Here is a 56,955-nt window from a genome sequence, read left to right as displayed (position 1 = left end):
TGCTTCAAGCTCTGGGTGCCGTCCTGGTCTTCGCGGCGATCCTGCTGGGCCAGCAGGTGCCGCGCCGGAGCCCGTTCAGGCTCCGGCGTGGACACGCTGTGTCCGGTCAGACTTCCACATCATCCCGCAGGGTACGGGAAGCCAGCCAGAAGGCCGGCAGGGCCAGAAGGCCGATCAGGCCGATCGCCACCAAGGAGTAGCGCAGGCCCTCGGCAGCGCCGTGCTGGATGGCAAAAGCATCGGAAATGATGCCGGCCGCAAGCGGGCCCAGGCCAAGGCCGATCAGGTTGATGACGAAAAGGATCACCGCCGACGCGGTCGCGCGCGTGCGCGGTTTAACCAGGCTCTGCGCGCTGGCAAAGACCGGACCGTACCAGACCGAATTCAGGCAAGTCACAATGGCCAGACCACCCAGCGACAGCAGGGTATGGCCCGCCAGCATGGCTAGCAGGAAGGGCGGGATGCTGATCAGGCCGGCAATTGCGGGAATGGCGGCATAGGCGCGCGCATCCTTGTGGACGAAACGGTCGGCAAACTGGCCACCGGCAAATGTGCCGATTGCGCCGAAAATGCCGATCAGCAGCCCCAGCGCCAGACCGGTAAAGCCGATCGCGCCGAGCTGTGTCCCCAGAATGCCGTTGAAAAAGTCGGCAAGCGACTGCAGCCCACCGGAGTGATTGCGCAGATAGAAAGAGCCGTAGAAGGCGATATGGCCATAGGACACCATGGCGTTGATGGCAGCGCCCAAGGACATCCACAGGAAGGCCGGCTTGCCCGAAAGCTCACGGATGGCATCCATCACGCTGGGATGGTCCACAGCCTGGACCTGTTTCACCGTTTTGCGCGGCTCCGGCAGGGTGAACCAGGCAAGCGCAGCGAGGATCAGGCCGGGAGCGCCTGCGATGAAGAATGCAGCGCGCCAGCCGAAACTGTCGGCGATGATACCGCCCAGGGCCATGCCCGCGAGCGACCCCAGGGGAATACCCATCGAATAGAAAGCGATGGCGGACGCGCGCTTCTGGGCTGGCGTATAATCCGAGATCAGCGAGTGAGCCGGCGGCGTGCAGCCGGCTTCGCCGACGCCAACACCGATACGGGCAAACAGGAGCTGGACGAAATTGCCAGCCATGCCGCAAGCCATGGTGCACAGGCTCCAGAAACCGGCCGCGACCGAAATGATGGTCACCCGGTTCGCCTTTTCCGCGAGACGGGCAATCGGCAGGCCAAGCACGGTGTAGAAGAGCGCAAAGGCAAGCCCTGTCAGAGCGCCGAGTTGCCAGTCTGCCAAACCCAGATCCAGCTTGATGGGCTCTGCCAGAATGTTCACCACCTGACGGTCCAGGAAGTTCAGTACATAGATGACGAGCAGAAGCCCCAGCGCGTATCGGCGCGGGCCTTCAGCCAGCGGCTGGATGGTATCCGTTGCGGTCTGGCCGCCTGCCTCGGTGGTATCCGCCATGTCTCTCCCCGTTCATGGACGCACGTGCACTTGCACTGATTGTTCTAACTTTGCAGCGTGCGCGACCACATCCACAACGAGATAGGCCGCTCCGCAACCCCGGAAACATACCGCTTGATCGAAATTGAGCAATTGCCAAAAGCGGTTTGCGTGCACGGCTTGTCTTGAACCAACTCGCCGTCTTTACTTCCAGTCTGAGCTCAAGGAGATGACAGACGATGGGCCGCACCTATTCCCTGACCGATACGACGCGCGATACCGAACTCATGGGTGGCTCCGGCCGGGGCGCCTGGGAGCTGGCCTGTTTTCTCGATGGAAGCGATGATCCGGCGAAGCATGTCCCCCTGCTCATGGACGCGGATTATCACGGTCACAATGGCGTCGAGATCGGTCCTCGCCCAATCAGCGCGGCGGAGCTGAAGGACGAGACCGGCCGGCTGGTGGAAATCCTGACGGCCATGGACCCGGACCACGCTTTCGGCCCGAGCCGTGCGAAAGACTGGGCCGAGTTCTTTGCCGCCGTGAATGTCTACGCCACAGCCCATCCGGACAGCCAGTTCTGCTCGGCTTTCTCTGAGTAGGGTGAGCGCCTAGCGGTACGCCTCCGCTTGCAGGGCGAAGAGTTCCGCATAGAGCCCGCCCTCGGCCATCAGGGTGGCATGGTCCCCCGTCGCCACGGTCTGCCCCTTGTCGAGAACGAGGATGAGATCGGCATTGCGCAAATTGGACAGGCGATGGGAGATCAGTATGAGGGACTGGCCGGGCCTTTCCTCGTTCAGGAAGGCCGCTTCAGCGGCCGGGTCGAGCGCCGCGGTCGGTTCGTCCAGGATGAGGATGTCCGCGTCCTCATTGAGCAGAGCGCGCGCCATGGCGAGGCGTTGCCATTGGCCGCCGGAAAGCTCCTGCCCATCGGGGAAGCGTTTGGACAGCCGAGCATCCAGCCCGCCGGGCAAATCCTCGACCACGCTGCGGGCGAGACCGGCATCAATGGCCCGTTCGACCTGATCGTCCGGCACATCCCGCCAGCCCATGCCAGCGAGGATATTGTCCCGAACGGAGAGTTTGTAATTCACATGCGGCTGGAAGAGCACGCCGAGGCGCTGGCGCAGAGCGGCCGCGTCCCACTCTACCAGATCGAGCCCGTCCAGCGTGACGCGTCCGCTGTCCGGCGTGTAGAGACCGGTCGCCAGCTTCACCAGCGTGGTCTTGCCAGACCCGTTGGCACCGACAATGCCCATCCGCATGCCCGGCTTGAGCTGAAAGCTGACGGCATTCAGGGCCGGACGTTTCTGGCCGGGATAGCGGTAGGAGACGTGATCGAAACGCAGACCATCCTGTGGATCGGGACCCGATATGGCCGTGCCCGGTGACCGGTCCGGGGGCGTGTCGAGCAAGTCGTAGAGATTGGTGACGTAGAGCACGTCCTCATAGGAGCCAGAGAAGGCGGAGAGGACATTATTGACCGCGGCCTGCCCCTGTTTGAGCAGACCGACCAGCATGGTCATCTGACCCAGCGTGAACGCGCCGCCGATCGTGACCGCAACGATCCAGATCTTGCCGCCCAGGAAGACAGCGGACCCGGTGAGGCCGAGCAGCGTCCCGAACAGCGCCTGCCGCCCTTTGAGAGCAGTGTCATCCCCATGAAGCGTATCAAACAGGCCGCGAAACCGATGCTTGAGTTCCGCCCCCTGTGCGAAATGCAGGCGTTCCCGCGCCGCGCCTTCCTGGGTCAGCAGGCCTTCCAGATAATTGCGCTCGCGCATTTGCGGCGTGCGGCCCGTGTAGAAGCGATAGGCATCCCCGGAGAAGCGCAGATTGCCGATGAAGACCGGCAGGCCACCGGCTACGACGAGAAGGATGAGCCAGGGCGCGCTGGTGACCAGCAGGGCGAGAAGGAAGACCAGGGTCAGCCCGTGCTGGGCCAGATCGAAGACACGATTGATCAGGCTGTAGGGACGGCTGGCCGAGAACTGGCGCGCCATCACCAGTTTTTCCTGGATAGCCGGATCCTCGATCTGGAAGAGGGAAAAGCTGTCGGCCTTGTCCAGAATGCGCTGGGACACGATGAAGCCGAGCTCGGCGTGCAGCTGGCCTTTGAAGAAAACCAGGCCGCGCCGCGCTGCCAGGAGCAAAGCCAGCAGACCGGATTCCACGCCGACCCAGATCAGCGCCATATCGCGATCGGCCTGCGCCCCGGTGTCAATGGCGGTGACGACACCGTCAATAACAAGCTTGGACACATAGAGCGCCGCTGCCGGCAGGAGTGCGGCGACCAGGGTGACCAGAGTGATCACGATGACAAGGAGCGGCCGTGCCGAGGCGGCCATGGACAAGGTGCGCGCAGCTTGCCGCACGCCGTCGAGACGGCCGCCCTGCGGATCCGGCTCCGCCATGTCCTCGGTTTCGCTCATCTCGGCTTGCCCGGCTGGCCCGTCAGGCCACGCGGATCGTCTGGGCCTCTTCTGCCGCCTTCATCTGCGCGCTCAGCACCGCCCCCTTGTGCGGGAAGGGTGTCGCAGGAACCGGACGGTCCAGGAAAGGCGCCAGTTTTTCAAAACCATCACCGGCACAGACATCAATGATCAGGAGATCGTCGGGCCGGTCTTTGAAATAGGCCTTCACCTGCTCGACATGGTGGTCATAGACCCAGGAGAAACGCTCCGGGTCGTAATTGTAGCAGCCATAGACCGAGGCCCGCAGGAATTGGCGCATCCGCAGATGGACCTCTTCATCGGGATCCTCGACATCCTTGAAGGCCGGCCGGTTGTACCAATGGCGGGCACAGGAACCGAGCCAGTCCTCCTTGTCGCGGACGGTCAGTACGAATTTGGAGCCTGGATAGAGTTTGTCGAACTGCTGGTAGAAAGGGATGGTCGTGATGTCGGTCAGGCCATCATAGAAGCGCAGCAGGGTGAGGTCATACTGGGCATTGGCCAGTTCGATATAGGTGTCCTCATCGATCGGGTAGTGCGAGGTATCGAAACCGAGGACCTGCAAAGCTGCCGTCAGACTGCGCGTACCCGTGCGGGACAAGCCCAGGCCGAAGATTTTCGGCTTGTCGGCTTTCTGGCCATAGGCAATCCGGTCGCTATTGGCTTCCAGCCAGGCATCCAGTTCTTCACGCGTGAACTCGCCCTTTTCCTTCACGCCCAATTGCTGCATGGCCTTCCCGGCATGTTCCGGCAGAGCCTCGATGAAGGCGTGCACCTCGTCGGGCGTTGCTGTCTTGGGCATTTCCTGACGGGCGTATTCCACCGCATGACGCGCCATGGTCAGGTCGCAAAACACCGTGTCGTCATAGGTCCAGCGCATCATGGAACGATCCAGGCGGGTGCGCTGGATCTTGGTACGACTGCGCAATTCGCGCAGCGCGTATTTCATGAAGATATGGGTGTGGGCCTGGAAGTGGTCATGCAGGATGTCGAAATTCCGGAACTGCTTGGCCTCGCCCATTTTCTTCATGGCGAGATTGCGCAGACGGCTCTCCGGGCGCAGCACGTATTTCATGTCGTCCTTGGGAACTTCGACCGCCGCCATGGCCCTGACCACATCGATCCGGGTGATATGGACGCCGCAATGCAGACGGCCACGGAAGCGGTCGGAGACATAGGCGTCGACATAGGGCGCGTCGCACTGATCGATGAAGGGACGCATGTCCTCCAGGATCAGACAGTCGGCGTCGACATAGACGACATAGTCGCAATCATGATCGATGCGCAGCATCTGGTTCACGCATTCGGTGAAAGGGCGCACATCATCGATGACGTGAACATTCTCCGGCTGGATATGCTTGATGGCCAGCTCGAGCGCGACGTCGCGCGTTCTTTCGTCAATCTGGCGGAAGACCAAATCTACTTTCGCCATTCCCCTAACCTTCCCATTTGAATGCGGCATTGGCGGTCGACGCCATCTTCTCGAACAGGGCCAGATGGGCGGAGCTCAGCTCCTCGCGCCAACGCAGGTCCAGCTCGATATCGCCGGAGTGATTTTCGTAATAACCGCGCGTGCGCTCATTGAGAGAGACGAAGGCGTCCTCCGGGTCTTTCAATTGTTCGCGCGCGACGATGAATTGGGTTCCGCTATTGCCGCCGAGAACATGCTGTTCCGTCTCGGCGAAGCGCAGCATGCCCGGCTCGTAGTCGAGACCGATCACGGCACAGAGTGCCCGGGCGACGGACTCCGTCGACGTTGCCAGGTCTTCGTAGCGGATGCGGATTTTCGGTCCCTCGAAAGCCTCGAACAGGGCCTCGCTGGTCGTCATCTTGTCGACCCAGTCCTGGATTTGCCCTTCCGGGTCGCGGTCCGGATATTTGCGGATGCGGGAATTGACCACGGCGCGGCCATCACGGCCGAGCAGAATAAGCACCGCACGGCCACCTACCGAAAGCGTTTCCTCGGCCCGGGCCTGGATCCAGGCTTCATCCTTGGTGCTATCGATAATGACAGGCTTGCCGACATGCGCCGACGCGGCGGCATGCAGTGGTGCTGTGCCGTCCCATTCAAATCCGGACCAGACCGGGCAGTCCTCGCCGCAAATCTTGCAAACGCGCTTGCGGAGCGGCTTTTTCTCATCGCCGAGATAGCGGGCCTTGCCGCCCTCGCCCATGTAAAAAGCACGCGAATGACTGCCCAGGATCATGCCCAAAAGCGTGGATCCCGAATGACCGGCGCCGCAAATCATCACGCTCACCGGTCCGGTGGAAATGACCATCCTGTCCCCTCGGTCAAAATTTCGCCCTCGCTGACGAAACACCGCCCGGTTCGACTTGGCCACGGAATGCGCCGCACACTCAAGGAAAAAAGCACTAAAAATCCGGTTTTGAGCGGCGGTTGTGCAGCGCTGTGCAGGTGCGCTCAACCCTCGGGCATAATTTGATCCAACACCTGCAGCCAAAAGATGCGAACAAGTCGCATATGCGACAGGATGCTGTTACAGACAGCGACGGAATCACCATGCAGGGCCGTTTGACTCCGTGCTGATCCAAGGGGGCGAGACATGAAATTCCGCGACATCATCTTCTGGACCCATCTGGTCGCCGGGCTCGTGACCGGTGCCTTCGTCCTGATCATGTCTGTCACCGGCGTGCTGCTGACCTATGAGCGCCAGATGATCCGCTGGGCCGAGAACGCTGCCGTGGAAGCCCCCTCACCCGACAGCGTGCCAATGGGCGCGGATGAGCTGGTGCTGGCTGCACGCGCGGCGGGAGCCCGGGACGGCCATGTCATCACCCTGCCCCGCAATCCAAGCGATGCCGTCGAAGTCTCGGCCGGCCGTCGCAATTCCTTCCTGCTCAATCCCTATACGGGTGAAGTGATGGAAGAGGCCGGAGCTGGTACGCAGGCCTTCTTCTCGCGCCTGATGCGGATTCACCGCTGGCTGGCCTTCACCGGGAGCCGCAGCGAACTGGGCGCCACCCTCAACGGCGCCTCCAACCTGGTCTTCGCCCTTCTGATCCTGACCGGACTTTATCTCTGGCTGCCCAAGCTGTGGAAATGGAGCTTCATCAAGCTCAACCTCCTGTTCCGCCGTCAGTATCCGACGACGAAAGCCAAACACTATAACTGGCACCATGTAGCCGGTTTCTGGTTCGCCCTGCCATTGCTGGCCATTGTCCTTACAGGCGCCGTCTTCTCCTATTCCTGGGCCAATCGTCTGGTCTATGCGGCTTTCGGAGAAGAACCCGGACGTCGCGGGCCAGCGACAGTCAGCGACGCCGCCGCCCCGGCCGAAACCGCGGCTCCACTCGCTGCACCGGCGTCACTGGAAACCCTGATTGCGCAGGCCGTGGCTCATGACGGACCGGGGCGCCGCATTGCCATTACCCTGCCCGCCCCGACCGATACGGAGCTGGAAATGCGCGTCGATTTTGGCAATGGCGCCCAGGCCGACCGGATCACGACGCTGGTGCTTGCGCGGGATGGCAGTGGCGTGACCGCCGTGAATCCGGGCGAGCCCGCCAGTCAGGCCAGTCAGGCACGCCGCTTCATCCGCTTTTTGCACACCGGCGAAGTCTACGGATTCTGGGGCCAGACGATCGCCGGCCTGGCGTCTCTCTTCGCCATTCTGCTCGTCTACACAGGCGCTTGCCTGGGTGTGTCCCGCCTCAACCGGATGATCCGCCAGCGCGCCGGTCGCCGGGCGGCCGGCTAGCCGGTCGTGCGAGCGGCAGACTGACGCATCGCCTTGCAGCGCGATTGCGCTATACGTCAGTCCGTCTTTGCCACACCGCAGGAGTTCGTCATGTTGCGCAGCCTTATTCCCCTGGCCTCTGTTCTGGCGCTCGGCGCTTGTGGCGGCGAGACGGAAACAAGCGAGCCTTCTGCTTCCTCCGCATCGGCAGCCGCACAATCGGCCACGCCTGCTCCGGCGGCAACGCAAACAGCCAGTCCCGCTGTGACCGAGGCCGAAGGTACCGAAGTCCTCGCCTTGGCAGGTGCCGATCTGGGTAATGGCGCGCGCCAATTCCGCCGCTGCCAGTCCTGTCACACGCTCAATGAAGGCGGACGCCACACGATCGGCCCCAATCTGCATGGCGTTCTTGGCAATACGGCGGCCAGTCAGGACGGCTTCGCCTATTCCAGCCAGCTCAGCGACGCCGGTCTGGTTTGGGATTTGGACACACTGAACGCCTGGATCGAAAACCCCCGCGAACTGGTCCGGGGCAACCGGATGAGTTTTGTGGGTCTTCGCAACGCGACGGACCGGCGCGACGTGATCGCCTATATCCTGCAGGAAACCGGCGACGAACTGGCCGAATAGCCTACCTTAAAAGCGTCGCCAGGCGGACAGGAAAACCACCCGCTCATTGATCACATTCCGCCCGGCCGGCGTGGCGGCGACACCCAGATGATACTGGATGCGCCCCCACTGGCGGCCGAGGGAGAGCTGCAGTTTGTGCTGCTCAAAATCGGGCCGGTTGGGTCGGGCCGGCTCGACACTCCAGACCGAGAAACTCTGCGCCAGAACCTGCCAGCGATCCGCCGGTTGCCAGCCCCAGGTCAGGTCCAGCCGGGCCTCGTTCAGGTCCTGGCCGCCACGCCAGCGATGGCCCATCTGAACATCCACGAATTGGGTATCGCCCAGATGTCGCCCCCACAATCCGCGCACTTCCCAAGCGGTTTCGCCTGATCCCAGCGGCTGGTTGGAAACATTCTCCCCGGCTCCGGGAAGCAGGACGGCCGCCTGGGCCGATACGATCTGCCGCGGTGAAGACCAGAGCTGGCGGCGCAGTCCGAGTTCGCTGGCGGCAAAACCCTGTGCGGCATCGATGCGTTGGCCTTGTCGGCGGTCCACGGACTGCCAGGCAATACGGGCAACAAGCGTCGTCTGCGCGCTCAGCCCGTACTCCAGATAGGCGGCCGTCTCGTCCTTGTAGAAATAGCCATCATCCACCGTCTCGCCATCCGGACCGAAACCCTGATCAGCCCGGTCCAGCAATGAGGTGATGATGAGGAGCCCCTTGCCCTTGTCCTGGGGCCAGGCACCAGCCTGGGCAGGCGACGAGAAAGCGCCACCGCCTGCCAGGCTGATAGCAGCCAGGAAACCGGTTAGGTGTCGAAACCGGGACTTTCGCGGCGGACGCGATCGAGCACGGCGGCCCAGGCGATTTCCTTGAAGAACTCGTTCGAGGAGATTTCGTCGGACTGACCGAAGACACGATCTTGCATCTTCTGCCCCCATTCAATCAGCTCCCCGCCAGCCTGGGCCATGACCTGGATCTTGCACGCACGCTCCAGTAGATATAGACGAATATACGCGCTAAACGGGTGATCGCCAACCGAGAGTGTGCCATGGCTGCGAAGGATCATGAGGTTCTTCTCGCCCAGATCGGCCACAAGCCGTTCTTTTTCCTCGGCTTCCAGGGCGATGCCCTCATATTCGTGATAGGTCACATCATTCATGATGTTCATCGCGAGCTGGGAAATCGGCCGCAGGCCGCCTTTCTGGGCCGCCACGGCGACACCCGCGTCAGAATGCAGATGGATGGCCACCGCCACATCATCACGGGCTTCATGAATGGCAGAGTGAATGGTGAAACCGGCCGGATTGATGCCGTATTGCGAGGGCGGCAGGACATTGCCTTGCAGATCGACCTTCACAAGATTACTGGCCGTCACGTCTTCATAGAGCAGGCCGAACGGGTTGAGCAGGAAATGCTCGTCCGGACCGGGCACGCGCATGGAAATATGGGTGAAGAAGAGATCATCCCAGCCATGCATGCGCACCAGCCGGTAGAGCGCCGCAAGATCGCAGCGCGCCTTCCACTCCTCAGCAGACACCTGCTCCTTCACTGGCAGATTGGCCTGATCATCCATGTAAACCTCCCGGGGATTGTTTTTATCGCCAACGCCCAAGGATTCACCCTGGGGCTACGAAGGTCAAACGCTTCGGTTTCGACTTAAGCGCGCCGGATATTTTATAACCGCCTATGCTTGTCCTGCATTGATATCAAACCAATAAATACAAGATTTGACGATTCATTCATGAATCCAACACTGTGGGAGGCGCTGCCTGCAGCCGGATTAACAAGTTTTCAAGGCGTTGCTGTCTTCATACAGACTGACAACAACCGGCACACCGCGACAAAGATGAATATTAATACTGCGGAAACCCTAAACACCCTGGCCCGCCTCAAGGATCCGGGAAAGCGCAAAGAGTTGGCTCTGGGCATCACGGAACTGTGCCTGGCGCAACCGCTTGCGCCGCGCACGGAGCCCGTTGCCGGGGAATTGCTGGTCACCCTCTCCTCCAAAACCGATGACGAGACCAAGACCACAATTGCGACCAAGCTGGCGAACTGTGACTGGGCCCCGCATGCGGCGATCCGCTTCTTCGCCTTCGAGCCCATCGAGATCGGCGCCATCATCATCAAGAAGAGCGAGCGCCTGACCGTGAAAGACATGGTCGAGCTGGCCGAAACCGGTACCACGGAACACCGGCGCCACCTGGCCATGCGACCGAATATCTGCCTCGCCGTGACCAAGACGCTCGCCAAGCCCGGCGAAGCAGTCGTGCTGCGTGCCCTGGCGAATAATGACACGGCCGAGATTTCGGAAGACACGCTGGGCATTTGCATGACGGTGGCCCGCGACCACCCGAAACTGCGCGAAGCCCTGGCGCGCCGCCACGACCTTTCGACCGAATACGCGACCCAGCTTTGCATCATGCTGCCGGAGAACTGGCGCGAGGAACTCTATCGGCGCTTTGGCCTGGACAAGGACAAGGTGGAGAATCTGACAGTGAAGGCGGCCCTTGGCGCCACGCCGGACGATGTCGACAAGGCCGCTGCCAAGACGGTCGCAGACGCCGCCGAAGCCGGGAAGCTGACGGGCCAATACGCCCTGGATGCCGCCAAACGCGGCGATCAGGCCGTCTTCGACCACGCCATCGCCCATTTGTGCGGCGTGAAGGCCTCGCAATGGCGTGTGGCACTGGCGATGAGCGGCGTGAAAGCGGCCGCGATGGCCTGCCAAGCCGCGCATCTTGACCGCACGGCCTACCCGATCATCCACAAGGCCCTGCAGCGTGCCGGCCGCATGCATCAGACGCTGGAAGGCGACGCCATGGCTGCCGCCGCCAATGTCTTCCGCATGTATGGCGCGGAAAAGGCCGCCAAGGTCTTGCGTCAAATGGGAACGAGGGCTTGAATAAAGACTTGTTCGCCAACGTCTTTATGCGAGTTCCCCATCACCGAGCCGATTGCCTTTCTGGCCAGTCCCCGACCTGAAGCCAAGGCCGCCAAGACGCGCCTGGAGCGGATGTATGGCTGCGTCCCGGTCGAAGAGGCCGAAATCATCATCGCGCTGGGCGGTGACGGGTTGATGCTGGATGCGCTCCACACCTCCCTGAAAACCGGTGCCCGGGTCTATGGCATGAATTTCGGGTCGGTCGGCTTTTTGATGAATGAGTTCCAGGCAGACGGTCTGCTGGACCGTATCGCAACGGCGGATCCGGTTCGCATCCATCCGCTGCGGGTCTGGGGCGAGGACATTCATTGCAAGCCCTTCGAGGCCCTGGCCATCAATGAAGTCTCGCTTCTGCGGGAAACCCGGCAGACCGCCAAGATCAAGATCACCATTGATGGCCGCGACCGGATGGGCGAGCTGCAGGCCGATGGCGTTCTGGTCGCGACCCCTGCTGGCTCGACGGCCTATAATCTGTCGGCACACGGTCCGATCCTGCCGCTTGATTCAAAGGTTTTGGCCCTGACACCCATCAGCGCCTTCCGTCCACGCCGCTGGCGGGGCGCCCTCCTGCCCTGCACGGCGCGTGTCGGTTTTGAAATCGTCGAACCCACACACCGGCCTGTTTCCGCGGTGGCTGACAATCAGGAATTCCGGGAAGTCGCGCGGGTCAACATTGTTGAGGCCAGCGACGTCACCCTGACTTTGCTGTATGATCGGGGCCGCGACCTCGCCGAACGGATCCTGACCGAACAGTTCGAATCCTGATCCAGTTTAGGCTGGTGTTAAGCAAGGTGCGCTAGCGTTCAGGCAGGTTTTTCGGATCGGCCCAGGCAATGACCCGCACGAACACGAGTATGGACATGACCCGGCTGAGGGTACTGCTTGTCGATGACAATGCAGCCCTGCGCGGTGCCCTGCGTGTTTCGCTGCAGGCCTTCGGTTGTGCTGAAGTTCTTGAGGCAGACACGGTGGACCGTGCCCTTGATGTGCTTCGCGCCAAGCCCGTCGATCTTCTCATTACGGATTGGAAGATGAAGCCGCGTGACGGTCTGGACCTGGTGCGCACCTTGCGCCGCCCGGCCGGCAGCCCGGCCCCCTTCCTGCCGATCATCATGTTGTCCGCCTATTCCCAGGAGGACCGGATCACGGAGGCCCGCCAGAGCGGCGTGCATGCTTTCCTGGTCAAACCGTTCACGGCGGCCTCCCTGGCCTCCGTCATCCAAGAAACCTTGCGCCTGACCAACCAGTCCGAAACCGATGCGGTTCCGGCCCTGGCTTGCACGAACTGAGAGGAATCACTCCATGGCCAAGCAAAATGATGTCGAAGTGATTTCGGTCCCGAACCTGCTGCAAGCAAAGGTCGGCGGCCCGATCAGCGCCGGCGATTTGCACATGATCGAGAAGGCTGAAGAAGCCCTCAAGGACATGCGCGCCGAATTCGGCAATTGGCTTGAAGAAGAAGTCCAGAAGCTGGAAACAGCGGCGGCCGACGTGAAGTCCAAGGGGCTGAAAGGCGAAGAAGGCGAAACCCTCTTTGTCCGCGCCCACGATTTGCGCGGTCTGGGCACAACGTATGAATTCCCGATCGTGACCCGCCTGGCCGCATCGCTGACCAAGATGATCGATCTGCCGGAGAAGCGTCAGCAGGCCTCGCTGGCTCTCGCACTCGCGCATGTCGGCGCGATCCGTGCCGCGCTCAGCCAGAATATTCGCGACGAAAACGACCCGGTTGCCGCCGAGCTGGCCAAAGAACTGGAAACCCAGTCCCTGGCCTTCGCCCAGCCCTGGGAAGACTAGAACCGGACATCAACGGCATGAACAGAAAAGGCCGCCCTTCGGGGCGGCCTTTTTCATGTCCGAAACACTGTGCGGGATCAGCTGGCCCGGGCCAGTTCGGCTTCATCGGAGTCGATCCGGGACAGGATGTAGTCGACATCGGCTTCCGGCAGTCCCTGGAAGCGCGTGATGGCGCGTTCGGCGAGGCGCCGGCGGAATTGGGCCCGGCCAGCCTCGTCCTGCGGCATCTGCATGCCATGCAGCACGTCGAGCGCGGCACGAACCGCCGGATAGAGACGTGGCGGCATGCCGGTGCGGTCATAAATGGCGCGCAAGCCCAGCGGCCCGGCATCGTGGACCAGCAGCCAGGCCTTGGAATGACTGACCCCGGCGAGTTCGGCGAAGGCATGCTCGACAAAGGCGACATGACCGCGCAACAGGGCGCGCAAGATGAGTGACGGCGTCAGCCGGGCATTCATCCGCAATTGCTGGACGAAATGCATCGGGTCGTGCGCCAGGCCAGCCTGGTCGACCAGATCGATCGTGGCGCGCTCGCGCATGCCCTCGGCAATCTCGACAGCCAGCTGCGGCGGCAGGGCATGATGCGTCACCAGACGCTGCATGGCCGTGTCGGAAATGTGGGAGATCAGTCGCTCTGTGATGTCTAGCGGAAGATGCGAACGGGCCACAAAGGCGTCCATGACCTCGGCATTTTCGCAGAAATCGGCAAAGGCGCGCTGATAGGCATCCGCGTCAAAGCGCGCGCCATCATTGCCCGCCGCCGCGCCGATCGCGACCGCGTCACCGGAATCGAGAATCCGGTGGACGACCGGTTCCGACACATCGGCCCGGGATGCGACCGCACACCGCTTCGACGTACCGGCCTCTGCGAGAACGGCCAGGAGATCCTCATCCTCCAGGATCGGAGACTCCGCGATCACCGGCAAGGCAACCGTGTCGACATCCATGGCGAGGCGAACCGCGATGTCACGGGGAAGATTGGGAGACTGGCGAAGCGTGACAGACAGGGCGCGGCGCACAAGCTCGGCAGCATCGCTGGCGATCAGCTCAAGGACGGTACGCGCAGCCTCCCGCTCGGCCTGGGTCAGGCTGGGCGAGTCCATGCGGCGGCAGACCTTGCGCGCAGCCATGGCCCGAACCTCATCATTCTCGCCCTTGATCAAGCGGCGAATATCGTCCTGGGTCAGGCGGTTACGCAGCGCAACAACGCTCATCTCACGTCCATCTCATTGTTTTGCAAGGCGGACACTAGGTCCCGCATGCTTAACGAAAACTTGCCGGACAAGCCCGGCTTCAGGAGTTGCGGCTGCGCGATGCAGCCTGCGGTGCGTCCAGGGACGCCAGAATTTCCACGAGGGTCGGTGACAGTTCGCCCGTCCCGGCATTGAAAGAACCCGGCGCCACAACCGAATTGCGGACGGGGGTGTAGCGCCCCGTCAACTGGATGGTCTGCCCCTCATTGGAAGCCGGCGCGAGATTGGCCGGAACAACCGGCGTACCGCGTTCACCTGTGAGCGCAGCCAGAACCTGCTGCGCCGAACGGGCCTGGCCGTTCTCATAGAAAATCGCGCGATTGGCGCGCGCCGCCGCCGGGAACAGGCGATCGGCACGCTGGCCCGGATCGGCCTCGGCGGCCTCAATCAGGCTGGCAGCCCCCTGGGCGCCGAGGAAGTGCGCGGCATAAAGTTCACCCGATGTCGCCTCACGTCCGACGCGGGACTGGATCACCCGGCCATTCTCAGCCGCAAGTTCACCGGCCATGCGCGCCGAGGCCTCCGCATCAAAGCGAAGATCAAGAATCCGCTGTCGCTGGACCGGGTCGGCCACGACATAGCGGCCATTGGCATCCTGGCTGATAGCGGAGGCGGCATCACCATATCCGTGATCGGCACCCCGGCGATGCATGACGCCAAGCCAGGTCTGCTCGATGAACTGGAACAGGCCGGTCGCACTGGATGTGGAGGCTTCGGCGCGAACGTCGAAATTGCTCTCGCGCGCAGCGGTCTGCAGCAAATAGTTGAAATCCGTGCCGGTTTCCTGCGCAGCCTGTCGCAAGGTGCGGGTCATGAAGTCCTGGCTGGGATTTTCGACGGGACTGACCACATCGCTCTCCGGGAATCACTGGATCGAATCAGACGATCAGAGTCGCCCCATCATGGCTAATTGCGCGTTAACAATGCCGTCAGACCGCTTGACCCGGGCCCATGCCCGCGTTGAAATCCTGACGCTGAGGGACGAGAGGAGTGGTACCATCATGAAGCATCTGATTTCGTCCGCACTCGTGGCCGCGAGCCTGTCCGGCCTGACCGCCTGCGCCAGCACCGCCACGGAAACGTCCGCCCCGGTCCGGCTGGTGAATGTCAACGGCTATAACGTTCTGGACCGCGAGCATGTCCTGCTCAATGGCGGCGCCAGCCGACACTATCTGGTGACGCTTCGCCGCCGCTGTCCGGGCCTGAATTTCGGTATCGAGCTGGCAACCAGCTTCCCCGCCACCACCACGCTGCACTACCCGATGAATGAATACATCACGCTGGATGACGGGATGCGCTGTTTCATCGACACGGTCGAGGAAGTGGAGAGCGCTGATGCGGCCCGTGCCCTGATCGCTGAACGCGCCGAAGCCGAGGACAGCGCAGAATAGCGGCGGCAGACTAGCTGGCGAGTTCGCCCTTCAGCCAGTCCCGCACCCGGTCCGGTGCTTCCATCGGCGCGAGATGCCCGACCCCGTCCATCCGGGTCAGGGATGCGCCCCGGCCTGTCAGCGCCGCCGGCCGGATCACGGTTGATCCGAACTCCGCCTTGAGCACGCTGGCGCGCGAGGCCGCCTTGCGCGAAGCCCGGCCGATATCATGCCCCTGCGCCTCGTAATTGGCCGCTTCCCAGGCGGGATCACAGGCCAGCGCGATCGTGCCGTCGGCCTGCTCGGCCAGACCATCGAGCAGATAGGCCTCCAGCATGCCCGGGGCCCAGCGTTTGAAGGTCGGATGATTGCCATAGCGCGCCAGCGCCGCCTCACGATCCGGCCAGCCATTACGGCGGCGGCGTGCCTGACGGGCGATCGGCATCTTGTTCTTGAAGAAGGGTGCCAGGGGGCCGCCAAACAGGAGATAGGCCGAAGGCGGCATCACGACGGGTTCGATCAGGATGAGGCGCGGCACGCTGTCCAGTTGGGAAGCCGCCAGGAGCGAGCTGACAGCCCCCATGGAGTGCCCGGCCATGATGTCCGGCTTGCGCTCCAGCGTGTCGATCAGGGCGAGAAGGTCGCGCGCATAAATGTCCCAGCTGCGATGCGTGTCCGGATTCGCCGGCAGACGCGAACGCCCATGCCCGCGCAGATCCGGCACGATGATCTCGTAATCACCCGCCAGCGGCGCCAGAAGCGGCGTATAGGCCGAGCCGCAAAACCCGTTGGCATGGGCAAAGAGAAGCACCGGCTTGCCCGGACTGACCCAGCGCCGCACCGCCATCTCGCCATCGGCGAGCGGGATGAATGTCTCTTCCGGTTCGATGAGCTGACCGTCCATGCCGACCTCTTTTCATTGGCCACGAAATTAGCGCGACCGGACGGGATGACCACTGGCGATGTCAGAATGTGCGGTATGCGCGGGGGAAAGGAAAATGGTACCGCCTCCCCGGTTCGAACGGGGGACCTCTAGATCCACAATCTAGCGCTCTAACCAACTGAGCTAAGGCGGCACGCTGGCCAAGGGCAAAGCACCTCGGCGTAAGGCGCGGGAAACTAGCGCCAGACCGGGTGACTGGCAACCGGCTTGTCAGGGGTTTTGCAGCCCGTGCTGCGCCCCCTTGCCGGCCGCCCGCCAATCCTTGTGATCCTCAGACATAGCCCCGGTCACGGATATGCGCGCGCATCGCCGCAATCCGGTTGTCGTCGGAAGGGTGGGTCGAGGTGAATTCAGCCACGTTATGGGTATTCATGGCTGACATCGCGACCCAAAAATCAACGGCCTGGCGCGGGTCGTAACCGGAGCCGACCATATAGTCGACACCTAGCCGGTCTGCCTCATATTCATGCTCACGCGAGTAGGGCAGGATCACACCATAGGTGACGCCCATACCGAGGGCCGCGCCGATATCGTCGGAATATTGCGAATACTGGCTGCCGGAAGACCCCAGAGCGCTGGTCAGCAGAGACACGCCGACCTGGGCCGCCATTTGCTGGCTGGCGCGCTCGGCGGAGTGACGGCCGGCCACATGGCCGACTTCATGGCCCATCACGGTGGCGAGGTGATCATCCGTCTCCATGATATCCAGAATGCCCTTGTAGAAGCCGACCTTGCCGTTCGGCAGGACCCAAGCATTCACCGTATCGCTGTCGAAGACGACGAATTCCCAATTATGATGGGTCTGACCGGAGGCACGCACGACGCGCTCCCCCACGCGCTGGAGGCGGCGGGTATAGGCTGGGTCGCGCAGTACACGCTCGCGCTGGAGGCTGTCCTGCCAGGCCTGGTCGGAGAGCTGGGCCAGCTGTCCGTCGGAAACCAGCATGAGCTGGGACCGGCCGAGAGCGGCATTGTCGGCGCAACCACCGACAAACGGCACGACCGTTCCGGCAGCGAGGCCAATGATGAGTTCGCGACGGCGCATGAGCGACAGATTGGAATTCTTGTCCGGCATACCACCTTCCCCTTTGGTTTTCCGACACAATCGGGCTTAGACTAAACCAGAAGTGGGCGTTCGTCTCGCCAAGAAAGCGATAAATTCCCCTGCTATCATGCCGTCAAAACTCGCGATGGAGCACTCCTCATGAAACGCCTGGGCATTGGCCTGATTATTGTCGCCGGCCTGATCGTGGCCGCCCTGTTCATCCTGCCGGCGATCATTCCGGCCTCGGCCTACAAGGACCGTGTGGAACAGGCGGCCAGCCAGGCGCTGAGCCGGGATGTCGTGCTGGCCGGGGATGTCAGCCTGACGCTGTTTCCTCGCGTCCAGGTGCAGGCGGACAATGTCTCCATCGCCAATGCGGACGGGTTCGGCGAAGACGCCTTTGCGCAAATGCGCCAGATGCGGGTCGGCGTGGAATTGCTGCCCCTCCTCTCCCGTCGGGTCGAGATCACCGAATTCGTGCTGGTCGAGCCGGTGATCCGGCTGGAACAGCGCGGCGGTGCCAATAACTGGACCTTTGCTGCCGAAGATGCGGAGCCCGCGCCGGCCTCCTCCTCGTCAGGCGGGTTCGTGCGCCAGCCGGGCGCCCTGCCGATCGAGGCCAGTTTCGGTGATGTGCGCATCGAGAATGCGGCCATCTATTTCTCCGACGGTGTGCAAAGCCAGGAGATCACCGGGCTCAACCTGGCCATCGCCCTGCCCTCGCTGGATACGGAAACCCGGATCGATGGCTCACTGGCAGCCAATGGTGAAGCACTGGAATTCGATGCCCGCCTGGGATCGATCCGAGACTTCTTCGAGGGCCGGGCCACCCCGCTCGTCCTCAATCTGGGTGGCCGGCTGATCGATCTGGGCTTTGACGGCGAAATTCCCGAGGGCGAGGCCATCGCCCTGGCCGGTGCGATCAGCGCCGATATTCCCGACATCCGGGCCCTGGCCGCCTTCGCCGGCGCCGAATTGCCGCCGGGCGAGAATCTGGAGCGGTTTTCCACATCTGGCAGGATTTCCGGCACGACCTCCCGCCTTGAACTGACCGCGGACAGCCTGCGTCTGGACGATATCACGGGATCGGGCGGTCTTGCCGCTGACCTGTCCGGCAGCAAGCCGCGCATAACGGGCTCGCTGGACCTGCCGGCGCTGGACGTCACGCCCTATTTGCCGGAAGCCGCAGACGAGGCCCCGTCTTCCGGCGGCGGCGTTCCGCCCTGGAGTGAGGAACCGATCGACCTGGCCGGCCTAGGCGTGGTCAACGCCCTGCTCGAACTCACCGTCGGCCAACTCACCTATCGCGATCTGGAAGTCTCCGATGCGGCCCTGAATGTCGCGCTCGAGAATTCCCGTCTTGTCGCCCGCCTGCAGCGCATCTCGCTTTATGAAGGCGCCGGCACCGTCACGGTGGTGGCCAATGCACGCTCGGCCACGCCCAGTTTCTCGCTGGAGGCCAGCCTGACCGGTCTGGACGCCTATCCCTTCCTGGAAGCGGCGGCAGGCTTTGACCGCCTGCAGGGCACCGGTTCCATGGCGTTGAACTTCTCCGCCACCGGCAACAGCCAGGCGGCGATCATGAATTCGCTGGACGGGAACGGGAATTTCAACTTCGCGGACGGCGCAATCGTCGGCATCAATATCGCCCAGACGATCCGCAATGTGTCCAGTTTCCTGAACCGCAACAATGCCGCCGATGCGGAGACGTCGAACGAGGATAGTGAAGCCGCGGAAACCGGCGAGACCCAGACCACGGACTTTACGAGCCTGGGCGGGACTTTCACCATTGTGGACGGGCAATTGAGCAATCAGGACCTGTTGATGCTCTCGCCCCTGTTGCGGGTTGAAGGCCTGGGCACTGTCAATCTGGCGGGACAATCATTGGATTACCGGCTGCGACCGCGTGCCGTCGCCTCGATCGAGGGCCAGGGTGGCGCCAGCGATCTGCAGGGCGTGATCGTACCGATCCGCATTCGCGGCGGCTTCAACTCGGTTTCCATCGGGGTGGATACAGAAGCGGTCGGCCAGGCCCTGCTGCAGGGTGCCCTGCGCAACGCTGTAGGCGGTAATGGCTCCCAAAGCCTGGAGGACACGGCCCGTGACGCCCTGCGCAATGCGATCGGACTGGGCAGTCCGGACAGCCAGACTGACGACGCAAGTGACGAAGAGCCGCAGGCCGATCCGGCCCAACAGCTCCTGCAAGGCCTTCTGAATTCGCGCCGCTCGCGCGATACTCAGCAGCAGGATGAGGAGACAACGGACGATCCCAATTGATCGGCCGGTCCCGGATCAGCGTTCGGGGCCCGGGTCAGCGTTCGGGGAATGAATGGGGCATGAACCTGTCAGTGCGGGAGCATTCAGGCGCTTGTCGGTATCACTCCCTGTAGTGAGCGACGCCTGCACCGGAGGAGAGGACAAAATGGCAATGCGCAAGATCGTGATCTCGATGGCGGCCCTGGTGGCCGGCGGAACCCTGGGCGCGACCGCCTCGGCGCAGGAAATCATCCTGTTCGACGGTCCGAATTTCAACGGTCAGCAGGTGCGTATTACCGGCGATGTCCGCAATCTGGATTCCCGGGGCTTCAATGATCGCACCTCCTCTTTCCGCGTCGTGCGCGGGGAATGGGAGCTGTGCCAACATGATGATTATCGCGGCACCTGCATCACCTACTCATCCGATGGCCAGAATCTGGGCCGCATGAATGACCAGATCACCTCGTTGCGCCCGGTCTCCGGCGGCGGAAACCGGCCCGGCCCGGGCGGCGGCAACCGCCCGTCCGGCGAGGCCATCACTTTTTATTCCGGCCCGAACTATACAGGCCGTTCGGTGACCCTCACGGTCTCGTCGCCGGATCTGCGCCAGTATAACTTCAACGACCAAGCCCGGTCCGTGCGGCACTCCGGCCGTCGCGCTTGGCTGGCCTGCCAGCACGCCAATTTCGGCGGCGCCTGCATGCAGATTGATCGTGACATGCCCAATATCGGCGGCGGCATGTCGGCCGAGATCTCTTCGGCAGAACCGGATTATGGCTCGCGTCCGGGCCGTGGCGACCGCAATGACCGCCCGCGCAATGGCGTCTTCCTCTATGACGGCGTGGATTTCCAGGGCCAGCGGGTCGATGTCTCCGGCGATACGGACAATCTGACCCGGATGGGCTTCAACGACCGCGCCGACAGCCTGATCGTCGCCCGCGGCGAGACCTGGGTGATCTGCGAAGATGACTATATGCGCGGCCGCTGCCAGCGCGTGGAAGGCGAAGTCCGGGATCTGGGTGCCCTGGGCCTGCGCAACCGGATCACCTCCCTGCGCCGTGTCGACAGCAATTGGAATGGTGGTGGCTGGGACAATGATAGCGGTTGGGGCAATAGCCGCCGGTCAGCCATCCTGTTCCGCGGCCCGAACTTCTATGGCGAAAGCGTCGCCATTGATGAGGAAGTCCGGGATTTGCGCCGCTACAACTTCAATGACCAGGCCAGCTCCATCCAGATCCCGCGCGGTCAGCGCTGGCTGGTCTGCGAGGACTCCGACTTCCGGGGCCGCTGTGAAGAGCTGGACGATGATGTGCACAATCTGTCCCGCTACGGCCTGGCCAACCGCATCTCCTCCATGCGCCGCATCGACCGCAATTGGGGCGGTGGTGGCGGCTGGGATCGCCGCGAAGAAATCATCCTCTATGACGGGTTCAGCCAGTCGGGACGCTCGGTACGGATCGATGATGAAGTCACCAATCTGGAATATCTGGGCTTCAACGACCGGGCACTGAGCCTGGAAGTCCGGGGTCGCGGCCGCTGGTTGGTCTGTGAGGACTCCAATTTCCGGGGCCGGTGCGATGAAGTGTCCGGCGAGGTGGACAATCTTCACCTGCTCAACCGCGAGATCTCCTCGGTACGACCGATCGATTACTAGGTCATCTCGTGATCACGGATCAGGGCCGCGCAACACAGCTTGCGCGGCCCTTTTCATATTCTGCAACCGGCCTCTTGGGTGACGGGCAAATCAGGCGTATATTTAGTTTCAAATGAAACTAGTTGCCCTGTGGAGGCTGCGTCATGCCCGTCAATGATCCTGTTGTCGCGGAACAGACCCCTGCCGCCGACTTTACCATCGACCAGAAATGGGACCTCTATACGCCGGAGGAACACGCCATCTGGACAACGCTTTATGAGCGCCAGATGGGTGTGCTCAAGGGCCGCGCCGCGCCGGAACATTTCCGCGGCCTGGAACTCCTCAATCTCAATGAGGGCGGCATTCCCGACTTCCGGCGCGTCAATGAGAAGCTGGAGAAGCTGACGGGCTGGACCGTTGTGACGGTTCCGGGACTGATCCCCGAGAAGGAGTTCTACGAACACCTGGCCAACCGGCGTTTCGTGTCGGGCCGTTTCATGCGCGATGGCGAGAAGCTGGACTATCTGCCCGAGCCCGACATTTTCCATGATGTCTTCGGCCATGTGCCGCTGCTGACCCAGCCCGTCTTTGCAGACTATATGCAGGCCTTCGGACGCGGCGGGCTGCGCTCGCTTGAATTCGACACGATCAAGAACATGGCGCGGCTCTACTGGTACACGGTGGAATTCGGCCTGATCAACACGCCTGAGGGACGCCGGATCTATGGCGCCGGTATCGTCTCCTCCAAAGCCGAGAGCATTTTCTCGCTGGAGGCCCGTTCCCCCAACCGCATTCACTTTGATCTCGAACGCATCATGCGGACTGACTACCGCTATGACGACTTCCAGCAATCCTATTTCGTCATCGACAGCTATGACGAGTTGATGGAAGCCACCTATGCCGATTTCGCGCCGATCTATGAGCGCCTGCCGCAAATGCCCGAACTGGCACCGAGCGATATTCTGGACACGGACAAGGTCTATACGCGCGGCACGCAGGAATATGCGCATGCCGGCGGCCTGACAGGCCACGCTATCGCGGTCTGAGACACGGACTGAGAAGGGTCAGGCTGCGCCACTTTTGGCCAGGACCAGATAAAGCCCGCCATCACGGTCTTCCAGGTCGAAGGCCTCGACTTCCGCGATCGTCTTTTCGAACACGGAACGCGTCACCGGTTTGACGATGTAGAAGCTGGCGCCGGCTTCGCGGCACTTGGCCTCGACCTCCGGATTGCGGGTACCAGAATAGACGCCGACAGCCCCTTCGCCCATGAGCGGGCCGGACGCCGCAATGAAGTCCACCGCGTCATGACCGGCGAGCGACAGGTCCGACAGGATCAGAACCGGCTTGCCCGGCGACGCCCGCAACCAGTCCAAAGCATCCTCCGGGCGAGTAAACGCCTCAAATTCAAAATGGACTCCGGAATCTTCCAGATCTGCCCGGAACAGGAAATGCTCGTCCGGGTCATCATCCACGAGGATGACAGTTACGGTCTGACGGTCACTCAATCTGCCACTCCCCGGCGAAATTGAAGCGCGCAAGCTATCATGATTTTCGGATTTGGATAGCTTTGGCGTCCGATCTTGCATGACCCGTATTCGGGTTTGATTCCCTGACAGTCTATCCGCGCTGGAACGGGTAGTAATCCCCTCCCAGAACGAGAAGTTGCGACAAAGCGTCCAAGGCCTGCCGGCTCTCGACGAGAAGCGCCGGGTCGGCCAGGTCATCCGGTGCCAATTCTTCCCGGTAGTGCTTTTCCGCCCAGGCCACGAGTTTGGGATACAAGGCGTCCGACATCAGCGCATTCGGCGAGACAGCTGCCTGCTCGGCATCTGTCAGGACCACACGCAGGCGCAGACAGGCCGGCCCACCGCCATTGCGCATGGACTGCCGGACCTCGACAAACTCCACGCGACCGATGGGGCCATTTCCGGCCGTCATGGCGGCACAATAGTCACGGGTGCTGGCCGTCTCTTCGGTTTCCTTCGGCGCGATCAGGACCAGACGGTCCTCGCCCGGCCATTCCAGGAGCTGGGAATTGAACAGGTAGGAGGTGATGGCGTCGCCAATCGGCACTTCGGCCTGGGGCACTTCCACGAAATCCGGCTCGAACAATCCGTCAGCAGCCCGGCGAATGGCTTCCAGCGCGCCCTCGCGGTCGGCGAATGCCAACTCGTGGAAGAAAAGCGTGGTGCGCGTGCCGACACAGACGACATCATTGTGAAAAGCGCCTGCATCAATTGCGTCAGGCGACTGGCGCAGATACACGGTGCGCTTGGGATCCAGTCCATGCGAGCGCGCGACCGCCTGACAAGCCTCCAGAGTCTGACGGGCCGGGAATTTTCCGCTCCAGGCTTCATCGGCTGTTCGGCCATAAACGAAGATCTCGACGCCCTCGCCCCCCTGCTCCGCACACAGGCGGACATGGTTGGCCGCGCCTTCATCCGCGAAATCCGGCTGCATGGGCAGGACATCATGAACGGCAAAGCGCTGGCTATCCGGGAAGGCCCAGTCGAGTGCCCGCTTGGTCTGCTCGCCCTCAATGGAGCGGTGCAACGTTGTCAGAAGATTGGCGGGCGTAAAATGAAGGCGTCCATCAGCGGTATCGGCAGACGGCGAGACGGTCGCTGCATTGGCGGCCCACATCGGCGAGGCCGAGCACGCCTTGCGCAAGAGACCCGGCGCAGACTTCCAGGCCGCTTCGATCACCTGGGCATCCGATCCGGAAAAGCCGGCGCGACGCAGGAGCGGGAGATAGGGGCGCTCATGCGGTGGCAGCAGGCCCTGGACCAGGCCGCTATCGGCCAGGCGCTTCATCTTGGCGAGACCTTCCAGAACGCCAGCCCGCGGCGAGGAGATCAGACCTTCATTGCGGGCGCTGGCCAGATTGCCGTCCGACAATCCGCCATAATTGTGCGTCGGACCGACCAGCCCGTCGAAATTCGCCTCGCGTGCCATCAATCCACTCCCTTGACCGCCATGCGTTCCGGCTTGGATGCGGCCTGGGTCGCGACCGGATAGGCGCAATAATCGGCTGCATAATAGGCGCTCGGACGCAGATTGCCCGATTGCCCAGGCCCGCCAAAGGGCATGTTGGAGGCGGCACCACAGGTGGGGCGGTTCCAGTTGACGATGCCGGCACGGGCTTCCACCCAGAAACGTTCCCAGAGCGCTTCATCATCGCTGACCAGACCGGCCGACAGGCCATAGGCCGTATTGTTTGCAGCGGTGATCGCATCATCAAAGCTGGCAACGCGTGTCAGCTGGATCATGGGCCCGAAGATTTCCTCGTCGGGAACATCTATCCCGGTGACATCCAGCAAGCCGGGGCGAATGAAGGCCTCGCCCAGCTCGGGCACTCGGACTGCCTCCAGAAGCGGTTTGGCCCCGCGCTTGACCAGATCCGTCTGCGCATCGAGCACGCCTTGCGCCGCACGGGCCGAGACGAGCGGGCCGATGAAGGGTTCTTCCTCGGCATCCCAGCGGTTGATGGTGAGCTGATTGGCGATGCGGATGATCGCCTCCGCGATCGCGTCGCCAACCGCGCCTTCCGGCACGATCAGGCGGCGGGCGCAGGAACAGCGCTGGCCGGCGGTGATATAGGCGGAGTGGACCGCGATACGGGCCACGGCTTCAGCATCTTCGGCATCCCAGACCACGAGCGGGTTGTTACCGCCCATTTCCAGTGCAAGCTGGATGCCGGTCCGGCCGGCAAATTTCTCGTGGATGAAACGTCCCGTCGTCCAGGAACCCGTGAACAGGACGCCATCCAGATCGGCATGATCCAGCGCCGCCGCACCCGTTTCGCGAGCCCCCTGGACCAGGTTCAGCACACCGGCCGGTAGCCCCGCAGCCTCCCAGGCCTTCACCATCGCCTCGCCGACACCCGGCGTGATCTCGGACGGCTTGAAGACGATCGTATTGCCGGCGATCAGCGCCGGAATGATGTGGCCATTGGGCAGGTGACCCGGGAAATTATACGGCCCGAGCACGAACATGACGCCGAGCGGTTTGTGGGCCAGACGGGCATGACCGAAGGCGGTTTCGCTGACATAGCCTCCCGTACGCTCCGCAGCGGATTTGATCGAGATATCGACCTTGCCGATCATGGCCCCGGCCTCGGCGAGACCTTCCCAGCGCGGCTTGCCGGTCTCGCGGGAAATCAGTTCGGCCAGTTCCGGCTTGCGCTCTTCCAGCACGGATTTGAAGCGTTCGACAATCGCGATGCGATCTTCAACCGGCGCGCGGCCCCAGGCCGGGAAGGCTGCCCGTGCGGCTTTGAACGCCGCATCGACATCGGCCGGATCGGCGCCCTTGCCCTGCCAGACCGTATCGCCAGTGGCCGGGTTTTCGGATGTGAAGGCCGCGCCGGCACCTTCGTGCCAAGCGCCATTGATAAACAGCATGGGGTTACCTCTTGCGTCGCCAGAAGCGGGCCTTGTCGCCCTCTCGCAGGTCGAGCGCCTGCATGACATCATTGGAAATGCCCAGGACATCGCCGTCATCAATGGCGTTGACCTGGCAGGTCCGGAAATCGGGAAAACGGTCGGTGGAGAGAATGCCCTCGGCGGTACCGGGGGCAGACGCCGCCTTCACCGTCACTTCGCGGCTTTCGCGCAATGTGCGGACATTCTCGGTCCAGGTGGAAACCAGAGGACCACCATCAAAAATGTCGACATAGCGATCATAGTGGAAGCCTTCCCAGAGAAGCAGGTTGTAAGCCCCTTCCCCATGCGGATGCGGCTTGCCGATCACGTCGCGGACGGCCGCGGGAAGCAGGTCGAGATAGATGAGATGCTGCGGCCCCAGATCGAGGATGAATTGGTTGTCGGTGGCCGCGGACAGCCGGTCGGCATCATCAAAGTCCATCCGGAAGAAGGGGCGGGACACCGCGTCGAAGAAGGGCGATGACCCGTCGTCTTTCACAACACCGCGCAGCTCCGCCAGGACCCGGTCGCCAAAACGGCTCCGGTCAGCGGCAATCATCAGATAACGCGACTGGGCGACCAGACGTCCGGCCCCCGTGCCACGACCGGCCTCGGAGACAAAGAGCGTCCCGACTTCCGAGGAACCGGCAAAATCATTGACCAGCAGCATGGCGTCCATGTCGAAACGGCGATCCGCTTCGGAGGAATGCTGGGCCAGTGTGATGATCTTGAAATCCCAATAGGGTTTCGACACTCCGACCATCGCCTTGATGGCCGAGCAGCCGATGATCCGGCCGGACTCCGTATCTTCCAGCATGAGCTGGTAGGTATCCTCGGTCTGGCCAGGATCCTGGGCCTTGAAGGCCGCCTCGGACTTTTCCAGCCGTTCGGCCAATACCTCCGGCGGGACCGCCAGAGATGTGAACCCCGTGCCGGCTTCACCGGCCAGGCGCACCAGATCATCAATATCTGATGTCCGGGCTGCACGTACGATCAGCATAACCCCTCCCCGATCGTTTTTGTTCTTGTGTTTATGTCGCCTTGGCGAGCGCCCGCGCTTCGCGCGCGTTGAACTCACCCCGGGCAAATTTCATGAGCATGATGGCGGACAGTTTCGCGCGTTCGGCAAAGCTGGACAGCTTCACGATCTCGCGGTCGGAATGAATATCTGCACCCCGGACACCCAGCGTATCCACATTCGGACAACCGGCCGCCCACAGATTATTGCCTTCGCAGACGCCGCCCGTGTCCTGCCAGCGAATATCCAGACCCAGCGCCGTTCCGGCCGCACGGGTCCATTCGAACATTTTGGCATTGGCCGGCGTCATCGGCTTGGGGGGACGCGTAAAGCCCCCGTGCAGTTCAGCTTCGATACCGTCGCGGACCCGAACCTCGTCCAGAAGCCGCTCCAGCTCAGCCTCAACCCAAGTACGGTCATTTTCGGTCTGCACCCGAACATTGAAACGGGCCACAGCATTGTCGGGGACGACATTGGGCGGACCGCCGCCATCAATCCGCGCCAGGTTGAAAGTGACGCCTTCACGGCGGCCATTGAGTTCATCCAGCCCCAGGCCGAACTGGCAGGCTGCGGCCAGCGCATTGCGACCCAGATGGTGTTCCCGCCCGGCATGAGCGGCACGGCCCGAGAGCTTGATCGACCAATTGCCGGACCCTTTGCGGGCGCCCGCCAGGGAACCGTCCGCCAGGGCTGGCTCATAGGTCATGCCGAGATCAGCACCCGCTCCCAGTTCCGCCAGGATAGGACCGGAGCCCAGCGACCCGATCTCTTCGTCCGGAGAGATCAGGACATCGACGCCGATCTCATCCTTCCAGGGTGAACGTTCCAGACCGAGCAGGCCGTGCAGCATCACCAGAATGCCGCCCTTCATGTCCGCGACACCGGGTCCGTTCAGCGTGTCCGCATCCCACAACTGTGTGGACTGGAAATGGCTGTCAGCGGGAAACACCGTGTCGTGGTGGCCGGTCAGGACAATGCGGATCGGCGCTTGCGGGCGCAGACGGCAATGGAAGGACGGTGTGAAATCCTGCTGGCGGACCGTTCCGTCCGGGTCGACAATGGTCGTCGGCGGCAGATCAACGGCTGAAATCTCGCCGCCCAGCTCCTCGAATGCCGTTTCCAGGCAGGCGCGCATGCGTTCCAGCCCGTCCGTATTGCGGCTGCCGGAATTGATCGCTGACCACGCCTTGACGGTCTCGATCATGTGGTCGGCCCGGCTGTCGACCCAGTCGAGCACGGCCTTTTCGTCGGAATTGAGATCCAATCTGTCCTGCATGTCTCAGTGATAGACCTTTAAGGCAACAGGTCCACCCCTGCGGACAGACTGCCCGCAGGGATGCTTTGTGTTCGGGATCAGGCCTGTTCCAGCGCTTGACGGAGGTCGGCAATCAGATCGTCCGGATTCTCGATCCCCACTGAGATGCGAACCAGACCGTCGGAGAAGCCCTGGCGCTTGCGCAATTCCGGATCGACACCGCGGTGCGTGGTCGAGCCCGGATGACAGATCAGGGTTTCCGTACCGCCCAGGCTGACGGCGAGCTTCATCACCTGCAGCGCATTGAGCATGCGGAAAGCCGCGCCTTCATCGGCCAGGTCGAAGGCGAAGGTGGAACCGGCCGAGCTGGACTGGGCGTGGAAGATGTCACCATCGCGCGTGCCCTTTTCCAGGAAGCCCAGATAGCGCACCCGGTTGACCTTGGGATGATCGCGCAGGAATTCGGCAACCTTGCGGGCGCCCAGCGCTGCGGCTTCCATCCGGATCTTCACCGTTTCCAGCGAGCGCAGCAGCATCCAGCAGGTATGCGGGTCCAGATTGGTCCCCAGATAGCCACGCAGGCCGCGCACCTGGGCCATGGCCTCAGCCGTACCGGACGCGGAACCGGCGATGAGATCGGAATGACCACCGATATATTTGGTCAGGGAGTAGACGACGACGTCGGCCCCCAATTCCATCGGCTTCTGACCGACCGGGCCAAGGAAGGTGTTGTCGACAACGAGATAGGGGCGCTTGCCCTGCTTCTCGGCGATCCGGTCTGCCAGTGCCCGGCAGAAATGCAGATCGACCAGATCATTGGTCGGATTGGTCGGGGTCTCGGTATAGATGACGGAGACTTCGCCCTTGGCCATCGCTTCTTCGGCCGCGCGTTCGATTTCCGCTTCACCCGCCCCGGCAAAGAAGTCGACGGACTCAATGCCATAGTGCGGCAGGAATTTACGGATCAGGCTCTCCGTACCGCCATAGAGGGGCGTGGACTGGAGAATCACCGAGCCGGCATGGGCCAGTCCCATCAGCGTGGTGGAGATTGCCGCCATGCCGGAGGAGAAGACGCAGCAATCATCCGAGCCATCATAGAGAGCGAGACGATCCTCGAGCACTTCCATGTTCGGATTATTGAAGCGCGAATACATCAGGCCCGCGACTTCCGGATCGCCCTCTTCGGCCTGGCCGAGCGTGACGCGGAAGAAGGCAGCACCGGCTTCGGCGCTTTCGAAGGCGAAAGTGGAGGTCAGGAAGACCGGCGGCTTGATCGACATTTCAGAGAGCTTGGGATCATAGCCATAGCTCATCATCTGGGTCCCAGGGCTCAGGACATGCCCGGCCACTTCGCGCTTTCGATACGGTTTGTCCGGCTTGCTCATTCTGCCCTCCTGGCAATGCGGCGCTGACGCGCCTGGACCACACCCTGTCCTGCCGGTGTGGACCCCGGAATTCACCGGGTCAAGCACGTCCTCAGCATCGGGGTAAAAGCGACCATTTCGTCTGCCATCCACCCCGGATTGAGCACGGATATTCCAATCTGGAAGATCAGCACGCCAGAACGGCGCGCAAAAGAAATGCGGCCCGGCGAAAGCCGGGCCGCATCACTTGGTTTGGGATCGCAATCGACCTTAGTCGAGAACGATGACCACTTCCGTACGACGGTTGAGCGGCTCGCGGACACCGTCAGCGGTCTGAACCGCGTTCCGGGTCTCACCATACGCTTCCATCGAGATCGTGGAGGCTGCAACGCCGAGGCGAACCAGCTCGTCGCGGACGACACGGGCACGACGCTCGGACAGGCCGACATTGTAGGACGCAGCGCCCGAACGGTCGGTGAAGCCGGCGACGGTCACGCGGGTGACGCCACAGCTACCGCGCTGGCTGGCAGCCTGAGCGATCACGGCACGAGCCTGATCCGTCAGATCCGCACGGTCCCACTCGAAGTAGACCGGGAAGCTCACATCGTCGCAAGCCGGAGGCGGCGGCGGCGGAGGCGGAGGCGGCGGAGGCGGCGGGGGCGGGGGCGGAGGCGGCGGCGGGGGCGGCGGCGGAGGCGGCGGAGCCGCGAACGAGTACCGCAGGCCGATCCAGGCCTCGTGACCGGCCAGAGCGTCAACGCTCACACCCGGATCAAAATCCGTGCTGGAAGCCGAGAAATAACGATATTCGGTGTCGAGGGTCAGACGCTCGGTCAGTTCCCAACCGATACCGGCCAGGATCTGCCAGACAAACGGGTTGTCGCTGTCCTGAGCCAGAACGTAGTCAGCCGGAGTCGGGACCGGCGGCATCGTGCCAGCGGACCAACCAGCCAGGGTGCCGGACACTTCGCCCAGACCCAGACCCACACCCACATACGGGTGATAGGAACCATCCGGATTGAAGTCGAAGATGGCATTGGCCATCACCGTCCAGATTTGGAAATCGCTCAGGCTGTTCTCGAAGCCGCCAACCGCGCCGGTATCATTGTACCGGTGGGCCAGTTCGCCTTCGAAACGGAAACCGTCAGCCCACTCGTAACCGAGGGCCACGGCTTCGCGCCAATTGCCTTCACCTTGGATTTCGCCATTCAGCGAGCCAGAGACGTCGGTGTCGCCCGGGCCGCCGTAACCGACGGAACCACGCACATACCAGCCTTCGTCAGCGAACGCGGGACCCGCTGCCAACAAGGCCCCGACGGCGGCCGCCGTAAAAAGCCGTTTTTTCATCATTCCCCCTCCGGAAGCTGACGCTTCCTTGGTGTGACGGATCGCAATCGGTCGAATACCGACCACGAGGAATCACCCCTCGCGGGCGTTTCCTCCTCATTTCCCTACTACAATTACTCAGCGAGCGCCATAGCGATCACGCCCCCCGGGGCGATGAGATGCAAAAAAATCGCTGCGTTGCAACGAAGTGACAGGCATGACGGGTTTTCGCCGCAATTGCGCCCATTCCCTGATGAGATTCAGTGGACTAGGGAAAAGCGTCACAACAGCTCCCCCATCAGGCGCATAGTGCAGACCTGCACCGGGCCTTCTCCCGGTCCGGTTGCGTTCCCTGCGACATAGCGGCTCAGCGCCGCACCGAAACACCCGTCACACCCTGCCCGGAGCGTGGCACGGGAAAGGATTCGGCAAAGGCGTCGACCTGTTCGGCATAGGCCTCGATGACGCGGCTGTCGCGGCGATACAGATCATGCAGATAGCGGACACGCCCATCCGTGTCGCCGACGACCGTCCAATAGGCGATATGAACCGGAATACGATTGTCCAGCCAGACCACAGTGGGGTCGGATCCGGAAACAACAGAATCGATCCGCTCCCGCGACCATCCATCCTGACCGTCGAGCACCCATTCCGCGAGCGCCAATGGATCCTGGACCCGGATGCAACCTGCGGAAAAATCCCGCCGGGTGCGCACGAAACGGTCCCGCTCAATCGTGTCGTGGATATAGACATTGTGACGATTGGGAAAAATGAACTTCACCTCGCCCATCGGATTGGTGGGACCGGGCGGCTGGGACATGCGATAGGGCCAGCTGTCCCCCCACCGGCTCCAGTCGATCTCATAAACGGAAATCGCCTGCCCCGATGCGTTGAAGATCCGGAAGCCATACTGGTCCGCAATCCGCGGATTGCGCCGCATGGACTGGAAACGTGACCGGGCCGAGCCCGCCGGCAGCCCCCACCAGGGATTCAGCACAATGTATTGCATCTCCTCGGAGAATTCCGGTGTGGAGGAGGCCTGACCGCCAATCATGACCTCGTGTTCGCGCTCCAACCGGCCATCACGCCAGGCTTCGAGCCGGAAATCCGCCAGATTCACCCAGATATGCCGCTGACCCAGCTGGCGCGTTCGCCAGCGCCTTTGCTCAAGATTAGCCTGCAACTGGTCAATGCGTTGCTGCGGAGAGATATTGAGCTGACGTAAAGTGGGCTGATCCAGACGCCCCGTCGGCGACAGATTGACCCGCCCCTGATAACGCCGCACCGCTGTCTCCAGGCGGGTGTCGTAGGGTGCCCCCTCCTCCCAATCCGCGAGCAGAAGCCCCTCGGCTGCCAACCGGGCCCGCAATTGGTCGACCCGCACGCCACTATCGCCAAAACGCAACGAAGAACCGGGTGCGATCTCCGGCCAGATCGGACGAAGCGTCAACATGCGCAGCATCTCCATGCGCAAAATGCCGTAATCCCGGACCTGGGGTTCGCGCTCCGCGAAGACCGGGACCAGTCGCCCCTCGTCCAGCCCGTCCTGGAGCCGCGAAACGAGATAGCTCGCTTCGTTCTGGTAGAGCCCGCGTGGCCCGTATTGCTCCGGGTCCATCAGCCCGTATTCCAGCCAGCCCGCGTAGCGCAGGGCCGCCCGGCTTGCCAGATCCCTCCGCTCGGCCAGCGACCGGTTCGGATCCATCAGGGCATCGGCCACCGGACCCTGGTCCGGCAGACCATGACTGGGAGCATCGTGAAGCAGGTCCGCGAGCGTCGCAATGGTCTGGGGCGTCCAGCCGGACAGACGCTGCGCCCAGACATCCAGACGGACATAATCGGGACGTGCAGGCTCTTCAGCCGCTTCAACACCTTCCTCTCCGGACGCAGCCGGATCCTGCCAGGCCAAGACCGGACCGGCCGCCAGCGACAGAAGCATCAGAACGGAAAGCCAGAATTTCAGCACAGCCCCGCCCGACCAGATTCGGCCCACATCGGATAACATGACCAAAAGGTTAACCATGTTCGATTGAGGTTGAAAGGCGAAACCGGATCGTTTCGCGTCTTCGCGAGAGGCTCACAAAGCCTCAGTCCCGATCCGCGTCTTCCGGACTGGGCTCTCCGACATCTTCCGCCATGATCTCCTCGAGAGACATGACGCGCGACCGGGCCTTTTCGATATAGGCCTCATTGTCGAACACATCGATCTCGGAATCCCACACCTCGAAAAGCTGTTGCAGGCTTTCCTCGTCATGTTTGGCGAAGGCTGCGGCTTTCCGCTCCGCCCGCTCACGCGGCTGACCGAGCACTTCCAGAGACTGTGTCGCGGCCTCCAGGGACGAGCCGAACATTTCCCGGATCGCACTGTCCGCACCGGCGGCCCTGAGCTGATAGACATGTTCACGGCTGGACGCCCGTGCAATGACATGGACATGCGGGTAGCGCGATTTCACATGGTGGACGAGCTCCACGGCGCGCTCACGGTTATCGGTGCACACGACGAGGAGTTTGGCGCGGGCAATGCCCGCCGCTTCCAGCAGGCCGGGCCGAAGCGCATTGCCGTAATAGACCTGGATGCCGAACTTTCGCAGCCCGTCGATATGTTCCGCCGAATTGTCCAGAACGATCGGCTTGATCCCGTCCATGACGAGAAGCCGGTGCACGATCTGTCCGAACCGGCCCATACCGGCGATGATGACCGGTGCCTCTTCCTCGATCTCGTCTTCCATGCGCTCGGTCGTGCGACGGGCCACGCGCGGTGACACAACGCGCTCGAACAATGTCATGATGAGCGGGGTCGCCATCATGGACAGCGCCACAACGAGGGCCGCGATATCGGCGACACGGTCCGGCAGGACATGCACGCCCGTACCATAGGCCAACAGCACGAAACCGAATTCACCGCTCTGCGCCAGGGCAAAGGTGAACAGCCAGCGGGCTCGACCTTTCATGCGGAACAGAACGGCCAAGGCCAGAAGGATCAGCCCTTTCAAGGCGATCAACCCGATCGTCAGCCCGATGACCAGCGTGGCTTCCGAAGAGAGCAGCGCGAAATTCATGTTCGCGCCCACGGTGACAAAGAAAACGCCGAGCAGAAGCCCCTTGAACGGCTCCAGATCCGAGACGAGTTCGTGACGGTATTCGCTTTCTGCCAGCAGCACGCCGGCCAGGAATGTCCCCAGCGCCGGCGACAGGCCGACGAGGCTCATCAGCACGGCAATGCCGATGATCAGAAGCAGGGCTGCGGCGAAGAAGAGTTCGTGCAGGCCGGTACGAGCGATGATGCGGAAAGCGGGACGGGTGAGGTAGCGGCCACCGACGATGATGATGGCGACGGCGGCGAGTGTCGCCAGACCCTGGGCCCAGGCTGGAAGGTGGGAGATCGGCGTATCGCCGGCACCATGCCCGTCGGCCACTGCCCCTGCCACCCCCTCCGCGCCCGGCAGGGCCAGGAAGGGCAGGAAGGCCAGCATGGGAATGACGGCGATATCCTGGAACAGCAAAACCGAGAAAGAGGATTGCCCGCCTTCTGTCCGCAGCCAGCCTTTTTCTCCCAGTGTTTGCAGGACAATAGCGGTCGAGGAGAGCGCAAAGATCATCCCCAGCGCGATCGACAGGCGCCATTCGATACCGGCCAGGATGCACAACAGGGCCACGATCGTCATGGTTGTCACAACCTGCAGCCCACCCAGTCCGAACAGGCGCAGCCGCAACTCCCAGAGCAGGCGCGGCTGAAGCTCAAGACCGACCAGGAACAGCATCATAACGACACCGAACTCGGCAAAATGCTGGACGTTTTCGGGATTGGATCCGACCCAGTCCAGTAGCGGTGCGATAGCAACACCGGCCAGGAGATAGCCCAGAACGGACCCAAGACCGAGACGATGGGCAATCGGCACAGCCAAAACCCCCGCACCCAAATAGATCGCCGCCTGGATCAGAAGGTCGTTCAAAGCCGCCGCCCCGCTTGCAAAATGTCTGTAGACCCCAGACCTAGCAGCGCCCTTGCCGCTTCACCAGCGTGATTTGAAAAAAGACCGGGCTTTTTCCCGTGTTGTCACGCCAGCAGCCGGCTAGTCCGCCGGACAATCGAGAACATCATCGAACACGCCCGAAAGGGAAGGCTGCCCGGCGATCATCAGATGGGCAATCCGGCAACGCTGCGCCGCATTGATGCGATCATCCGAAGCCAGGTCTGATGCGATGCCTAACAGGCTTTCGGTCCGAGAAAAGACCTCTGGCCCGCCATCGGCGCGCGTATCAAAGCGCAGGGCCGTGCCGGTGTCCGTCCATTGCGGCCATTCCGGTCCCATGCCGATCCCGTCCCCGGGCACGCCATGGGCAGCGAAATGCGCCCAATATGCCCCCATCGCATCAGCCAGCTCGATCCGTTCGACCTCATTGCGCCCATTGAACAGGACACGGTCAAACGAGCCGAACAATTCGAAATGATTGAAGACGAAAGGGATTTCCATGGCATGGGACGCGCCGAGCAAGGCACCGGTGTCGGTGATCAGGACGGAGCCGCCCTCATCCCAATCGAAGCGGTAGGACCAGAGATCATTGCGGCCATGGGCAGCGAGCCGGTTCAGCAAGCCATCAACGGCATTATAGCGCCAGTTGCGGCTGGGATACTCGACAGCCGCCTCATAGACGTCCCGGTCGCGCAGCCAGATCAAGGGGCCCAGACGGCGGGTCAGCTGAGGGTCGAACACCATGTAGAGCTTCATCTCGTCACGATTGGTGCCCGTGATCAGCGGCACAGGCGCAAACCCGTCCGGATCTTCAGCAGCGGCCAGAATGCCGCCTTCGCGCAGGGTGACACCATCCTCGATCATGCGGGGCAGCGAGGTGAGTTCCCCCGCCGCGTCGCGAAAAGGCGCAAACACGGTTTCAAGTGGAACGGCCCGAAGGGCGGCGCCATCGGCATCCGGTCCGGCCATGGCCGCAGCGCCCGCCAGACCGGCCACAGCATCCGTACCGCCGCCGTGCTCTGCGATATCAAGCGGCACCGACGCGGTGCCGCCGCTCTGCATTATGGCGCGATGGAACAGGCCCCGGGCCTGCGGCATCGCCATCAGACCGGCGATATTATAGGCACCGGCGCTTTCCCCGAACACGGTGACCCGGCCGGCATCGCCGCCAAAGGCGCCGATATTGTCCTGGATCCAGACCAAGGCCGCGACCAGGTCCAGCAAGGCGAAATTCGCCGCCGCATCCTCCGGCAGTTCCGCATTCTCCCGCAAGGCGGGATGGGCCAGGAAGCCAAGCGGACCCAGCCGGTATTGGACAGAGACGATGATGACACCCTGTTGGCTGGCCAGGCTGGAACCGTCATAGGCAGAGGAACTTCCCCAGACATTGGCGCCGCCGTGGATCCACATCATCACCGGCAGGGCTTCATCGGGACCCACATCCCGGGGTGCGTAGATATCCAGCGTCAGACAGTCTTCCGAACCGATCAGATCACCGACCTCGGCGCCACCACCCGTGGAGAGCGTATTCGTGATCTGGGGACAGACCGGGCCGGGCATGAGGGCATCAAGACGCGTGGGACGGGCCAGCGCCGGCCGCGGTGCCCGCCAGCGCAGGGCGCCAACCGGCGGCGCGGCATAGGGCACGGCCATCCAGGCCGCCGCTCCGCTTTCCGTCTCGAAACCGGCGACCTCACCCTGTTGTATCTGGCGAACAAGGTCGGCAGCGACGACCGGTACGAACGCGGCTTCTTCACCACCTGAACACGCTGCCAGGACAAGCCCCAACAGCCCAACGGCCAGATTCCGGATATGCATGTCACCCCTCCCCGTTTTGATCAGGAGGCTGGGGCGGCATCTGCCGGGCGTCAAGCGTGTCAGAAAGAAAGCCCCTCAATCCGGTTCCGGCATCGAGGGGAAGAGTGATGGTGAGCCCGCAGGGATTCGAACCCTGGACCTACTGATTAAAAGTCAGTTGCTCTACCAACTGAGCTACAGGCTCCCCTCACGAGGAGCGCGGAACCTATACGCGCGATTCCGGGGGGTCAATGTGGCTTTGCCATACGATTTCAGCATTTTTGATGAGATTTCAGTGCGCGCTTGGATTAAGCATGACGTCATGAGGGGATATCTGAGTATTTGTGCATGCTGTGTGGCCGCCCTGATGGCGACCGCCTGCTCGTCCACACGCAACACGGCCAGCATGGCGCGCGACGAAACCGCTGAGGCCGTCGAGGATGCGATCGGCCTGCCGCGTGAGCGTCCTGGTGCCATCATGGTGGATGAAGGTGATGACACCGTGCCCACCCCCTATGGCGGCGACGGCTCGAACCGGCGTTGCTCCACCGTGGCGCGGGATATTGCCCGCCTGACCGTGGTTCTGGGTCCCGATGTCGAGGAAGAGCAGCGCCTCGCCGACGAACGTGAACACGATCATGAAACCTGGATGGGCCAGAGCGCCCATATCGCTGCCCAGGCGCCTGATGCAGCGGCCGATGGCGCCCGCAGCCTCTACCGCTCCTCCATTGTCGGCTTGAACCCGGTTCGCCCGATCATCCGATTCATCGGCCGCGCCGGCCAGATTGAAAGCGAAGCCCGCGAGCAACGCGACTTGGCCCAGCGCCGCCGCGCCTATCTGCGTGGTCTCTATGACGGCTTCGGCTGCCCACCGGCCCAGATGCGCCGCGCGTTTGAAGCCTATGGTTTGGTGGAAGACGGCGGGGAGTAGAATCACCCCCCATCCTCGCCCTTGATGGGCGCAGAGGAGCCCAAGAAGAGTCCGGGGGACTGTTCGACGTGACGAAGGACCGTGAAGCGGTGGAGTGGGTGACTACGCGGGCGACCTGATCCCTGCGGGATTCACCCCTTCCGGCCCTTCGGGCCACCTTCCCCATCAAGGGGAAGGAGGGCTTACCCGCTATTCCGGCTAGACCAGAGCCCGATAGAAGAAGGTCGTCGAGCAGGGCGTGCCATCCGGAAACAGCGCGTAATCCGGCACCGGGCCGACCTCGATCCAGCCGAGCTGGCGGTAGAGGCTGTCGGCGGGGGATCCGGTGACGGTGTCGAGCACCAGGGTGCGCAGGCCGCGCGCCCTCGCCGCTTCTTCCAGAGCCAGCATCAGCTGACGGGCAACACCCCGACGCCGAGCCGAAGGCGAGACCATGAGTTTGGCGACATCACCGCGATGAGGCTGATTGTCTGGCAGACCGATGATGAGCTGGACCGTGCCGAGGAGCTGGCCTGTCTCTTCCTCCTGCGCCACCCAGATCAGGCGATCACCGGCTTCGACCTTGTTGGCAATGCCGGTCCAGAAAGCCTGGGCCTCATCCTTCGAGAAAGGCGCCATGAAGCCGATCGAGGCCCCGGCCTCAACGCAGGCGGTGAGGAGGTGGGCGAAATCGGTGAGTTCCGCCCGCACCTGCGTGTGATCCAGCTGGCGGAGCGTCACGGACATGGTCAGCCCGCCCGGTCCGCGGCTTCGGCCTGACCTTGTTCCCATTTCGCCCGGAAGTCCCGCCGGAAGGTCTCGAACTCGCCGGCCGCGATGGCGGCGCGCATTCGGGCGGTCAGGTCTTCGAAATAGGCGATATTGTGCCAGGAGAGAAGCATGGCCGAGAGATATTCCCCGGCGCGGAAGAGATGGTGCAGATAGGCGCGGGAATAATCCCGGCTGGCCGGGCAATCGATATCCGGATTGAGCGGGCTTTCATCCTCGGCAAACTCGGCGCGCTTGATATTGATCGGGCCATAATCGGACCAGGCCTGGCCATGACGCCCGGAACGGGTCGGCAGGACACAGTCGAACATGTCGACACCGCGGGCCACCGCCTCGACCAGATCGATCGGCTTGCCAACCCCCATGAGATAGCGCGGACGCTCGGCCGGCAGATGCGGCGTCGTGAAGTCGAGCACCTCACACATCACCTCGAACCCCTCACCCACGGCCAGACCGCCGATGGCATAGCCGTCATAGCCGGTCTCGATCAGTTTCTCGGCGCTTTCCCGGCGAAGGCTCTCGAAGACGGAGCCTTGGACGATGCCGAACAGGGCCTGGCTGTCGCGCGTTCCGAAAGCCGCCTTGGAGCGCTGACCCCAGCGGATGGAGAGCTCCATCGACTGGCGGGCTTCCTTTTCCGAACAGCCAAAAGGCGTGCACTCGTCCAGCTGCATGGAGATGTCGGCGCCCAGCAGGTCGGCCTGGATCTCGATGGAACGTTCCGGCGTGAGATTGTGTTCGGACCCGTCGATATGGGAGCGGAACTTCACCCCCTCCTCGGTCATCTTGCGAAGCTTGGACAGCGACCAGACCTGGAAACCGCCACTATCGGTGAGGATGGGGCCCTGCCAGGTGGAGAATTTGTGGAGACCACCCAGCCGCTTCACCCGTTCTGCGCCCGGGCGCAGCATGAGGTGATAAGTATTGCCCAGGATGATATCCGCCCCGGTTCCCTTCACCTGATCCATATAGAGCGCCTTGACCGTGCCGGCCGTGCCGACCGGCATGAAGGCCGGCGTACGGATCTCGCCACGCGGCGTCTTCAGGACACCGGTGCGGGCGGCGCCATCGGTGGCGTGGATCTCGTACGGGAAAGTCGTCATGCGCTCCGCTCCAGCAGGCAGGCATCGCCATAGGAGTAGAAACGGTATTCCGAACGGATGGCGTGGGCATAGGCCTTCTTCATGACATCAAGGCCCGACAGGGCGCTGACCAGCATGAAAAGGGTGGAACGTGGCAGGTGGAAATTCGTCATCAGCGCGTCGGTGATCGCAAACTCGCTGCCCGGCGTGATGAAAATATCGGTGTCGCGGCTGCCGGCTTCGATCACACCCGGTGCGGAGGCCAGGCTTTCAATCGTCCGCAGGGCCGTGGTGCCGACCGGAATGACGCGGCGGCCTTCAGCCTTGGCCGCATTGATGGCGCGCGCCGCTTCAGCAGACACGGTGCACCATTCCGCATGCATACGGTGATCATCCGTGTCATCGGCCTTCACGGGCAGGAAAGTGCCCGCGCCGACATGCAGGGTGACATGAGCGAATTCGACACCGCGATCCTTCAGCGCGGCCAGAAGGCCTTCGGTGAAGTGCAGACCGGCCGTCGGCGCTGCGACGGAGCCATCCTCGCGCGCGAACAGAGTCTGGTAGTCTTCATTGTCCTGCTCATCGACGCCGCGCTTGCGGGCGATATAGGGCGGCAGGGGCGGCACGCCGGTGGCGGCAATCGCTTCGTCCAGGGCCGCGCCCGTCCGGTTGAAGCGGAGGCGCGTATCGCCGCCTTCCGACTTGCCGGTGATCTGTGCTTCCAGCTCGCCGAAATGGATCACATCGCCGACGCGCAGGCGCTTGGCGGGCCGAACGAAGGCGCGCCAGGTGGAGGCATCCACGCGCTTGTGCAGATTGACCTCGACCGCAACATCCCCGCCCCCGCCCACGGCGCGCGCCGGACGTGTGCCGTTGAGTGCGGCCGGGATCACCCGCGTGTCATTGAAGACCATGAGGTCGCCGGGCTGCAGGATGGACGGCAAATCACGTACGCCTCGATCTGCCAGCTCGCCACTGGCATTCACGTGCAGCAGTCGCGCTGCATCCCGCGGACGGGCCGGCCGCAGGGCAATTCGCTCCTCGGGGAGCTCGAAATCAAAATCGGAAACGCGCATGGCGCAGGGGTCTAGCTTTCGCCACACCCATTCGCAATCATTGCTGTGTAGTCAGGGTCAAGTTTCTAGCAGCAGGTCCCCTCTTCGTGCGTCATCCCCTTATTGCCCTTGCCGCCCTCACCGGCTGCGCCGGACTGGCTGCAATCCTGTGGCTGGCAGGCCTGTCACCCTGGCTGGACGTCTTCCGCCAGCTCTGGGTGGTGTGGGTCTGGGTCGGGACGCTGTGCCTGGTCCTGGTCTGGCCCAATCGCCTGGCGTGGGCGAAATGGGTCCAGCCGGTCTTCCTGGCCGCAATCATTGCGCCCGGCGTGCCGGAGACCCTGGCAAGGATGAACCGGGCCGATGTCGAGACCCTGCGTCCCGGCGAGGATGTCACCGTCCTGACCCACAATATGTGGATCGCCAATATCGCGCCTCACCGGACGCTGGCCCGGCTTTCTGAAATCAATCCCGACATCATGGCGCTGCAAGAGGCGAATGCGAACTCGGCCCTCACCGGTCAGGCCCTGGCGGACCAGTATGCCTATGCGGCGCGCTGCCGCTCGAACCGGCTGTTGAGCCGTTTTGAAATTCTCGACTCCGGCTGTCTGAAAGCGCCTGAACCGGCGGACTGGGCGACCGCCATTCCCTGCGAGTGGGAAATCCCGCCCGGTGTCTGGGCGCGCGTCCGCCTGCCCAACGGCCGGGAGGCCGTTTTCATTTCCACCCATCTGACATGGCCGGTTCCCGGCGACACCCAGGCCTGCCAGCGCAATGGCCTGGCCGGTGCCCTGGAGGAATGGTCGGATGAGCCGGTTGTCCTCATGGGCGATTTCAATGCCGCCGCGCCGTCACGCTCGCTGGCGCGCATGGACGCGGCTTTCGGGCTGGAACGGCGCACAATCGGCCTGGCCACCTATCCTGCCTATTCGCGGTTTGAAGCGGCAGGCTGGAGGCCAGCGCCGGCAGATCCGATGCTGATCGGGATTGATCATGTCTATGCGAGTGATCACTGGGCGAGTGTGCATGTCACCACGGGGCCGGACACCGGATCCGACCATCGCCCGGTGATCGCGACGCTGCGCCTGCTCGACACAGACTAGCCCCTGCGCTTAGCTGCTGTTTCCAGCTTCTGATACGCGGCGTTTGAATTTCCGGACCTGACATGCGCGATACCAGCCTTCTGATCCCGCTCTACCAGTCCAGCCGCTTCTTCGATGTGATCTGCGAAAATATCGACTGTGTCCTGCCGCAGGGCGGACAGGTGATCGTCTCGGATCAGCAAGGCGAGGATGATTGCGTGGCCCGGTTGCGGGACCGCTATGGCCATCTCGACACTTTCACCGCCCTGGACGCGCGCGAAGACGGCAATTGGGTGTCCAATTCCAACCGGTTGATGCGGGCTGTGCGCACGGAATTTTTCCGCATCGTGCCGCATGATGACAGTGTCAGCCTGTCATCATTCCTGGCCATGCGCGCGCGGCTGCGGGCCTGCCCTGACGCGGTCTTGTGCTACGGGCCGGTGCACGCCATCAGCCTTGACGGTCACCGCCTGCCCGAGCGGGACCAGATCCATGACGTTGAAGACACCTCTGATCGGGCGCCCTGGTCCGCGGAGACGGCCGCCGACCTGTTCTGGACCGGCCGTTTCGGCGGCGCTTTCAAGGGATTGGTGCGCACGCATGTGGTGCAGCAAAACCAGGTCTATATGCGCGAAACGCCCCGACTGGAGCATTCCGAACGCGCCTGGCTGTTCGCTCTGGCGATGATCGGCCGCTTTGTCCACGCACCGCGCGGTGTGCTCACCAAACGGTATTACCCGGAAAGCACGCATCGCCAATGGCGTGCAGGCGCGCAAGAACGGGCCGAAGCGACCCGGGTCATGCGGGAGTTTGCCAGAGATTTGATCCGCGACCGGGATGCATGGGCAAAGGTCGATACGATCCTGGTGGGCCGGCAGGAAGCGGCAGACGGGCCGGCATCAATCCGCCCCCTTTTGCGGGCAGGCTGAGCCTCAGCCCGGGAGGAGCCAGGCCCGTATATTGGCGAGGATCTGGAACGCGCCCCATCCGGGCAGCAAGAGCTGCGTCGTCACTTGCGGCCCCACAGCAGACGGGTCGAGCTGCAGCGCCGGGATCATGAGCGCGATCAGTGCCAGAATGATCACCGGAACAACGAAAAAGCTCGCCCAGGCAAAATCCCGCAGACTAGCCCTCACGGTCCGGCCGCCGACCTCTGCGCTCAGCAGGATGGGACAAGCGCCAAGCCAGCCCCGGCCAAAACTGACACTCTGCCCCATGGGCAATGCCTCGATTTGGACCGCAAGGCTTTCGGGCAGGAAAACATCCCGGGCTTCCTCGCCCCCGACCCGCACCGTGTAGCGCCGGAAGGGCGGCAGGCAGGAGCGGGTGTGTTCCAGACCGACATAAAGGCCGGCAAGACGCGCCATGACGCTTCCTCGATCAACAGGCGTCCACCCTGGCAGGAAGGCTTGAATCCCCGGTGAATCCGGATGTGAAAAAGCCGCGAAGACGGAGGTCCTCGCGGCTTTTGTCAGGGTCGGGATCGGACCAATCAGGCTTCGACGATCGAAGCCTTGACGATCTTGCCCGGATTGGCCGGCGGCTCGCCTTTCGGCAGGGCATCGACATGTTCCATGCCGGAGATGACTTCGCCCCAGACCGTGTACTGATTGTTCAGATAGGGCACGTCATCCAGACAGATGAAGAACTGGCTGGAGGCGCTGTCCGGATCCGCCGCACGGGCCATGGACATGGTGCCGCGGACATGCGGCTCGGCATTGAATTCGGCCGGGATATTCGTGCCGGAACCACCCATGCCGGTGCCGTTCGGGCAACCGCCCTGGGCCACGAAACCGTCAATGACGCGGTGGAAGGTCAGGCCGTCATAAAAGCCCTCTTTCACCAGTTTGGTGATCTGCTCGACATGTTTCGGCGCCAGGTCCGGACGCAGCTTGATGGTGACGTCGCCGCCTTCGAGGGTGAATACGAGTTGTTCTTCGGCCATCGGTCTTACTCCTCAATCCGGGTCGGCACGGGAATTTCGCAGATGTCGGGCAGTGCACCCGCTTCATCGCGCAAGCTGTCGAGATAGGCCGCGAAGGCCTCGCTGTCGGTGTCCGCCACCTGGATGGCGACCTGTTCCTCGGCCGGCAGCTCACTGCCGATGCGGATGGAGCGGATCACGTCCGGGCGAAAATCAGGGTCTTCCATCGCGGTGCCGACGGCAATCTGGTCAACGGCGTCCATGCCCATGCGGACACGGCCCCACACCGTGTAGGTAGCGTTGAGATGCTCGGCATTACCGGTGGTGATATACCATTGGCTGCGCGCGGAATTGGGGTCATTGGTCCGTGCCATGGCCGCAGCGCCACGGCAGTGCAGGAGCCAGCTTTCCACCGCGCCATCCATGGAGATGAAGGACTGGGCGGACGGTTGCGTACCAGCCGGGAAGCCCTGCCAATAGCCGGCCTGACCCATCAGGCTGAGGCCCGGATTGACCAGGCGGTCCTGCAGCTCGCTCATCGGCAGATCGGTCGGAATGCGGCGCAGCGTGAATTCGGCGGCCATCGGTTCCTTGTCCGTGGCATGTCCGGGATTGGCGCGCGAGCCTCCGGCCTGGGCCATGAAGCCCTCGATCACGCGGTGGAAGACCAGAAAGTCATAAAAACGCTCTCCCACCAGTTCGCGCATGCGCGCCACATGGTTGGGGGCGAATTCCGGGGCGAGCTCAATGATGACACGGCCATGATCCGTCTCGACATACATGAGCCGGTCCTGGTCGACCGTACGCCAGGCTTCATCCGGCAGGTTCCAGGCCGGTGCCGCCGCGGCGGTTTCGGTCTGGGTCTGGGCTGTTGCAGCCGCAGCGGCCGCTTCGGCTTCGGTGTCGGTCCCGGCTTCGCGGGCACAGGCCGCAGCCGTGAGGGCAAGGGCCAGAGAGGCGGAAACTGTAAAACGCATGATCACGCAAGTCGCTCCTTGAGACGGGCTTCGATCGCGGGCGGAACAAAATCGGAGACCCGCCCGCCGAGCGAGCAGATTTCCTTGACCAGACGCGAGGCAATGGCCTGGTGGCGCGGATCAGCCATCAGGAAGACCGTCTCGATATCATCATTGAGACGCTGGTTCATGGCGACCATCTGGAATTCGTATTCAAAATCGGACACGGCGCGCAGGCCCCGCACGATGGACTGGGCCCCGACCTCTTCAGCGAAATGCATGAGCAGCCCGTCAAAGGGAAGAACCTCGATATCGGCGATGCCGGCAAATTCGGCGACCTGGGTCTTCACCATCTCGACGCGCTCTTCCAGCGAGAAGAGCGGCTTCTTCGCCTCGTTGATGGCCACGCCGATGACCAGCTTGTCGACCATTTTCACGGCCCGGCCAATGATGTCGATATGACCATTGGTGATGGGATCAAAGGTTCCCGGATAAAGGGCAATGCGGGTCATGCGGTGCCTTTCTGGCCAGCCTGAAGCGCTTGTAGCGGGATTGTCTCCCGGGATCAAAACCCCGGGAGATCATTCTGTGTCTCAGCTCTCCGGAGTCTCGCCGTCAGAGCCGGGTTCCGGCGTGGCCGGCGGCTCGCCGCCCTCACCCTCGACCGGACCGGCTTCACCCTCTTCCAGAGCGTCCTCGTCATCATCCTGCGCATCCTGGATGCGGACCACAGCGACGACATTTTCACTCTCATTGAGGCGGATCAGGCGGACGCCGCGCGAACCGCGCGAGGCGATGCGCACCGTGTCGACCGGGAAGCGGATCAGCTGCCCGCCATCGGTCACGGCCATGATCTGGTCCGTGTCATCGACCGGGAAGCTGGCCGACAGGGTCGTGCCACGCTTGTGGTCATGGGCCCAGACGCCCTGGCCACCGCGGTTCATGACGCGGAAGCCATAGGCCGAAGAGCGTTTGCCGAAGCCGTCATTGCCGACGACGAGCAGGAACTCCTCAGCCCCACCCAGTTCCGCGATACGGTCAGGCGACAGAGCGGCATCTTCAATGGCCTCATCATCTGCATCCGCCGTGACGGCCTCTTCCTCTTCACCTGTCGCGGCAGCTCGAACAGCGGCGGCATGCTTGAGATAGGCGGTCGCTTCGGACGGCTCGATATCGACATGGCGCAGGATGGTCATGGAGATGACCTTGTTGTCCTCACCCATGCGGATACCCCGCACACCCACCGAATTGCGGCCGGCGAAGACGCGCACATCGGAGACCCGGAAGCGGATTGCCCGGCCGGTCTCGGACACCAGGAAGACATCGTCATTCTCGGTACACAGGGCGACATTGACGATCTGGTCGTCCTCGCCCTCCAGCTTCATGGCGATCTTGCCGTTGCGGTTCACCTGGACAAAATCAGACAGCTTGTTGCGGCGGACCGTGCCCTTATTGGTGGCGAACATGACGTCCATTTCCGCCCACACGCTCTCATCTTCCGGCAGTGCCATGATGGAGGTAATGGTCTCGCCCTGCTCCAGCGGGAGCATGTTGACGAGCGCCTTGCCGCGCGTATTCGGCGCGCCCAGCGGCAGACGCCAGGTCTTGGTCTTGTAGACCATGCCGCGATTGGAGAAGAAGAGCAGCGGGGCGTGGGTCGAGGCGACGAAGAGGGTGGAAACGAAATCCTCTTCCTTCATCGACATGCCCGAACGGCCCTTGCCGCCACGGCGCTGGGCCCGGTAGTCGGACAGGGCCGTGCGCTTGGCATAGCCGCCATGGGTGACGGTCACGACCATCTCTTCGCGCGGAATGAGATCCTCATCCTCAAAGTCGAAGCCGGCATCGATGAATTCGGACCGGCGCGGCGTCGCGTAATTCTCTTTCACCTCGGCCAGTTCGGACCGGATGATGTCGAGCACGCGCTGGCGCGAACGCAGGATGTCGAGCAGATCCTCGATCTGTTCAGCCAGTGTCGCGGCCTCATTGCCGAGCTCTTCACGACCCAGACCCGTCAGGCGGTTGAGGCGCAGTTCCAGGATGGCGCGGGCCTGTTCCTCGGTGAGGCGCAGGACATTGCCATCGCGCAGGACAGAGCGCGGGTCGGCGACGAGTTCCACCAGCGGTGCCACATCGGCCGCCGGCCAGTCACGGGACATCAGTTCTTCACGCGCGGCAGCCGGGTTCGGTGCACGGCGGATCAGGGCGATGACCTCGTCGATATTGGCGACAGCGAGGGCCAGACCGATGATGACATGGGCCCGGTCGCGGGCCTTGTTCAGCTCGAACTTGGCGCGGCGCGCGACAACTTCCTCACGGAAGCGCAGGAATTCCTTGAGAATGTCCAGTGCGCCGAGAAGCTGCGGACGCCCCCCCACCAGCGAGAGCATGTTGGCGCCAAAGCTCGTCTGCATCGGCGACCAGCGATAGAGCTGGTTGAGGATGACATCGGCATTGGCATCGCGCTTGAGCTCGATAACGACGCGCAGGCCATTGCGGTCGGATTCGTCGCGCAGGTCGGCAATGCCTTCGATCTTCTTGTCGCGGACCAGGTCGGCGATCTTCTCGATCATCGAGGCCTTGTTCACCTGGTAGGGAATCTCGTGGACGATGATGGCCTGGCGGCCATTGCGCACTTCCTCGATCGTGGTGCGCGAGCGCATCACAATGGAGCCACGGCCAGTGGCGACCGCGTCACGAGCGCCGGAACGGCCCAAGAGCAGGCCGCCGGTCGGGAAGTCCGGACCCGGCAGGTATTCCAGCAGCTCGGCATCGGTGAGCGCCGGATTGTCCATCAGAGCCAGCGTGCCGTCGATTACCTCGCCGAGATTGTGCGGCGGGATGTTCGTCGCCATGCCGACGGCGATGCCGTTGGCACCATTGACCAGAAGGTTGGGATAGCGCGCCGGCAGGACGACCGGTTCCTGGCGTTCGGCGGAATAGTTGTCGACGAAATTGACCGTGTCCTTGTCGATATCGGCGAGCAGCGACTGGGCGACCTTTTCCATCCGGGCTTCGGTGTAACGATAAGCGGCAGGCGGATCGCCATCGATCGAGCCGAAATTGCCCTGGCCGTCGATCAGCGGCACGCGCATGGACCAGGACTGGGCCAGGCGGACCAAGGCGTCATAGACGGCCTGGTCACCGTGCGGGTGATAGCGGCCCATGACGTCACCAACGGCGGTGGCACATTTGCGATAGGCTTTTTCGTGCGTCTGACCGTTCTCATGCATCGTATAGAGGATGCGGCGGTGCACCGGCTTGAGACCATCGCGCGCATCGGGAATGGCGCGCGAGACGATCACGCTCATCGCATAGTCCAGATAGGACGAACGCATCTCGTCTTCGATGGCAATATTTCCGATACCGTCGGGCAGTCCGGAATCGCCGCCGGCCGGGTTCAGGTCGTCATCTTGATCGCTCAAGGCGGTCCTCTTTTCTCTGGTTTCCGGGCGGCACACGAACGCATGCAAACGCCACGAAAAACGCCGCCCCTTCCAACCCGTTTCCGTCGAGACGGATTCCGGGCGTGAATCAGGCGGCAGGCCTGTCGCCAAGTCTTAACAATCAGGGGCAAGGCGCGCAAACGGCGGGGGCGGTTGGGCAGAACGCAGAAAATGACGGGTCCTGTCTTTCATTCGTCATCTCCAGCGCTTACACGAAAACCCGATTGATCCTTGTTGGGGAAAACCATGATCCGCCGTGTCCTGCCTGCCTGTCTCGCCCTCCTTTTGGCCGCTTGTTCGCACCTGCCGACCCAAGCGCCGCGGAGCGAGACAGAGGAGAGTATCGTTCTGATGATCGGGCTGGACGGGCTGCGCTATGACGCGATCGACCGCTGGGACGCCCCGAACCTGCAAGCGCTGGCAGCCCGAGGCGTCCGGCCGACGCGCATGCATCCGGTAATGCCGTCAAAGACGTTCGTGAATTTCTATTCCCTGGCGACCGGCCTCTACCCGGAACACCATGGCATGGTCTCCAACTCCCCTTGGGACGCGGAAGCCGAGCGCATGTTCTCCACCCGGGAAGGCAGCCCGCAGGATCCGTTCTGGTGGCAGGGCGAGCCGATCTGGATCACCGCCGAACGCCAGGATGTGCGCAGCCACATCATGTTCTGGCTGGGCTCCGAAGCACCGTTCGATGGTGATTATGCCTCTGTCTGGCACCCCTATCAGCATGACATGCCCTATGAAGACCGGGTCGCCGAGGTTCTGTCCTGGTTCGATGCGCCGGCCGAGGAACAGCCGCGATTTGCGGCCGTGTATTTTGACCATGTCGACACGGTGATCCACCGCTCCGGCCCCTTCATGCCGGGTGAAGGCGAAGCCGTCGCCCGCGTCGATGCGCTGGTCGGCCAGATGATTGCCGGTCTGGAAGAGCGCGGCCTGCTGGAGCGGACCAATATCATTGTCGTCTCCGACCACGGCATGGCGCCTGTCGGTACCGAGCGCGTGATCCTGATCGACAATTATTCAGAGCTGGACGGCCTGTTCGTCGAGGAATTTGCCGGCCAGTACGGTGCGGGCCTGGAACCCTTCCTGATGGCCTATGGCGATGCGGAGGCTGTAGACCGGGCCTATGCCGAACTGCAGGACGCGCACCCGCATCTCTCGGTTTATCGGCCCGATGAGTATCCGGATCATTGGCATTTCGACCACGCCACGCGCGGGCCGGACCTGTTCATCCTGGCCGACCCGGAATGGCTGATCTCCCGGTCCGACGCCAATCTGTCCAGCCCCTATCTCTCATCGCTGCATGGCCAGCACGGGTTCGACAATCGGGCCGAACAAATGGGTGCCACCTTCATTGGTGCCGGCCCGGTCTTCCCGCAAGGCACCCGCCCGGAGGCGTTCGAGAATGTGAATGTCTACGGGATCATCGCCTGTGCGCTGGGCCTGGACCCGGCCGAGACCGACGGTGACCCGGCCGAAGTGGAGCGGATCACCGGCGGCAACTGCCCGGCAGAATAGCCTGGTCCCGGTCAGCCCTCGTCTGAGGCCGTCATCTGGCGGCCGCCCGGCCGGTCATAATTCCAAGCCGTCAGGAATTCGGCCCATTCCACCCGGCCATCGCCATCCGTGTCGATGTCGTCGAAGGCTTCCGCCACGGAGTCCCGGGCGCTTTCCTCGGCCTCGGCGATGATGGATTCGACATATTCAGGGCTCAGGAATTCCTCCTGGAAGCGCGGGCCGAATTCGGCCAGGGCGTCCTGCATGGAGCCCACCGCTTCGGCGCGCAGTTCCGGCCCGAGCCGGCCATCTTCGGTCAAACCGGCCTCGTGATAGAGGTCGATCAGGTTGAACGCACCATCGCCGTCCCGGTCAATGGACGCGAAACTGGTTTCGGGATCATGCACATCCGCTGTGGCAGGCTGGACTGTCAGCAGGGCGCTGGCACCGAGGGAAAACATCAAAAGCGTGGAAGCAGCGAGACTCATCGGAAACTCCGTAATCTTGTTGAGGATACGGGGTCCCCGCCCGGCCTGAGGCGCCACCGGATAGGCCTCCACGAAATCGCGCACCACTTCGCTGGCGGTCAGCCCCTTTTCGCGGCAAGCCTCCATGAAGGCCTGCTTGGCAGAATATCCGAGGCGGATCTCGAGCGATTCAGATTGTTTTTCGCGGCGTGTCATCCGGTGATACTACTCTCTTGCCGGGCCAACAGGACCCGGGGTCCAGCTGGCGTGTTTCCGACGCTGATTGGAACAAAACTGGCGTCCCGAAGCGAGAAAAAACCTGTCCGGACAGGATTATCTTGCTGTAATCATTGGGACAGAACGACAGGTCGGGGAGACCGGAATGATCAGGATTTCACGTCGCAGCGCGCTTCTGGGCGCCGGAGCCGCCCTTGTCGGGACGAATCCGGTGATGGCGATGAGGCGGTGCACCGTCCCGCCGACCGATGGCTGGCGTGCACGAACGAACCTTCCGGTGAAAATACAGGAAATCTATCCCGCAGTTCTGGATGGTCGGATCTATGTCGCCGGCGGTCTTCAAGCCGCAAACGGTGATGATGTGGACAGTATCAGCGATGCCCTCCACGTCATGCGAACGGTCCATGATCAGGGCGCGGAGATTGCGGCGGGCGGCATACCCTACATGATCTGCGACTTCGCATGGGGTGCCCGCTCCTCCCTTCCCGAGCCGCGTCACCATCCCAATCTCGTCGGCCATGCCGGGGCTGTGTATGCCATTGGGGGCTTCCATGCCGTCGAGGGCGGGATTTGGGGCATGCTGGCGACAAATACGCGCTATGATCCGGACGCTGACAGCTGGACCGAAATGGCGCCCCTGCCGGAACCCTTTGCGGAGACTTGTGCCGTTTCGCTGGACGGGATGATCCATGTCGCCACGGGCCGGCAGCCAGCGGGTGAAGCCAATGCCCAATGGACCGATCACACCGACAGCGGCGCGCATTTCGTCTATGATGCCGGGGCCGATAGCTGGCACACCGCTGCGCCCAATCCCAATCCGCGCAATTCAGCGGCGGGTGTGGTGCTGGACGGGCGTTTTCATGTCGTGGCCGGACGCACCGTCGCCGATGGCAACCAGGCCCATCACGAAGCCTATGATCCGGCGAGCGACAGCTGGCAGAGCCTGGCACCGATGCCACAGGCTCAGGGGGGGCTGGCGGCGGCCGTGTCGGGCGGCAAGATCTACGCTTTTGGCGGGGAATGGTTTGATGATGGCGGCGGGGTCTACCCGAATTGCTGGGTCTATGATCCGCAGAGCGACAGCTGGAGCGCCGGACCGGACATGCGGAGCCCGCGCCATGGTTTGGGCGGGGTGGCGATCGATAACACCATCTATTCCATCGGCGGCGCGCTGCAGGCGTCCGGGCGGCAGACAACCGGCCTGGTAGAAAGCTTCACGCCCCGGACCTGATCCCCCCTCGCCCCTCCCCCTGAAAGCGAGTAAACTCGCCCGGACAATTTCAGCGGGAGGGCGCGATGGGGGAGTTCACGGCAGCGGAATGGACGCGGATCAATGCGTTGCTGGATAGTGATCCGGCCCGCTACGGGTTTCCGGCCCGGCGCGATGACAGTGTGATCCTGTCCTCTTTCAACATCCGCAAGCTGGGCACGCTGAGCACGAAGTCGGACGGCGCCTTTCGGCTGTTGGCGCGCTATGTGAAGGCCACCGACCTGCTGGCCATCCAGGAAATCCAGGACAATCTGGAAGCGCTGGGTTTCCTGAAAGATCTGTCCGGCGACCGCTACGGCCTGGCGGTGTCCGATGTGACAGGCGCCATTCCCGGCCGGGACGGGCTGATCGAACGACTGGGCTATCTCTTCCGCTGGGACACAATCGAGCGGACCGAAGTCGCGTCAGACATCTCCTATGACCGCTCCGCCGTGCAGGACAATCTCCTGACCCACCGGCTGGATTTCGGCGAGGCGCTGAAGGCCCGGGAAGTGGAGTTGGCCGCCTTCGCCGCGGACCGGGAACTCTATGAGGAAGCAAAGGCGGCGAAGAAGCGCGGCGAAGATGTCGAGGTCCCGTCAGAGCCGGAGATGCCGGCTTTCAAACTCCCCCACTTCCTGACCTTCATCCGCGCGCCCTATTGCTGTTCCTTCCGGGTGAAGCCGCTGGGTGCTGCTGAACCCTATGAATTCCTGGCCGTGAATGCGCACCTTCTCTATGGCGATGCTTCGGCCCAGAAAGCGGAAAGGCGCGCGGAGTTCTTTGCCCTGCTGGACTGGATCTATACGCGGGTGAAGAAGCGCGACCGGACCTATCACCTCAATTTCATCCTGATGGGAGATCTCAATCTGGACTTTGACGACCCGGTTGAGGACCGCCGGGAGATCGAGGACTTCATCAAGACGATCGATCAGGAATTCCTGAAGTCCAAAATATCTGCCCGCGTGAATTTCCCCTTCTTTGATGCGCATCCGGAGCGCGGTCCAAACTGGCCCCTGCCCGACGGCACACCAGGGCCGTTCCGCACCAATGCCCGGCTGGACCAGACCTATGACCAGATCGGCCTGTTCGCCCATGACAAGCGCCTGCCCAACCACAAGGCCAATGCCAAGGCCGGCTCGGTGGAGGGCGGGTTTGACTATGGCATGTTCGATTTCGTGCGGCTCTTCCTGGACGCAATGCATGGTCCGGACGAAACCATCGACACGCTGAGCAGTGCTCAGCGCAAACGCTTCTTTGCCAAGTTCGAGCATGATTTTTCCGACCACATGCCGATCTGGATCCGCCTGCCCAAGCCGCGCCCGGGGATGTAGGGATCAGCCTCCGGGCTTGGTGATCATCAGCCAGAATATCCCGATCAGGGCGGCAAAAGCCGGCCAGCCGAGGATGAACCAGACGCGCATGAGCCGATTGATGCGTGCAAGATCAGCCTCCTGTTGCAGCAGGGTTTTTACCCGGTACTGGATCCAAACGACCGGCAGCCAGCAGGCGCCGATGAAGGCATAAAGGGCATAGGTCGCCAGCAGCCAGGCCGAGCTCAGCGGCCAACCAGCCAGATGCGCCAGGGCGATGCCGGACAAGGGCTGGACAACCACAGCCGTGGCCGTGAACACCCAGTCAGCCAGCACGACATGGCGAGCGGTCAACCCGAAAGCGGCCCGGTCTTTGGACCGCCAGGCCATCAGCATGAAGAAGGCGATGCCCATTCCCGTCCCGAACAGGACACTGGCGGAGAGGATGTGGACCAGGCGGATGAGCGGGTAGAGCTCCATCAGCGCTCATCCTCGGTGCCGGCAATCATCAGGGCGAGCGCCATCATCGGGAAGACTTTCAGGATGGGCCCCAGCGCGTCCGCCCAGAGGACGGGATAGGTCCAGGACAGCGTCACGATATAACCGAAAGTGCCCAGGATCATGATCGCCGCGATACTGCGAACGCGCCATTTGGCGATCATGGCCACCCCCACGGCGATATCAAACAAGGATCCGAACCAGAGCAAGGGGGGTCTGGAAACGGCATCAAACCCGGCCTCGGTGAGGACCTGGTAGGCATGCTCTTTCGCAATCGTCAGGGAGAGCACGCCCGTGAGCAGCCAGTAGAGGCCCAGCACCCAGCGTGCCAACGGCCGGGCAAAGCCGAGCCGGGCCTGCCAGCGGTCTTGAACGCCGGCGGGATGGGCGGACAGCCAGGCCTGAAATCCGGAGGGTTTCGCACCGGTTATCCGCATCCAATCTTCGGGATTTCCCTCGACGTCGAAATCGAGCTGTTTGAGGGAATTGGTCCGCATTGACGTGCGCACACCCATCCAGCCGAGCAGGTCCCCGAACCAGAATGCTGGCCGGGCCAGCCAGCGCGGCACGGACCAGATGCGCGTCTCGCCAAAGCCGAGCCAGCGGCGATAGGCCCGGACGAGCTCGTCAAAGCGCACCGGGTCGGGTCCGGCGAGATCGAAACTCTGGCACGAAGGCGCGTCGGGCTCGACCAGTTGGGCGACGGCCGCGCAGACATCCTCCATGGCGATGGGCCGGAAGACCTGCTCGCCGCCGACAACGGGCGTGAGAAAGGGCACACCGCACAGGGAGCGGATCAGGGCCGTGCCGCCATAGACATTGCGGGCCACGACCAGGGAGGGCCGCAGGATGAGCCAATCGAGATCACGATCCTTGAGGGCCGCCTCCCCGGCCAGCTTGTCGCGGGAATAGGCTGACCCGGACGCATCCTCCACGCCGACGGCAGAGATGTGAAGGACGCGGCGGACGCCCTTTTCCTCGCAAGCCTGGAACAGGGCGGCGGCCCCTTCGACATGGACGGCGCGGCTGTCATCACCCAGCCCGTCCTGCAGGACACCGACGCAATTGACGACGGCGTCGACACCCTCAAGCCGGGACCGCCACTCCTCGACGCGGTCGGTGCGGAAATCGCAGGCGATCCAGTCCAGATCGGGGAGCCGGCGGCGGGCCTGATTGACCCCGCGCGCAGCCGCGATCACCTCATGGCCGGCAGCCTGGAGATGGGCGGCAATGTGCGACCCGATGAAACCCGACGCTCCGGCAACCAGTATGCGCATGCCCGTCCCTCCCTGAGAGGACGCATCTAGTCGGGAGTCGCGAAAATCGTGAAGCCGTCGCGGTCCAGACCGCTCATCCAGAGCTCGTCATTCCAGACGGTCACGCCGGTGACCCCATCCGCCGGGGAAACGGGACCCTGGACGATATGGCGGACCTCACCCTCCGGCGTTACGGCAACAACGAGAGGGGGACGATCCGGCAGTTCCGGCAGGCCATTGATCTGCAGCAGACGCCAGACGAGACGTTTGACAAGAGGCTTTCCATGCAAGGCATCCAGATCCGCCGAGCGCAGGGATGGCAGGGCCGACCAGATCAATCCTGTTTCCGCATCGAATTCGAGATTGTCGGGATAGCCGGGCAGGCCCTCGACCAACACATCCATGACGCCGGTATCAGGGTTCAGCGACCAGATGCGGCCTGTCCAAGTCTCGTTGACGTAGACGATTCCGGTCGCGGGATCATGGTCAACGCCATTGATGAAGGCGAGCCCCTCGGCCAGCACGGAATACTCGCCCGGTGCCGAGACCGAGAGGATGCGACCGGTCTGGTCGGCCTCCAGGAAGGACATGATGTGATCGCCATAAGCATGGCGCAGCGAGGCATCGGTGAGAATGATGCGGCCATCGTCCAGCACAGTGAGGTCATCGGTGAAAACCAGCGGACCGCCTGCGGACCGGTCTGCGAGCCAGACCTCCCATCCCTGCCCGTCCCAGCGCAACAGGCCGCGCAATGCGTCGGCCACGAAGAGATCGCCATCCGGACCGAAGGCCAGCCCCAGAGGCCGGCCGCCCGTGTTCGCCACATCCAACCATTGACCGTCCGGCGTGCGCATCATGATGCGGCCATCGGCGAGCGAGGTGTAGAGATTGCCATCCGGCCCCGGCTCGACATCCTCGGCGCCGTGCAGATCCGTACGCTCAGTGCGCAGCGGTTCGGTCACGGCGTCCATGCGGGCCGTCAGGGCCGCCTGCTCCGGCACAATGTCCAACCGCATGGCCGCGATCGAGCCCGGCCCGTAGAGCGCCAACCCCAGCACAACGCCCAGCACGCCAATGATGATCAGGATGATCCGCATGGCTTCCCCCCTTAACAAGTTGGGCCGCAGCATTGCCGGTGCGGCCCAACTTGTTAAGGGGCAAAAAGAAACCCCGGCCAGGACGGCCGGGGTTTCCGAATGCTTCGTACCGGGAGACGCTCCTAGAAGGGGATCTCGTCGTCCAGGTCATTGCGGCTGAAGTCTTCCTTCGGGCCGTCCATGGAGCGCTGGCCGCCGCCACCGCCGGAACCGCCGCCACCAAAGCTGTCATAACCGCCGCTGTCGGAGCTCTGGAAGGAGCCACCGCCCTCATTGCGGCCATCCAGCATGGTCAGCTCGCCACGGAAGCGCTGCAGCACAACCTCGGTGGAGTATTTCTCCTGGCCGTTCTGGTCGGTCCATTTGCGGGTCTGCAGCTGGCCTTCCACATAAACCTTGGAGCCCTTCTTGAGATAGTTCTCCGCGACCTTGGCCAGATTGTCGTTGAAGATCACGACACGGTGCCATTCGGTCTTCTCCCGGCGCTCGCCGGAATTCTTGTCGCGCCAGCTTTCGGAGGTGGCGACCGACAGATTGACGACCGGATCGCCATTATTCATGCGGCGGATCTCCGGATCGCGTCCCAGATTGCCGACCAGGATTACCTTGTTGACGCTTCCCGCCATCGCCCACATCTCCATTTTCTGCGGCAGGCCTTTACGGCCGGCCGATATTTGTTCACATTCTGTTCCGCCGATCAAGGTCGGCGAGTCGCAGGGAGTTTGAGCGGAGGGGCCCAACAGAGTCCAGAGCGCGCAATCAGGCAATCCACGAAGGATGGCAGCGCAGCTATGGTAGAACTTCGTAATAGTTATTTTCGCCGCGCGGGCATTCCTCCCTCAGAAGAATTGCACAACGACGCAAAGAAGGCTCGTCTGTTCCAAATGCTTGGACCGTATGTCCACAACGGTCACATAAGACCTCAACACCCTCAATGTCGGCGCGGTATTCCCCTTCCATTTCAACATACTCTGTTGATGTTTTTACCTTCAAAAAACCACCTCACTGGAAATGATCAGATCAAACTAAAAAGAAGAAGAAAATCTACTCACTCAGCTTCGTAATCCCAAGAGTGTTGTTTATTTGGCTTCGAAGATTTTTTAGCCCACGACCTTCACTGGGCGTTTTTGGCAACGTTATTGATTCTAGCCCAATAAAATCACCCCGCGCCTCTAGACGAATATGTTTGTTATCAGATTTTTCGAAATAGCCATGACGGGAAAGAACAGATGCTATTTGTTTTGCAACCTTCTTTGGATCCTTCGTAGCACGGATCAAGTCCTGGTTAAGCTCTGCCAGTGCAGGTGACACCTTCAATTTGTCTAATAAACTTCCAAACACTACCTTGGACCTCTGATCGAGCCCGACTTGGTCAGATACTGAAAGGCTAACCTTGGCAGCAAGTCTCAAACGGTCCGAAATTTCGCCCGAGTAGACTTCTGGCCCCAACAGTCGCACCAAATTGTCCATCGAAAACTGTTCGTCGT

The 56,955-nt window shown here is 62.6% G+C and carries 52 protein-coding genes and 2 tRNA genes (2 of these 54 cut by a window edge); 18 read left to right on the top strand and 36 right to left on the bottom strand.

Annotated elements, in window-relative coordinates:
• Window positions 1-200 carry the 3' end of a DMT family transporter gene (locus I0K07_RS07565; RefSeq protein WP_203292225.1) on the top strand. 790 nt of this gene lie to the left of the window's left edge, so the window shows 200 of its 990 coding nt (coding positions 791-990); the start codon falls outside the window, past its left edge; the stop codon is at window positions 198-200.
• Here the strand turns inward: I0K07_RS07565 and I0K07_RS07560 are convergent.
• Entirely contained in the window at window positions 107-1,459 is a 1,353-nt protein-coding gene (locus I0K07_RS07560) for a spinster family MFS transporter (RefSeq protein WP_203292224.1), read from the bottom strand. The genes I0K07_RS07565 and I0K07_RS07560 overlap by 94 nt on opposite strands.
• 218 nt (window positions 1,460-1,677) lie before the next feature.
• Between I0K07_RS07560 and I0K07_RS07555 the strand changes: the two genes are divergently transcribed.
• Entirely contained in the window at window positions 1,678-2,040 is a 363-nt protein-coding gene (locus I0K07_RS07555) for a hypothetical protein (protein ID WP_203292223.1), read from the top strand.
• A 9-nt stretch (window positions 2,041-2,049) separates the two neighbouring features.
• On the opposite strand, the gene I0K07_RS07550 is transcribed toward I0K07_RS07555, so the two are convergent.
• From I0K07_RS07550 to I0K07_RS07540, 3 genes are read right to left on the bottom strand one after another with little or no spacing between them, the layout of a single operon-like run.
• Window positions 2,050-3,870: an ABC transporter ATP-binding protein gene (locus I0K07_RS07550; RefSeq protein ID WP_203292222.1), complete on the bottom strand. Its 1,821-nt coding sequence runs from the start codon at window positions 3,868-3,870 to the stop codon at window positions 2,050-2,052.
• Between the two features lie 22 nt (window positions 3,871-3,892).
• Window positions 3,893-5,323: a sulfotransferase family protein gene (locus I0K07_RS07545; protein ID WP_203292221.1), complete on the bottom strand. Its 1,431-nt coding sequence runs from the start codon at window positions 5,321-5,323 to the stop codon at window positions 3,893-3,895.
• 4 nt (window positions 5,324-5,327) lie between these two features.
• Window positions 5,328-6,170: a sulfotransferase family protein gene (locus tag I0K07_RS07540; RefSeq protein WP_203292220.1), complete on the bottom strand. Its 843-nt coding sequence runs from the start codon at window positions 6,168-6,170 to the stop codon at window positions 5,328-5,330.
• A gap of 285 nt (window positions 6,171-6,455) precedes the next feature.
• Between I0K07_RS07540 and I0K07_RS07535 the strand changes: the two genes are divergently transcribed.
• Complete coding sequence (locus I0K07_RS07535; protein ID WP_203292219.1) at window positions 6,456-7,610, top strand: PepSY-associated TM helix domain-containing protein; 1,155 nt, start codon at window positions 6,456-6,458, stop codon at window positions 7,608-7,610.
• Window positions 7,611-7,700: 90 nt separating this feature from the next.
• The gene (locus I0K07_RS07530) at window positions 7,701-8,219 is read left to right on the top strand and encodes a c-type cytochrome (protein ID WP_203292218.1); all 519 of its coding nucleotides are present in this window, start codon (window positions 7,701-7,703) and stop codon (window positions 8,217-8,219) included.
• A 6-nt stretch (window positions 8,220-8,225) separates the two neighbouring features.
• Here I0K07_RS07530 and I0K07_RS07525 read toward each other — a convergent pair whose 3' ends face one another.
• Both I0K07_RS07525 and I0K07_RS07520 read right to left on the bottom strand, forming a co-directional pair.
• Window positions 8,226-8,897 (bottom strand): hypothetical protein, encoded by a 672-nt coding sequence (locus tag I0K07_RS07525; RefSeq protein ID WP_203292217.1) that lies wholly within the window; start codon window positions 8,895-8,897, stop codon window positions 8,226-8,228.
• A 110-nt stretch (window positions 8,898-9,007) separates the two neighbouring features.
• Window positions 9,008-9,775: a class II aldolase/adducin family protein gene (locus tag I0K07_RS07520; protein ID WP_203292216.1), complete on the bottom strand. Its 768-nt coding sequence runs from the start codon at window positions 9,773-9,775 to the stop codon at window positions 9,008-9,010.
• Between the two features lie 273 nt (window positions 9,776-10,048).
• Here I0K07_RS07520 and I0K07_RS07515 point away from each other — a divergent pair, with 273 nt between their 5' ends.
• The 4 genes from I0K07_RS07515 (at window position 10,049) to I0K07_RS07500 (ending at window position 12,943) form a co-directional block, all read left to right on the top strand.
• The gene (locus tag I0K07_RS07515) at window positions 10,049-11,107 is read left to right on the top strand and encodes a DUF2336 domain-containing protein (RefSeq protein WP_203292215.1); all 1,059 of its coding nucleotides are present in this window, start codon (window positions 10,049-10,051) and stop codon (window positions 11,105-11,107) included.
• A gap of 51 nt (window positions 11,108-11,158) precedes the next feature.
• A complete protein-coding gene (locus I0K07_RS07510; protein ID WP_420828482.1) occupies window positions 11,159-11,911 on the top strand; it encodes an NAD kinase in 753 nt (250 codons plus the stop codon).
• A gap of 68 nt (window positions 11,912-11,979) precedes the next feature.
• Window positions 11,980-12,435, top strand: coding sequence for a response regulator (locus I0K07_RS07505; protein ID WP_203292214.1), 456 nt, complete (start codon window positions 11,980-11,982; stop codon window positions 12,433-12,435).
• Between the two features lie 13 nt (window positions 12,436-12,448).
• Complete coding sequence (locus I0K07_RS07500) at window positions 12,449-12,943, top strand: Hpt domain-containing protein (protein WP_203292213.1); 495 nt, start codon at window positions 12,449-12,451, stop codon at window positions 12,941-12,943.
• A 77-nt stretch (window positions 12,944-13,020) separates the two neighbouring features.
• Here the strand turns inward: I0K07_RS07500 and spbR are convergent, their stop codons facing one another.
• On the bottom strand, window positions 13,021-14,157 hold the full coding sequence (gene spbR, locus I0K07_RS07495; RefSeq protein WP_203292212.1) for a SpbR family protein: 1,137 nt from the start codon (window positions 14,155-14,157) through the stop codon (window positions 13,021-13,023).
• Window positions 14,158-14,236: 79 nt separating this feature from the next.
• Window positions 14,237-15,046 carry a hypothetical protein gene (locus I0K07_RS07490; RefSeq protein ID WP_203292211.1) on the bottom strand — a complete coding sequence of 270 codons (810 nt, stop codon included), beginning with the start codon at window positions 15,044-15,046 and terminating at the stop codon, window positions 14,237-14,239.
• A gap of 151 nt (window positions 15,047-15,197) precedes the next feature.
• On the opposite strand from I0K07_RS07490, the gene I0K07_RS07485 reads away from it, so the two are divergent.
• A complete protein-coding gene (locus I0K07_RS07485; RefSeq protein ID WP_203292210.1) occupies window positions 15,198-15,587 on the top strand; it encodes a DUF6491 family protein in 390 nt (129 codons plus the stop codon).
• A gap of 10 nt (window positions 15,588-15,597) precedes the next feature.
• Here the strand turns inward: I0K07_RS07485 and I0K07_RS07480 are convergent, their stop codons facing one another.
• From I0K07_RS07480 to I0K07_RS07470, 3 genes are all read right to left on the bottom strand, one after another.
• Window positions 15,598-16,470, bottom strand: coding sequence for an alpha/beta fold hydrolase (locus I0K07_RS07480; protein WP_203292209.1), 873 nt, complete (start codon window positions 16,468-16,470; stop codon window positions 15,598-15,600).
• A gap of 95 nt (window positions 16,471-16,565) precedes the next feature.
• Window positions 16,566-16,642, bottom strand: a tRNA-His gene (locus tag I0K07_RS07475).
• Between the two features lie 138 nt (window positions 16,643-16,780).
• Window positions 16,781-17,584, bottom strand: coding sequence for a M48 family metallopeptidase (locus tag I0K07_RS07470; RefSeq protein WP_203292208.1), 804 nt, complete (start codon window positions 17,582-17,584; stop codon window positions 16,781-16,783).
• A 129-nt stretch (window positions 17,585-17,713) separates the two neighbouring features.
• On the opposite strand from I0K07_RS07470, the gene I0K07_RS07465 reads away from it, so the two are divergent.
• The 3 genes from I0K07_RS07465 to phhA all read left to right on the top strand — a co-directional run bounded on the left by I0K07_RS07465 (window position 17,714) and on the right by phhA (window position 22,489).
• The gene (locus I0K07_RS07465; protein WP_203292207.1) at window positions 17,714-19,831 is read left to right on the top strand and encodes an AsmA family protein; all 2,118 of its coding nucleotides are present in this window, start codon (window positions 17,714-17,716) and stop codon (window positions 19,829-19,831) included.
• 145 nt (window positions 19,832-19,976) lie between these two features.
• Window positions 19,977-21,464, top strand: a complete 1,488-nt coding sequence (locus I0K07_RS07460; RefSeq protein WP_203292206.1) for a beta/gamma crystallin-related protein — start codon at window positions 19,977-19,979, stop codon at window positions 21,462-21,464.
• Between the two features lie 143 nt (window positions 21,465-21,607).
• Entirely contained in the window at window positions 21,608-22,489 is an 882-nt protein-coding gene (gene phhA, locus I0K07_RS07455) for a phenylalanine 4-monooxygenase (protein ID WP_203292205.1), read from the top strand.
• Window positions 22,490-22,507: 18 nt separating this feature from the next.
• On the opposite strand, the gene I0K07_RS07450 is transcribed toward phhA, so the two are convergent.
• The 11 genes from I0K07_RS07450 to I0K07_RS07400 form a co-directional block, all read right to left on the bottom strand.
• Window positions 22,508-22,951: a response regulator gene (locus tag I0K07_RS07450; protein WP_203292204.1), complete on the bottom strand. Its 444-nt coding sequence runs from the start codon at window positions 22,949-22,951 to the stop codon at window positions 22,508-22,510.
• 112 nt (window positions 22,952-23,063) lie between these two features.
• The gene (gene astB / locus I0K07_RS07445; RefSeq protein ID WP_203292203.1) at window positions 23,064-24,404 is read right to left on the bottom strand and encodes an N-succinylarginine dihydrolase; all 1,341 of its coding nucleotides are present in this window, start codon (window positions 24,402-24,404) and stop codon (window positions 23,064-23,066) included.
• Window positions 24,401-25,849: a succinylglutamate-semialdehyde dehydrogenase gene (gene astD, locus I0K07_RS07440; protein ID WP_203292202.1), complete on the bottom strand. Its 1,449-nt coding sequence runs from the start codon at window positions 25,847-25,849 to the stop codon at window positions 24,401-24,403. The genes astB and astD overlap by 4 nt, the downstream gene beginning before the upstream one ends.
• A gap of 4 nt (window positions 25,850-25,853) precedes the next feature.
• On the bottom strand, window positions 25,854-26,870 hold the full coding sequence (locus I0K07_RS07435; protein ID WP_203292201.1) for an arginine N-succinyltransferase: 1,017 nt from the start codon (window positions 26,868-26,870) through the stop codon (window positions 25,854-25,856).
• 31 nt (window positions 26,871-26,901) lie between these two features.
• Window positions 26,902-28,164 carry a hydrolase gene (locus I0K07_RS07430; RefSeq protein ID WP_203292200.1) on the bottom strand — a complete coding sequence of 421 codons (1,263 nt, stop codon included), beginning with the start codon at window positions 28,162-28,164 and terminating at the stop codon, window positions 26,902-26,904.
• A 77-nt stretch (window positions 28,165-28,241) separates the two neighbouring features.
• Window positions 28,242-29,528 carry a cystathionine gamma-synthase family protein gene (locus I0K07_RS07425; RefSeq protein ID WP_203292199.1) on the bottom strand — a complete coding sequence of 429 codons (1,287 nt, stop codon included), beginning with the start codon at window positions 29,526-29,528 and terminating at the stop codon, window positions 28,242-28,244.
• A 249-nt stretch (window positions 29,529-29,777) separates the two neighbouring features.
• Window positions 29,778-30,854: an OmpA family protein gene (locus I0K07_RS07420; RefSeq protein ID WP_203292198.1), complete on the bottom strand. Its 1,077-nt coding sequence runs from the start codon at window positions 30,852-30,854 to the stop codon at window positions 29,778-29,780.
• Window positions 30,855-31,200: 346 nt separating this feature from the next.
• The gene (locus I0K07_RS07415; protein WP_203292197.1) at window positions 31,201-32,838 is read right to left on the bottom strand and encodes a L,D-transpeptidase family protein; all 1,638 of its coding nucleotides are present in this window, start codon (window positions 32,836-32,838) and stop codon (window positions 31,201-31,203) included.
• A gap of 82 nt (window positions 32,839-32,920) precedes the next feature.
• Window positions 32,921-34,786: a monovalent cation:proton antiporter-2 (CPA2) family protein gene (locus I0K07_RS07410; RefSeq protein ID WP_203292196.1), complete on the bottom strand. Its 1,866-nt coding sequence runs from the start codon at window positions 34,784-34,786 to the stop codon at window positions 32,921-32,923.
• Between the two features lie 120 nt (window positions 34,787-34,906).
• Window positions 34,907-36,625 carry a carboxylesterase/lipase family protein gene (locus I0K07_RS07405; protein WP_203292195.1) on the bottom strand — a complete coding sequence of 573 codons (1,719 nt, stop codon included), beginning with the start codon at window positions 36,623-36,625 and terminating at the stop codon, window positions 34,907-34,909.
• Window positions 36,626-36,733: 108 nt separating this feature from the next.
• Window positions 36,734-36,809: transfer RNA gene (locus tag I0K07_RS07400), tRNA-Lys, on the bottom strand.
• A gap of 162 nt (window positions 36,810-36,971) precedes the next feature.
• Between I0K07_RS07400 and I0K07_RS07395 the strand changes: the two genes are divergently transcribed.
• On the top strand, window positions 36,972-37,535 hold the full coding sequence (locus I0K07_RS07395) for a hypothetical protein (RefSeq protein WP_203292194.1): 564 nt from the start codon (window positions 36,972-36,974) through the stop codon (window positions 37,533-37,535).
• A gap of 198 nt (window positions 37,536-37,733) precedes the next feature.
• Here the strand turns inward: I0K07_RS07395 and I0K07_RS07390 are convergent, their stop codons facing one another.
• Genes I0K07_RS07390 through queA form a run of 3 tightly spaced genes read right to left on the bottom strand, consistent with a single transcriptional unit; the run spans window position 37,734 to window position 40,461 of the window.
• Window positions 37,734-38,267 (bottom strand): GNAT family N-acetyltransferase, encoded by a 534-nt coding sequence (locus I0K07_RS07390; protein WP_420828481.1) that lies wholly within the window; start codon window positions 38,265-38,267, stop codon window positions 37,734-37,736.
• Complete coding sequence (gene tgt / locus I0K07_RS07385) at window positions 38,264-39,406, bottom strand: tRNA guanosine(34) transglycosylase Tgt (protein WP_203292192.1); 1,143 nt, start codon at window positions 39,404-39,406, stop codon at window positions 38,264-38,266. The genes I0K07_RS07390 and tgt overlap by 4 nt, the downstream gene beginning before the upstream one ends.
• Window positions 39,403-40,461, bottom strand: a complete 1,059-nt coding sequence (gene queA / locus I0K07_RS07380) for a tRNA preQ1(34) S-adenosylmethionine ribosyltransferase-isomerase QueA (RefSeq protein ID WP_203292191.1) — start codon at window positions 40,459-40,461, stop codon at window positions 39,403-39,405. The genes tgt and queA overlap by 4 nt, the downstream gene beginning before the upstream one ends.
• Window positions 40,462-40,547: 86 nt before the next feature.
• On the opposite strand from queA, the gene I0K07_RS15870 reads away from it, so the two are divergent.
• A complete protein-coding gene (locus I0K07_RS15870) occupies window positions 40,548-41,543 on the top strand; it encodes an endonuclease/exonuclease/phosphatase family protein (RefSeq protein WP_203292190.1) in 996 nt (331 codons plus the stop codon).
• A 62-nt stretch (window positions 41,544-41,605) separates the two neighbouring features.
• Window positions 41,606-42,451, top strand: coding sequence for a glycosyltransferase family A protein (locus I0K07_RS07370; RefSeq protein ID WP_203292189.1), 846 nt, complete (start codon window positions 41,606-41,608; stop codon window positions 42,449-42,451).
• Between the two features lie 3 nt (window positions 42,452-42,454).
• Here I0K07_RS07370 and I0K07_RS07365 read toward each other — a convergent pair whose 3' ends face one another.
• The 5 genes from I0K07_RS07365 to gyrA all read right to left on the bottom strand — a co-directional run bounded on the left by I0K07_RS07365 (window position 42,455) and on the right by gyrA (window position 47,827).
• Window positions 42,455-42,889, bottom strand: coding sequence for a hypothetical protein (locus tag I0K07_RS07365; protein WP_203292188.1), 435 nt, complete (start codon window positions 42,887-42,889; stop codon window positions 42,455-42,457).
• A 125-nt stretch (window positions 42,890-43,014) separates the two neighbouring features.
• Complete coding sequence (locus I0K07_RS07360; protein WP_203292187.1) at window positions 43,015-43,467, bottom strand: peptidylprolyl isomerase; 453 nt, start codon at window positions 43,465-43,467, stop codon at window positions 43,015-43,017.
• Window positions 43,468-43,472: 5 nt separating this feature from the next.
• On the bottom strand, window positions 43,473-44,423 hold the full coding sequence (locus I0K07_RS07355; RefSeq protein WP_238934643.1) for a peptidylprolyl isomerase: 951 nt from the start codon (window positions 44,421-44,423) through the stop codon (window positions 43,473-43,475).
• Between the two features lie 2 nt (window positions 44,424-44,425).
• Window positions 44,426-44,914 (bottom strand): pantetheine-phosphate adenylyltransferase, encoded by a 489-nt coding sequence (gene coaD / locus I0K07_RS07350; RefSeq protein WP_203292185.1) that lies wholly within the window; start codon window positions 44,912-44,914, stop codon window positions 44,426-44,428.
• Window positions 44,915-44,995: 81 nt separating this feature from the next.
• Window positions 44,996-47,827, bottom strand: a complete 2,832-nt coding sequence (gene gyrA, locus I0K07_RS07345) for a DNA gyrase subunit A (RefSeq protein WP_238934642.1) — start codon at window positions 47,825-47,827, stop codon at window positions 44,996-44,998.
• 267 nt (window positions 47,828-48,094) lie between these two features.
• Here gyrA and I0K07_RS07340 point away from each other — a divergent pair, with 267 nt between their 5' ends.
• Window positions 48,095-49,372, top strand: a complete 1,278-nt coding sequence (locus I0K07_RS07340) for an alkaline phosphatase family protein (RefSeq protein WP_203292184.1) — start codon at window positions 48,095-48,097, stop codon at window positions 49,370-49,372.
• Between the two features lie 11 nt (window positions 49,373-49,383).
• Here the strand turns inward: I0K07_RS07340 and I0K07_RS07335 are convergent, their stop codons facing one another.
• Window positions 49,384-50,034 carry an EF-hand domain-containing protein gene (locus tag I0K07_RS07335; RefSeq protein WP_203292183.1) on the bottom strand — a complete coding sequence of 217 codons (651 nt, stop codon included), beginning with the start codon at window positions 50,032-50,034 and terminating at the stop codon, window positions 49,384-49,386.
• 166 nt (window positions 50,035-50,200) lie between these two features.
• Between I0K07_RS07335 and I0K07_RS07330 the strand changes: the two genes are divergently transcribed.
• Both I0K07_RS07330 and I0K07_RS07325 read left to right on the top strand, forming a co-directional pair.
• Window positions 50,201-51,286 carry a Kelch repeat-containing protein gene (locus tag I0K07_RS07330; protein ID WP_203292182.1) on the top strand — a complete coding sequence of 362 codons (1,086 nt, stop codon included), beginning with the start codon at window positions 50,201-50,203 and terminating at the stop codon, window positions 51,284-51,286.
• 65 nt (window positions 51,287-51,351) lie between these two features.
• Entirely contained in the window at window positions 51,352-52,638 is a 1,287-nt protein-coding gene (locus tag I0K07_RS07325) for an exonuclease/endonuclease/phosphatase family protein (RefSeq protein ID WP_203292181.1), read from the top strand.
• Between the two features lie 3 nt (window positions 52,639-52,641).
• On the opposite strand, the gene I0K07_RS07320 is transcribed toward I0K07_RS07325, so the two are convergent.
• From I0K07_RS07320 to I0K07_RS07300, 5 genes are all read right to left on the bottom strand, one after another.
• Window positions 52,642-53,097, bottom strand: a complete 456-nt coding sequence (locus I0K07_RS07320; RefSeq protein WP_203292180.1) for a DUF2269 family protein — start codon at window positions 53,095-53,097, stop codon at window positions 52,642-52,644.
• Window positions 53,097-54,392 (bottom strand): NAD(P)H-binding protein, encoded by a 1,296-nt coding sequence (locus tag I0K07_RS07315; RefSeq protein ID WP_203292179.1) that lies wholly within the window; start codon window positions 54,390-54,392, stop codon window positions 53,097-53,099. The genes I0K07_RS07320 and I0K07_RS07315 overlap by 1 nt, the downstream gene beginning before the upstream one ends.
• Before the next feature lie 26 nt (window positions 54,393-54,418).
• Window positions 54,419-55,468 carry an SMP-30/gluconolactonase/LRE family protein gene (locus I0K07_RS07310; protein WP_203292178.1) on the bottom strand — a complete coding sequence of 350 codons (1,050 nt, stop codon included), beginning with the start codon at window positions 55,466-55,468 and terminating at the stop codon, window positions 54,419-54,421.
• A gap of 122 nt (window positions 55,469-55,590) precedes the next feature.
• Entirely contained in the window at window positions 55,591-56,094 is a 504-nt protein-coding gene (locus tag I0K07_RS07305) for a single-stranded DNA-binding protein (RefSeq protein WP_203292177.1), read from the bottom strand.
• A gap of 418 nt (window positions 56,095-56,512) precedes the next feature.
• Window positions 56,513-56,955, bottom strand: partial view of a hypothetical protein gene (locus I0K07_RS07300; protein WP_203292176.1) — the 3' end only. It continues 1,012 nt past the right edge of the window; only the last 443 of its 1,455 coding nucleotides appear in the window; its start codon lies off the right edge, out of view; its stop codon occupies window positions 56,513-56,515.

The sequence above is a fragment of the Maricaulis parjimensis genome, from assembly GCF_016817355.1.
Lineage (GTDB): Bacteria > Pseudomonadota > Alphaproteobacteria > Caulobacterales > Maricaulaceae > Maricaulis > Maricaulis parjimensis.
Note: the sequence above shows the minus strand (reverse complement) of the source record. Positions and strands in the feature narration are given on the sequence as shown.

What these genes read in the sequence shown, in the direction of transcription:
- I0K07_RS07560 (WP_203292224.1), bottom strand. Translation starts at nt 1,459, where the DNA reads ATGGCGGATACCACCGAGGCAGGCGGCCAGACCGCAACGGATACCATC.
- I0K07_RS07555 (WP_203292223.1), top strand. Translation starts at nt 1,678, where the DNA reads ATGGGCCGCACCTATTCCCTGACCGATACGACGCGCGATACCGAACTC.
- I0K07_RS07550 (WP_203292222.1), bottom strand. Translation starts at nt 3,870, where the DNA reads ATGAGCGAAACCGAGGACATGGCGGAGCCGGATCCGCAGGGCGGCCGT.
- I0K07_RS07545 (WP_203292221.1), bottom strand. Translation starts at nt 5,323, where the DNA reads ATGGCGAAAGTAGATTTGGTCTTCCGCCAGATTGACGAAAGAACGCGC.
- I0K07_RS07540 (WP_203292220.1), bottom strand. Translation starts at nt 6,170, where the DNA reads ATGGTCATTTCCACCGGACCGGTGAGCGTGATGATTTGCGGCGCCGGT.
- I0K07_RS07535 (WP_203292219.1), top strand. Translation starts at nt 6,456, where the DNA reads ATGAAATTCCGCGACATCATCTTCTGGACCCATCTGGTCGCCGGGCTC.
- I0K07_RS07530 (WP_203292218.1), top strand. Translation starts at nt 7,701, where the DNA reads ATGTTGCGCAGCCTTATTCCCCTGGCCTCTGTTCTGGCGCTCGGCGCT.
- I0K07_RS07520 (WP_203292216.1), bottom strand. Translation starts at nt 9,775, where the DNA reads ATGGATGATCAGGCCAATCTGCCAGTGAAGGAGCAGGTGTCTGCTGAG.
- I0K07_RS07515 (WP_203292215.1), top strand. Translation starts at nt 10,049, where the DNA reads ATGAATATTAATACTGCGGAAACCCTAAACACCCTGGCCCGCCTCAAG.
- I0K07_RS07505 (WP_203292214.1), top strand. Translation starts at nt 11,980, where the DNA reads ATGACCCGCACGAACACGAGTATGGACATGACCCGGCTGAGGGTACTG.
- I0K07_RS07500 (WP_203292213.1), top strand. Translation starts at nt 12,449, where the DNA reads ATGGCCAAGCAAAATGATGTCGAAGTGATTTCGGTCCCGAACCTGCTG.
- spbR (WP_203292212.1), bottom strand. Translation starts at nt 14,157, where the DNA reads ATGAGCGTTGTTGCGCTGCGTAACCGCCTGACCCAGGACGATATTCGC.
- I0K07_RS07485 (WP_203292210.1), top strand. Translation starts at nt 15,198, where the DNA reads ATGAAGCATCTGATTTCGTCCGCACTCGTGGCCGCGAGCCTGTCCGGC.
- I0K07_RS07480 (WP_203292209.1), bottom strand. Translation starts at nt 16,470, where the DNA reads ATGGACGGTCAGCTCATCGAACCGGAAGAGACATTCATCCCGCTCGCC.
- I0K07_RS07470 (WP_203292208.1), bottom strand. Translation starts at nt 17,584, where the DNA reads ATGCCGGACAAGAATTCCAATCTGTCGCTCATGCGCCGTCGCGAACTC.
- I0K07_RS07465 (WP_203292207.1), top strand. Translation starts at nt 17,714, where the DNA reads ATGAAACGCCTGGGCATTGGCCTGATTATTGTCGCCGGCCTGATCGTG.
- I0K07_RS07460 (WP_203292206.1), top strand. Translation starts at nt 19,977, where the DNA reads ATGGCAATGCGCAAGATCGTGATCTCGATGGCGGCCCTGGTGGCCGGC.
- phhA (WP_203292205.1), top strand. Translation starts at nt 21,608, where the DNA reads ATGCCCGTCAATGATCCTGTTGTCGCGGAACAGACCCCTGCCGCCGAC.
- astD (WP_203292202.1), bottom strand. Translation starts at nt 25,849, where the DNA reads ATGCTGTTTATCAATGGCGCTTGGCACGAAGGTGCCGGCGCGGCCTTC.
- I0K07_RS07435 (WP_203292201.1), bottom strand. Translation starts at nt 26,870, where the DNA reads ATGCTGATCGTACGTGCAGCCCGGACATCAGATATTGATGATCTGGTG.
- I0K07_RS07430 (WP_203292200.1), bottom strand. Translation starts at nt 28,164, where the DNA reads ATGCAGGACAGATTGGATCTCAATTCCGACGAAAAGGCCGTGCTCGAC.
- I0K07_RS07425 (WP_203292199.1), bottom strand. Translation starts at nt 29,528, where the DNA reads ATGAGCAAGCCGGACAAACCGTATCGAAAGCGCGAAGTGGCCGGGCAT.
- I0K07_RS07420 (WP_203292198.1), bottom strand. Translation starts at nt 30,854, where the DNA reads ATGAAAAAACGGCTTTTTACGGCGGCCGCCGTCGGGGCCTTGTTGGCA.
- I0K07_RS07415 (WP_203292197.1), bottom strand. Translation starts at nt 32,838, where the DNA reads ATGTTATCCGATGTGGGCCGAATCTGGTCGGGCGGGGCTGTGCTGAAA.
- I0K07_RS07405 (WP_203292195.1), bottom strand. Translation starts at nt 36,625, where the DNA reads ATGCATATCCGGAATCTGGCCGTTGGGCTGTTGGGGCTTGTCCTGGCA.
- I0K07_RS07395 (WP_203292194.1), top strand. Translation starts at nt 36,972, where the DNA reads ATGGCGACCGCCTGCTCGTCCACACGCAACACGGCCAGCATGGCGCGC.
- tgt (WP_203292192.1), bottom strand. Translation starts at nt 39,406, where the DNA reads ATGACGACTTTCCCGTACGAGATCCACGCCACCGATGGCGCCGCCCGC.
- queA (WP_203292191.1), bottom strand. Translation starts at nt 40,461, where the DNA reads ATGCGCGTTTCCGATTTTGATTTCGAGCTCCCCGAGGAGCGAATTGCC.
- I0K07_RS07370 (WP_203292189.1), top strand. Translation starts at nt 41,606, where the DNA reads ATGCGCGATACCAGCCTTCTGATCCCGCTCTACCAGTCCAGCCGCTTC.
- I0K07_RS07365 (WP_203292188.1), bottom strand. Translation starts at nt 42,889, where the DNA reads ATGGCGCGTCTTGCCGGCCTTTATGTCGGTCTGGAACACACCCGCTCC.
- I0K07_RS07360 (WP_203292187.1), bottom strand. Translation starts at nt 43,467, where the DNA reads ATGGCCGAAGAACAACTCGTATTCACCCTCGAAGGCGGCGACGTCACC.
- I0K07_RS07355 (WP_238934643.1), bottom strand. Translation starts at nt 44,423, where the DNA reads ATGCGTTTTACAGTTTCCGCCTCTCTGGCCCTTGCCCTCACGGCTGCG.
- coaD (WP_203292185.1), bottom strand. Translation starts at nt 44,914, where the DNA reads ATGACCCGCATTGCCCTTTATCCGGGAACCTTTGATCCCATCACCAAT.
- I0K07_RS07340 (WP_203292184.1), top strand. Translation starts at nt 48,095, where the DNA reads ATGATCCGCCGTGTCCTGCCTGCCTGTCTCGCCCTCCTTTTGGCCGCT.
- I0K07_RS07335 (WP_203292183.1), bottom strand. Translation starts at nt 50,034, where the DNA reads ATGACACGCCGCGAAAAACAATCTGAATCGCTCGAGATCCGCCTCGGA.
- I0K07_RS07330 (WP_203292182.1), top strand. Translation starts at nt 50,201, where the DNA reads ATGATCAGGATTTCACGTCGCAGCGCGCTTCTGGGCGCCGGAGCCGCC.
- I0K07_RS07325 (WP_203292181.1), top strand. Translation starts at nt 51,352, where the DNA reads ATGGGGGAGTTCACGGCAGCGGAATGGACGCGGATCAATGCGTTGCTG.
- I0K07_RS07320 (WP_203292180.1), bottom strand. Translation starts at nt 53,097, where the DNA reads ATGGAGCTCTACCCGCTCATCCGCCTGGTCCACATCCTCTCCGCCAGT.
- I0K07_RS07315 (WP_203292179.1), bottom strand. Translation starts at nt 54,392, where the DNA reads ATGCGCATACTGGTTGCCGGAGCGTCGGGTTTCATCGGGTCGCACATT.
- I0K07_RS07310 (WP_203292178.1), bottom strand. Translation starts at nt 55,468, where the DNA reads ATGCGGATCATCCTGATCATCATTGGCGTGCTGGGCGTTGTGCTGGGG.
- I0K07_RS07305 (WP_203292177.1), bottom strand. Translation starts at nt 56,094, where the DNA reads ATGGCGGGAAGCGTCAACAAGGTAATCCTGGTCGGCAATCTGGGACGC.